The organism is Psychrobacillus sp. FSL K6-2365, from assembly GCF_038003165.1.
GTDB classification, from domain to species: domain Bacteria; phylum Bacillota; class Bacilli; order Bacillales_A; family Planococcaceae; genus Psychrobacillus; species Psychrobacillus psychrodurans.
The window spans coordinates 3,803,632-3,861,302 of the sequence record NZ_JBBOOO010000001.1 but is presented as its reverse complement, the minus strand read 5'-3'; the positions used below and the strand labels follow the sequence as shown (position 1 = coordinate 3,861,302).

At 36.7% G+C, this 57,671-nt stretch carries 57 protein-coding genes (1 of these 57 running past the window's edge); 41 read left to right on the top strand and 16 right to left on the bottom strand.

Annotated features, from left to right (window positions below):
• Nucleotides 1–36: 36 nt before the first annotated feature.
• Nucleotides 37–1,224, bottom strand: coding sequence for an NO-inducible flavohemoprotein (gene hmpA, locus MKY29_RS19530; RefSeq protein ID WP_340880591.1), 1,188 nt, complete (start codon nt 1,222–1,224; stop codon nt 37–39).
• A gap of 153 nt (nt 1,225–1,377) precedes the next feature.
• Between hmpA and MKY29_RS19525 the strand changes: the two genes are divergently transcribed.
• The 4 genes from MKY29_RS19525 to MKY29_RS19510 all read left to right on the top strand — a co-directional run bounded on the left by MKY29_RS19525 (nt 1,378) and on the right by MKY29_RS19510 (nt 5,281).
• A complete protein-coding gene (locus tag MKY29_RS19525; protein WP_090566562.1) occupies nt 1,378–1,827 on the top strand; it encodes an RrF2 family transcriptional regulator in 450 nt (149 codons plus the stop codon).
• Between the two features lie 38 nt (nt 1,828–1,865).
• Complete coding sequence (locus MKY29_RS19520) at nt 1,866–2,795, top strand: manganese-dependent inorganic pyrophosphatase (RefSeq protein ID WP_340880590.1); 930 nt, start codon at nt 1,866–1,868, stop codon at nt 2,793–2,795.
• Between the two features lie 337 nt (nt 2,796–3,132).
• On the top strand, nt 3,133–3,774 hold the full coding sequence (locus MKY29_RS19515; RefSeq protein WP_340880589.1) for a DsbA family oxidoreductase: 642 nt from the start codon (nt 3,133–3,135) through the stop codon (nt 3,772–3,774).
• A 109-nt stretch (nt 3,775–3,883) separates the two neighbouring features.
• Nucleotides 3,884–5,281: an alanine/glycine:cation symporter family protein gene (locus MKY29_RS19510; RefSeq protein ID WP_093495628.1), complete on the top strand. Its 1,398-nt coding sequence runs from the start codon at nt 3,884–3,886 to the stop codon at nt 5,279–5,281.
• 68 nt (nt 5,282–5,349) lie between these two features.
• Here MKY29_RS19510 and MKY29_RS19505 read toward each other — a convergent pair whose 3' ends face one another.
• Nucleotides 5,350–5,706: a DUF2500 domain-containing protein gene (locus MKY29_RS19505; protein WP_269915790.1), complete on the bottom strand. Its 357-nt coding sequence runs from the start codon at nt 5,704–5,706 to the stop codon at nt 5,350–5,352.
• A gap of 99 nt (nt 5,707–5,805) precedes the next feature.
• Between MKY29_RS19505 and MKY29_RS19500 the strand changes: the two genes are divergently transcribed.
• The 5 genes from MKY29_RS19500 (at nt 5,806) to MKY29_RS19480 (ending at nt 11,957) form a co-directional block, all read left to right on the top strand.
• A complete protein-coding gene (locus MKY29_RS19500; RefSeq protein ID WP_340880588.1) occupies nt 5,806–7,338 on the top strand; it encodes an FAD-dependent oxidoreductase in 1,533 nt (510 codons plus the stop codon).
• Nucleotides 7,339–7,470: 132 nt separating this feature from the next.
• Nucleotides 7,471–7,932, top strand: coding sequence for a PadR family transcriptional regulator (locus MKY29_RS19495; RefSeq protein ID WP_340880587.1), 462 nt, complete (start codon nt 7,471–7,473; stop codon nt 7,930–7,932).
• Nucleotides 7,933–7,945: 13 nt separating this feature from the next.
• Entirely contained in the window at nt 7,946–9,688 is a 1,743-nt protein-coding gene (locus MKY29_RS19490) for an ABC transporter ATP-binding protein (RefSeq protein WP_340880586.1), read from the top strand.
• Nucleotides 9,681–11,498, top strand: a complete 1,818-nt coding sequence (locus tag MKY29_RS19485; protein ID WP_090566341.1) for an ABC transporter ATP-binding protein — start codon at nt 9,681–9,683, stop codon at nt 11,496–11,498. The genes MKY29_RS19490 and MKY29_RS19485 overlap by 8 nt, the downstream gene beginning before the upstream one ends.
• Before the next feature lie 153 nt (nt 11,499–11,651).
• A complete protein-coding gene (locus MKY29_RS19480) occupies nt 11,652–11,957 on the top strand; it encodes a DUF4288 domain-containing protein (protein WP_090566344.1) in 306 nt (101 codons plus the stop codon).
• Nucleotides 11,958–12,058: 101 nt separating this feature from the next.
• Here the strand turns inward: MKY29_RS19480 and MKY29_RS19475 are convergent, their stop codons facing one another.
• From MKY29_RS19475 to MKY29_RS19455, 5 genes are all read right to left on the bottom strand, one after another.
• Nucleotides 12,059–12,181, bottom strand: coding sequence for a hypothetical protein (locus MKY29_RS19475; RefSeq protein ID WP_269915789.1), 123 nt, complete (start codon nt 12,179–12,181; stop codon nt 12,059–12,061).
• On the bottom strand, nt 12,178–13,464 hold the full coding sequence (locus tag MKY29_RS19470; protein WP_093495623.1) for a helix-turn-helix domain-containing protein: 1,287 nt from the start codon (nt 13,462–13,464) through the stop codon (nt 12,178–12,180). Before MKY29_RS19470 ends, MKY29_RS19475 begins: the two co-directional genes overlap by 4 nt.
• A 265-nt stretch (nt 13,465–13,729) precedes the next feature.
• Entirely contained in the window at nt 13,730–15,451 is a 1,722-nt protein-coding gene (locus MKY29_RS19465) for an ABC transporter ATP-binding protein (RefSeq protein WP_340880585.1), read from the bottom strand.
• Between the two features lie 132 nt (nt 15,452–15,583).
• Nucleotides 15,584–15,865 carry a hypothetical protein gene (locus MKY29_RS19460; protein ID WP_093495621.1) on the bottom strand — a complete coding sequence of 94 codons (282 nt, stop codon included), beginning with the start codon at nt 15,863–15,865 and terminating at the stop codon, nt 15,584–15,586.
• Between the two features lie 161 nt (nt 15,866–16,026).
• Entirely contained in the window at nt 16,027–16,551 is a 525-nt protein-coding gene (locus MKY29_RS19455; RefSeq protein WP_090566355.1) for a YceI family protein, read from the bottom strand.
• A 249-nt stretch (nt 16,552–16,800) separates the two neighbouring features.
• Here MKY29_RS19455 and MKY29_RS19450 point away from each other — a divergent pair, with 249 nt between their 5' ends.
• From MKY29_RS19450 to MKY29_RS19425, 6 genes are all read left to right on the top strand, one after another.
• Nucleotides 16,801–17,106: a winged helix-turn-helix transcriptional regulator gene (locus MKY29_RS19450; protein ID WP_090566358.1), complete on the top strand. Its 306-nt coding sequence runs from the start codon at nt 16,801–16,803 to the stop codon at nt 17,104–17,106.
• A gap of 78 nt (nt 17,107–17,184) precedes the next feature.
• Nucleotides 17,185–18,102 (top strand): UDP-N-acetylmuramate dehydrogenase, encoded by a 918-nt coding sequence (murB, locus tag MKY29_RS19445; RefSeq protein WP_340880584.1) that lies wholly within the window; start codon nt 17,185–17,187, stop codon nt 18,100–18,102.
• A 275-nt stretch (nt 18,103–18,377) separates the two neighbouring features.
• Complete coding sequence (locus MKY29_RS19440) at nt 18,378–20,735, top strand: penicillin acylase family protein (RefSeq protein WP_340880583.1); 2,358 nt, start codon at nt 18,378–18,380, stop codon at nt 20,733–20,735.
• A gap of 288 nt (nt 20,736–21,023) precedes the next feature.
• Nucleotides 21,024–21,398: an ArsR/SmtB family transcription factor gene (locus MKY29_RS19435; RefSeq protein WP_340880582.1), complete on the top strand. Its 375-nt coding sequence runs from the start codon at nt 21,024–21,026 to the stop codon at nt 21,396–21,398.
• Complete coding sequence (locus MKY29_RS19430) at nt 21,382–23,478, top strand: heavy metal translocating P-type ATPase (RefSeq protein WP_340880581.1); 2,097 nt, start codon at nt 21,382–21,384, stop codon at nt 23,476–23,478. Before MKY29_RS19435 ends, MKY29_RS19430 begins: the two co-directional genes overlap by 17 nt.
• Nucleotides 23,479–23,497: 19 nt before the next feature.
• Complete coding sequence (locus tag MKY29_RS19425; protein ID WP_093495615.1) at nt 23,498–24,613, top strand: GNAT family N-acetyltransferase; 1,116 nt, start codon at nt 23,498–23,500, stop codon at nt 24,611–24,613.
• 41 nt (nt 24,614–24,654) lie between these two features.
• Here the strand turns inward: MKY29_RS19425 and MKY29_RS19420 are convergent, their stop codons facing one another.
• A complete protein-coding gene (locus tag MKY29_RS19420; protein WP_139175992.1) occupies nt 24,655–24,810 on the bottom strand; it encodes a lmo0937 family membrane protein in 156 nt (51 codons plus the stop codon).
• Between the two features lie 109 nt (nt 24,811–24,919).
• Here MKY29_RS19420 and MKY29_RS19415 point away from each other — a divergent pair, with 109 nt between their 5' ends.
• From MKY29_RS19415 to MKY29_RS19385, 7 genes are all read left to right on the top strand, one after another.
• Nucleotides 24,920–25,198, top strand: a complete 279-nt coding sequence (locus MKY29_RS19415) for a late competence development ComFB family protein (RefSeq protein ID WP_333474083.1) — start codon at nt 24,920–24,922, stop codon at nt 25,196–25,198.
• 309 nt (nt 25,199–25,507) lie between these two features.
• Entirely contained in the window at nt 25,508–25,927 is a 420-nt protein-coding gene (gene mntR, locus MKY29_RS19410) for a transcriptional regulator MntR (RefSeq protein WP_241597944.1), read from the top strand.
• 490 nt (nt 25,928–26,417) lie between these two features.
• Nucleotides 26,418–27,278, top strand: coding sequence for a CvfB family protein (locus tag MKY29_RS19405; RefSeq protein ID WP_090566380.1), 861 nt, complete (start codon nt 26,418–26,420; stop codon nt 27,276–27,278).
• 90 nt (nt 27,279–27,368) lie between these two features.
• Nucleotides 27,369–28,283, top strand: coding sequence for a DUF1002 domain-containing protein (locus MKY29_RS19400; RefSeq protein ID WP_093495614.1), 915 nt, complete (start codon nt 27,369–27,371; stop codon nt 28,281–28,283).
• A gap of 219 nt (nt 28,284–28,502) precedes the next feature.
• Nucleotides 28,503–29,471 carry a ring-cleaving dioxygenase gene (locus MKY29_RS19395; RefSeq protein WP_340880579.1) on the top strand — a complete coding sequence of 323 codons (969 nt, stop codon included), beginning with the start codon at nt 28,503–28,505 and terminating at the stop codon, nt 29,469–29,471.
• A gap of 33 nt (nt 29,472–29,504) precedes the next feature.
• On the top strand, nt 29,505–29,786 hold the full coding sequence (locus tag MKY29_RS19390) for a GNAT family N-acetyltransferase (RefSeq protein ID WP_093495612.1): 282 nt from the start codon (nt 29,505–29,507) through the stop codon (nt 29,784–29,786).
• A gap of 331 nt (nt 29,787–30,117) precedes the next feature.
• Nucleotides 30,118–30,591 carry a DUF4064 domain-containing protein gene (locus MKY29_RS19385; RefSeq protein WP_241597932.1) on the top strand — a complete coding sequence of 158 codons (474 nt, stop codon included), beginning with the start codon at nt 30,118–30,120 and terminating at the stop codon, nt 30,589–30,591.
• A 17-nt stretch (nt 30,592–30,608) separates the two neighbouring features.
• Here the strand turns inward: MKY29_RS19385 and MKY29_RS19380 are convergent, their stop codons facing one another.
• A complete protein-coding gene (locus tag MKY29_RS19380; protein ID WP_093495611.1) occupies nt 30,609–31,100 on the bottom strand; it encodes a GNAT family N-acetyltransferase in 492 nt (163 codons plus the stop codon).
• 262 nt (nt 31,101–31,362) lie between these two features.
• Between MKY29_RS19380 and MKY29_RS19375 the strand changes: the two genes are divergently transcribed.
• The gene (locus MKY29_RS19375) at nt 31,363–31,701 is read left to right on the top strand and encodes a hypothetical protein (protein ID WP_090566398.1); all 339 of its coding nucleotides are present in this window, start codon (nt 31,363–31,365) and stop codon (nt 31,699–31,701) included.
• Nucleotides 31,702–31,743: 42 nt separating this feature from the next.
• On the opposite strand, the gene MKY29_RS19370 is transcribed toward MKY29_RS19375, so the two are convergent.
• Nucleotides 31,744–32,871, bottom strand: coding sequence for an MFS transporter (locus MKY29_RS19370; protein WP_093495610.1), 1,128 nt, complete (start codon nt 32,869–32,871; stop codon nt 31,744–31,746).
• 121 nt (nt 32,872–32,992) lie between these two features.
• Between MKY29_RS19370 and MKY29_RS19365 the strand changes: the two genes are divergently transcribed.
• The 5 genes from MKY29_RS19365 (at nt 32,993) to MKY29_RS19345 (ending at nt 36,985) form a co-directional block, all read left to right on the top strand.
• Nucleotides 32,993–33,880, top strand: coding sequence for a diacylglycerol/lipid kinase family protein (locus MKY29_RS19365; protein WP_340880578.1), 888 nt, complete (start codon nt 32,993–32,995; stop codon nt 33,878–33,880).
• Nucleotides 33,881–33,993: 113 nt separating this feature from the next.
• On the top strand, nt 33,994–34,785 hold the full coding sequence (locus MKY29_RS19360; RefSeq protein WP_090566407.1) for an AraC family transcriptional regulator: 792 nt from the start codon (nt 33,994–33,996) through the stop codon (nt 34,783–34,785).
• Between the two features lie 79 nt (nt 34,786–34,864).
• Nucleotides 34,865–35,632 (top strand): membrane protein insertase YidC, encoded by a 768-nt coding sequence (gene yidC / locus MKY29_RS19355; RefSeq protein ID WP_090566410.1) that lies wholly within the window; start codon nt 34,865–34,867, stop codon nt 35,630–35,632.
• An 80-nt stretch (nt 35,633–35,712) separates the two neighbouring features.
• Nucleotides 35,713–35,958, top strand: coding sequence for a hypothetical protein (locus tag MKY29_RS19350; protein ID WP_090566413.1), 246 nt, complete (start codon nt 35,713–35,715; stop codon nt 35,956–35,958).
• A 181-nt stretch (nt 35,959–36,139) separates the two neighbouring features.
• A complete protein-coding gene (locus MKY29_RS19345) occupies nt 36,140–36,985 on the top strand; it encodes a M15 family metallopeptidase (RefSeq protein ID WP_340880577.1) in 846 nt (281 codons plus the stop codon).
• Between the two features lie 186 nt (nt 36,986–37,171).
• Here the strand turns inward: MKY29_RS19345 and cls are convergent, their stop codons facing one another.
• A complete protein-coding gene (gene cls / locus MKY29_RS19340) occupies nt 37,172–38,626 on the bottom strand; it encodes a cardiolipin synthase (RefSeq protein ID WP_241597926.1) in 1,455 nt (484 codons plus the stop codon).
• A gap of 158 nt (nt 38,627–38,784) precedes the next feature.
• On the opposite strand from cls, the gene MKY29_RS19335 reads away from it, so the two are divergent.
• The 5 genes from MKY29_RS19335 (at nt 38,785) to MKY29_RS19315 (ending at nt 45,397) form a co-directional block, all read left to right on the top strand.
• Nucleotides 38,785–40,179, top strand: coding sequence for an L-cystine transporter (locus MKY29_RS19335; RefSeq protein WP_093495606.1), 1,395 nt, complete (start codon nt 38,785–38,787; stop codon nt 40,177–40,179).
• 315 nt (nt 40,180–40,494) lie between these two features.
• Nucleotides 40,495–41,424 (top strand): ABC transporter ATP-binding protein, encoded by a 930-nt coding sequence (locus MKY29_RS19330; RefSeq protein WP_241597924.1) that lies wholly within the window; start codon nt 40,495–40,497, stop codon nt 41,422–41,424.
• Nucleotides 41,425–41,441: 17 nt separating this feature from the next.
• Nucleotides 41,442–42,716: an ABC transporter permease gene (locus tag MKY29_RS19325; RefSeq protein WP_340880576.1), complete on the top strand. Its 1,275-nt coding sequence runs from the start codon at nt 41,442–41,444 to the stop codon at nt 42,714–42,716.
• A complete protein-coding gene (locus MKY29_RS19320) occupies nt 42,713–43,822 on the top strand; it encodes an ABC transporter permease (protein ID WP_340880575.1) in 1,110 nt (369 codons plus the stop codon). The genes MKY29_RS19325 and MKY29_RS19320 overlap by 4 nt, the downstream gene beginning before the upstream one ends.
• Before the next feature lie 15 nt (nt 43,823–43,837).
• Nucleotides 43,838–45,397 (top strand): GNAT family N-acetyltransferase, encoded by a 1,560-nt coding sequence (locus MKY29_RS19315; RefSeq protein ID WP_340880574.1) that lies wholly within the window; start codon nt 43,838–43,840, stop codon nt 45,395–45,397.
• Between the two features lie 788 nt (nt 45,398–46,185).
• Here the strand turns inward: MKY29_RS19315 and MKY29_RS19310 are convergent.
• On the bottom strand, nt 46,186–47,415 hold the full coding sequence (locus tag MKY29_RS19310; protein ID WP_340880573.1) for a helix-turn-helix domain-containing protein: 1,230 nt from the start codon (nt 47,413–47,415) through the stop codon (nt 46,186–46,188).
• Between the two features lie 124 nt (nt 47,416–47,539).
• Between MKY29_RS19310 and MKY29_RS19305 the strand changes: the two genes are divergently transcribed.
• A complete protein-coding gene (locus MKY29_RS19305) occupies nt 47,540–48,835 on the top strand; it encodes an MFS transporter (protein ID WP_093495599.1) in 1,296 nt (431 codons plus the stop codon).
• A gap of 176 nt (nt 48,836–49,011) precedes the next feature.
• On the opposite strand, the gene MKY29_RS19300 is transcribed toward MKY29_RS19305, so the two are convergent.
• Complete coding sequence (locus tag MKY29_RS19300; RefSeq protein ID WP_241597919.1) at nt 49,012–50,175, bottom strand: MFS transporter; 1,164 nt, start codon at nt 50,173–50,175, stop codon at nt 49,012–49,014.
• Nucleotides 50,176–50,362: 187 nt separating this feature from the next.
• Nucleotides 50,363–50,770, bottom strand: a complete 408-nt coding sequence (locus MKY29_RS19295) for a CBS domain-containing protein (protein ID WP_090566449.1) — start codon at nt 50,768–50,770, stop codon at nt 50,363–50,365.
• A 174-nt stretch (nt 50,771–50,944) separates the two neighbouring features.
• On the opposite strand from MKY29_RS19295, the gene MKY29_RS19290 reads away from it, so the two are divergent.
• Entirely contained in the window at nt 50,945–51,082 is a 138-nt protein-coding gene (locus tag MKY29_RS19290; RefSeq protein ID WP_211895692.1) for an Lmo0850 family protein, read from the top strand.
• Between the two features lie 96 nt (nt 51,083–51,178).
• On the opposite strand, the gene MKY29_RS19285 is transcribed toward MKY29_RS19290, so the two are convergent.
• Together MKY29_RS19285 and MKY29_RS19280 are read right to left on the bottom strand one after the other, a co-directional pair.
• Complete coding sequence (locus MKY29_RS19285) at nt 51,179–52,201, bottom strand: DUF418 domain-containing protein (RefSeq protein ID WP_340880895.1); 1,023 nt, start codon at nt 52,199–52,201, stop codon at nt 51,179–51,181.
• A 114-nt stretch (nt 52,202–52,315) separates the two neighbouring features.
• Nucleotides 52,316–53,497 (bottom strand): FtsW/RodA/SpoVE family cell cycle protein, encoded by a 1,182-nt coding sequence (locus tag MKY29_RS19280; protein WP_093495597.1) that lies wholly within the window; start codon nt 53,495–53,497, stop codon nt 52,316–52,318.
• Nucleotides 53,498–53,651: 154 nt separating this feature from the next.
• Between MKY29_RS19280 and MKY29_RS19275 the strand changes: the two genes are divergently transcribed.
• The 6 genes from MKY29_RS19275 to MKY29_RS19250 all read left to right on the top strand — a co-directional run.
• Nucleotides 53,652–54,395, top strand: a complete 744-nt coding sequence (locus tag MKY29_RS19275; RefSeq protein ID WP_241597917.1) for a hypothetical protein — start codon at nt 53,652–53,654, stop codon at nt 54,393–54,395.
• Nucleotides 54,396–54,456: 61 nt separating this feature from the next.
• Nucleotides 54,457–54,789 carry a DMT family transporter gene (locus tag MKY29_RS19270; protein WP_093495596.1) on the top strand — a complete coding sequence of 111 codons (333 nt, stop codon included), beginning with the start codon at nt 54,457–54,459 and terminating at the stop codon, nt 54,787–54,789.
• Entirely contained in the window at nt 54,789–55,103 is a 315-nt protein-coding gene (locus tag MKY29_RS19265) for a DMT family transporter (RefSeq protein WP_090566459.1), read from the top strand. Before MKY29_RS19270 ends, MKY29_RS19265 begins: the two co-directional genes overlap by 1 nt.
• A 67-nt stretch (nt 55,104–55,170) precedes the next feature.
• The gene (locus tag MKY29_RS19260) at nt 55,171–56,253 is read left to right on the top strand and encodes a D-alanine--D-alanine ligase (RefSeq protein WP_241597916.1); all 1,083 of its coding nucleotides are present in this window, start codon (nt 55,171–55,173) and stop codon (nt 56,251–56,253) included.
• Nucleotides 56,254–56,257: 4 nt separating this feature from the next.
• Complete coding sequence (locus MKY29_RS19255) at nt 56,258–57,628, top strand: UDP-N-acetylmuramoyl-tripeptide--D-alanyl-D-alanine ligase (RefSeq protein WP_093495594.1); 1,371 nt, start codon at nt 56,258–56,260, stop codon at nt 57,626–57,628.
• A gap of 19 nt (nt 57,629–57,647) precedes the next feature.
• On the top strand, nt 57,648–57,671 hold the start of the coding sequence (locus MKY29_RS19250; RefSeq protein WP_340880572.1) for an alpha/beta hydrolase. It continues 693 nt past the right edge of the window; the window shows 24 of its 717 coding nt (coding positions 1–24); its start codon is at nt 57,648–57,650; its stop codon lies off the right edge, out of view.

The following is a 57,671-nucleotide window of genomic DNA, read 5'->3' as shown; positions in this document are numbered from 1 at the left end:
TACTTCGTATAGAAGTAACACTTTAACATGGAATTATTAAGCTTTTACTAATTCTAATTGCATTGCCGGTCCGAAGAATTCGAAATGAATATTATCATTTGGAACTCCTAGCTCTAATAAGTGATTGATCATAGCTTCCATAAATCCTGCTGGACCACATACATAAACATCGCCGTTTACAATAGCATGATCTTTTAGAACATCTTTCGTGATAAAGCCATCGCCACTTTCAGAGTAAAGCGCAACATATTTTGCATCATCCATGTTTTCCATCAAAGAGCGAATATCCTTATCAAATGGATGTAAGTTTTCATTACGGGCACTATAGATAAAGGATACAGAACGACTCGGATTGTTTTTCGCAATCGTCTCGAACATACTCATCATCGGTGTGATTCCAACACCACCACTTACGAATGTTACTGGTGTTGTTTTTAATGGATCCAAAATGAAATCTCCTGCTGGAGCAGTAAGTTCTACTTTGTCTCCAATATTTACATTATTATGAAGGTGGACAGATACTTTACCCTCCGGATTATTTTCATCCTCTTTTTTAACAGAAATACGGAAAGATTCACTGTCCGTTGCTTTTGATAAACTATATTGTCTATTCATCAAATACTTTTCTCCTGGAATACTTACACGGATCGTGATAAATTGTCCGGGTTCATAAGATGGTAATATAGAACCATCTGCAGGTTTCAAATAGAAAGAAGTGATATTATCGCTTTCTTTTACTTTGTCAGCAATAACAAAGTCCTTGAAGAATCTCCAACCACCTTGTTTAGACTCAGTAGCAGTATACATTTCTTCCTCAATGCCGATAAATGCATCCGCAATGACCCCATATGCTTCTGCCCAAGCATTAATAATATCATCTGTTGCTGCATCACCGAGTACTTCTTTAATAGCTCCAAGTAAATGTTCTCCAACAATTGGATAATGTTCTGGTTTAATACCTAAACTAACATGTTTTTGACCAATTTGTTTTACTACCGGAATGATTGCTGCAAGATTATCAATGTGAACAGCAGCAGCATAAACTGTGTTCGCTAGAGCAGTTTGTTGACGACCTTTTGCTTGGTTGGCGTGATTAAATATATTTAATAGTTCTGGATGAGCCTCGAACATATTTTTGTAAAAAGCAGTGGTAATAGCTACACCGTGTACTTCTAAAACAGGTGCTGTAGATTTTACGATATCGATTGTTTTTTGAGATAACATATATACACACGTCCTTTTCATTTGATTACAAACACAATATACTCCTGTAAAATCTTAAAAGCAATATATAAAATACATCTTTAATAAATCAGACACATTTATACCACAATCTTGTCAAAATCGTTATAATAATGGAAGAATGGCGGTGGCAATATGAGAATGACTATGTATACAGATTTCTCACTACGCGTGTTAATATACCTTGGAGCACAGGAAAAAAATAAACTTTCCACAATTAAAGCTATATCGGAGGCATATGGTATATCAAAAAACCATCTGATGAAAGTGACCCATGAGCTTGGGAAACTTGGCTATATAGATACAGTTAGAGGAAGAGGCGGCGGTATCCGTTTAGCAATGGAACCAGAAGTTATAAATATAGGACAAGTTGTAAGACATACTGAAGACGACTTTCATCTTGTGGAATGCTTTGATTGTCAAACGAATAGTTGTGCTATTACATCAGTTTGTGGATTACGAGCAGCACTCCGTATAGCGCTGAATGCCTATCTACAAGTACTAGATGGATATACATTGGCAGACTTTCTGCACCAAAAGCATAAATTAGCCGAATTACTTTTCGATGACGCTAAGGATGTATGATAAAATATAGTCGGAAATAGATTTTAGGAGGATTATTCATGGAAAAAGTACTCGTTTTTGGACATAAAAACCCTGATACAGACACAATTACATCTGCTATCGTTTATGCGCATTTAAAAAATCAGATTGGTGTAGAAGCGGAGGCAGTGCGTTTAGGCGATTTAAATAATGAAACAGTCTTCGCATTAGAAAAATTTGGTTTTGAAGCACCAAGATTAATAGAAAACGTCTCTACAGAAGCAAAAAAAGTTATTTTAGTCGATCACAATGAAAAACAACAAAGTGCAGATGGTATCGAAGAGGTTCAAGTAACAGAAGTAATCGATCATCACCGTATTGCAAACTTTGAAACAGCCGATCCACTATATTACCGTGCAGAGCCAGTAGGTTGTACAGCGACTATTATAAACAAAATCTATAAGGAAAAAAGCATAGAGGTACCTGCAAATATAGCAGGATTAATGCTATCTGCTATTGTTTCAGATACATTACTTTTTAAATCGCCTACTTGCACAGAGGAAGATATAGTAGCTGCAAGAGAGCTAGAGGGAATTGCTGGAGTGGATGTAGAAAAGTATGGACTTGCAATGTTAAAAGCAGGAGCAGATTTAAGCGATAAGAGCTTAGAGGACCTACTTACACTAGATGCAAAAGAGTTTGGTATGGGTGAATCGAAGGTAGTCATCGCTCAAGTGAACGCGGTTGATGTCAACGATGTGATGAGTCGTCAAGCAGAACTAGAGGAACTAATCACTCGTGAAATCCAAGAAAAAGAATTGGATCTATTCTTCTTTGTCGTAACAGATATTCTAAATAATGACTCTGTAGCACTAGCATTAGGGAAATTAGCATTAAAAGCTGAAGCAGCATTCAATGTGAAGTTTGAAAACAATACTGCACTTCTAAAAGGTGTTGTGTCTCGTAAAAAACAAGTAGTACCTGCCTTAACAGAAGCATTAGCTGACTAAGAAATACTAAAACGATGCAAATTGCATCGTTTTTTCTCTGCAGAGTGCGGACATGTGCTAATTTCTAAAAGCATTTACTTGCTTTGACATGTCGTTTACTTGCGCTCAGGATGAAATTACTTGCTTTCCTCCCACGTTACTTGCGCTGGATGGCTATTTACTTGCTCAAGAAGGGGGTTTACTTGCCAAAAGGAATATTTATCCAATATGAATGTGCCTCTGTCAATCAATAGATTGTGTTTTTTTCACATTTAAAGACGAACCATCTAGACGAACAAGCAGTAATTTTGAATTCAAGATTTAATCCTATTACAATATAGAAGAGGTGATGATGAAAATGAAAATTGAAGTTTGGTCCGATTTTGTATGTCCTTTTTGTTATATTGGTAAAAGAAGATTAGAGGAAGCTTTAGAACAAGCTGGTTTTACTTCACAAGCCCAGGTAGAATTTAAAAGCTTTGAATTAGATCCAAATACACCAAAACAAACAGATAGAACTATGTATGAAGTGCTTGCAGAAAAATATGGTTCTACTGTGGAAGCTGCGAAAACGATGACGGCTGGAGTAGTAGAGCAAGCAAAAACTGTAGGACTAGATTATAATTTTGAAGCAATGAAGCCTGCCAATACTTTAGATGCACATCGATTAGTAAAATGGGCATCTGCACAAGGTAAAGCAAGAGAAGCAAATGAGTTATTGCTACATGCATACTTTATCGAGGGGAAAGAAATTGGAAATAATAATGTACTGCTTGATTTGATAGAATCGCTTGATCTATCAAGAGAAGAAGCAGAAAAAGTCTTAAACTCTAAGGAATACTTAGCAGATGTACGTATAGACATTGCTAAAGCAGGGCAAATCGGTGTCCGGGGAGTACCTTTCTTTGTTATAAACGACAAATATGCCATTTCAGGAGCTCAACCAACAGAAACATTCGTTGGTGCTTTACAAAAAGTTGCGGAAGAAGAAGGATTGTAGGCTAAAATAAAATGATGCCCAATTCAACCAATAGGGGAATCCACTATTGGTTTTTCTTATGGAAAAAAGGGTATAGAAAAAAAGTTAACAAAAAATTGGAGGAGAAACTATGGAATGGATTGGAAGTATGGTGGACTCAGTTAATAATGTTCTATGGAGTAATATACTGATCGCCTTGTTAATCATAGCGGGACTTTACTTTACCATTGGAACGAAATTTGTACAATTTCGTATGTTTGGAGAGATGTTTCGATTGATTGTCGAAAAGAAAGAAGAGAAGGGTGGAGTTTCACCTTTTCAAGCTTTTACAATTAGTACAGCTTCACGTGTTGGAACTGGGAATATTACTGGTGTAGCACTTGCAATTGGTGTTGGTGGCCCAGGGGCTGTTTTTTGGATGTGGGTAATTGCCGTAATCGGTATGGCAACTGCTTTTATCGAAAGTACACTTGCACAAGTTTATAAGGTGAAGGACGGAGATACCTTTAGAGGTGGACCGGCGTATTATATGGAGAAAGCATTAGGTACTCGTAAATTAGCTATTATATTTAGTATTTTATTAACACTGTGCTTTGGTTTTATATTTAATGCGGTTCAGTCTAATACGATATCAGCTTCCGTAGGAGAAGTATTTAGTATTCCTCCGTATGTAATAGGGATTTTGTTAGTGTTGCTAACGGCAACAATTATTTTTGGTGGTGTACATAGAATTGTTAAGGTGACTCAAATCATCGTGCCAGTAATGGCTATATTTTACTTAATAGTTGCCATATACGTTGTGGTGACTAATTTCTCAGAAATACCTACAGTACTTAGTTTGATCTTTACGGAGGCGTTTGGTCTTCGAGAAGCAGTAGGAGGCACTTTGGGTGCGGCAATCATGCAAGGTGTACGTCGTGGGTTATTCTCCAATGAGGCTGGGATGGGTAGTGTGCCAAATGCGGCAGCTACGGCAAGTATATCTCATCCAGCAAAACAGGGCTTAGTACAAAGTCTTGGAGTATTTTTTGATACGATTATCATATGTTCGGCAACTGCATTCATTATTATTCTGGCAGGTCTCTATAAGACAGGAGAAAGTGATGGAATTGTGTTAACGCAAAATTCGTTGGCAGAACATGTTGGAAGCTGGGCACCATATTTCGTAGCGATAGCTATTATCTTCTTTGCTTTCAGTTCTATAATAGGGAATTATTATTACGGTGAGACGAATATTGAATTTATCAATACACATAAGGGGTGGATGACTGGTTACCGCGTGCTAGTGTTAGCAATGGTCATGTTCGGATCTCTTGCACATGTACAACTAGTTTGGAACTTAGCAGATCTATTCATGGGACTAATGGCGATGCTGAATATTGCTGTGATACTGCTCCTTGGCAAAACAGCATTCCATGTGCTCAATGATTACACGAAGCAACGAAAAAAAGGAGAAAATCCGGTGTTTTATGCAAAAACAATTCCTGGTCTAAAGAACACGGAGTGCTGGGGTGAAGAGGATCGGTGATTTGAAGCGCAATTACAAATACAAGTCACTCACAAAAAACGTGCAGCTCAAATTGAGCATGCACGTTTTTATTTTCTTTCAAAAGAATGATATCTAGTACCTTGGAAGGTTAATACACCAAGATCATCCTCTGCAAGCATCCCATAATCTGAGCCACTAAGATGCAATTCTAAACGATCGCCACTATCAAATTGAAAAGTAACATAGTAGAACGTGGAAGCTGAGCTATCTCCTGCACCACCACTCGTTTTTGAGCGTTTAGTTACTACTTGAGCGGGTACAGATAACTTAGGCGAGTTATTGTTTTTATTCCACTGGGAGAGACTTTTAATAATCGTGAAAATAATAATTCCAAATACTAATAAAAATATAGCACCAACAAATATAGGTATACCACCAGCAAAAAATAAACCAAAATTATCCATGTACATACCCCTTACTAAAAACTGTTTTTCTGTTATACGCAAAATATTGAATAAAGTTTCAACAATAGATAGACACTGTAGAAAAAGGAGGAAATACAATTGTCAGATCAAATTTTACCTAAGGAATCTAAATCCTACTGGAGAGCAACTAATGACTTTCCACTATTCCCTAAAATAAATGATAATATCGAAACGGATATTGTTATTGTCGGTGCTGGACTAACTGGAATAACCGCAGCTTATTTGCTGAGTAGTAGCGGTCGAAAGGTGATAGTAGTAGAGGGGAGTCGAATATTGGTAGGAACTACAGGATTCACAACTGCCAAGGTGACTGCGCAGCATGGCCCTATCTATCAGCAACTAATTACTACCTTTGGAGAAGAGAAGGCACGGTTATACTATGATGCAAATACAGAAGCTAAAGAATTTATCAAACAGACAATCGAACAACTAGGCATACACTGCGACTATGAAACAATGTCTGCCTATATTTATGCAGATACCGAGGTTGGTATAGAAAAAGTGGAAAAGGAAATGGAGGCATACAACACTCTTGGCATAGAAGGTGCAACCTTGACGAAGGATACGGGACTACCTTATACGGTGAAGCAAGCGCTTAAGTTAGAAGACCAAGGTCAATTCCATCCAATAAAATATGCAAAGGCATTAATGGATAAAGCAATAGAGAATGGTGTGCAATTTTTTGAGGAGTCTCGCGCTAAAACTATAAAATCGAATACAGTAGAATTGATGGAAGGCCAACTTATACGTGCTAACAAAGTATTAGTATGTAGTCATTTCCCTTTTAATGATGGAGATGGATTATACTTTGCACGAATGCACTCAGAACGTTCCTATGCTCTGGCTTCTATCGCACCGTCTAATTATCCAAAGGGAATGTATATAAATGTGGAGAAGCCCACTAGATCAGTACGAACTGCACTAGGTAATGATGGAAAAAGGTATTTGATGATTGGTGGAGAAGGTCATGTAACAGGTCGATTCGAAGGCGATACTAATGAAAATTATGAAAACCTCGCAGCTTTTGGACGAGAACAGTTTAAAGTGAAAAATTATGATTATCGCTGGTCTGCTCAGGATTTAGTCACTTTAGATCAACTGCCATATGTTGGTGAGATGACTGCAGGAAAGTCAGATGTATTAGTTGCAACAGGATATGCAAAATGGGGGATGACCAACAGTATAGTTGCCGCAAGCATCATGAGTGATCTTGTGCTGGAAAGGGATAACCGATATATAGAACTTTATAATCCCTCCCGTTCTAAACTGAAAAAAGAAGATATAACAAGCTTTGCTAAGACGAATGCAAGCGTTGCAAAGGAACTAGTTAAAGGGAAAACAGAGTTGGTAGATTTAAAGCTAGAGGATATACAATCCGGTAGTGGAGATATAATAATGATGGATGGTAAAAAGGTAGGGGCTTATAAAGACGATCAGGGAAAAGTATACCTTGTTAAACCTGCTTGTACACATATGGGCTGTAATGTTTCCTTTAATAATGCGGAAAGTTCATGGGATTGCCCATGTCATGGTTCAAGATTTAGTTATAAAGGGGACGTACTAGAAGGACCTGCATTTGAACCATTAGAAAAAGTTGAATACGTCGATTAATAGTAATTGGAAGATATGATTCCATTAGTCTGATCACAGGGGAGTTACCTAAATTATATTGGGTAACTCTTTTACTATTGTTATTAATCGATATATCGATTAATATTATCGATATATAAGGAGTTGTTTTACATGAAAAAACGTAGAGGATTTATTCAAATGGCCATCTTGCATCTATTGGAGGAAGCACCGATGCATGGATATCAAATAATGAAGGAATTAGAAATTAGGTCGGGGGAACATTATTCTGCCAGTGCGGGAACAGTATACCCGGCACTTCAAGAATTGTTGGAGAAGGAAATGATAGAACTCGAACCTTCCTCCGATAAAAAGACTTATTGCATTCAAGAAAAGGGAAAAATTCGATTGCAGGAGTTTGCAAAAAGTAAAGAAGGTGCATTTTGGAGCAACTGGGAGGATCGGTGGAGCTGGCAAAACTCTGAAGAAGCTATTCGTTTAAAGGAGATTATCGATTTGTGGGAGGCGGAGCTTAGAAAAGCGATAAAGAAAAGCCGAAACACTCCCGAGAATTCGCCAAAACTTATTGCATTTATGAAAGAAATAACAGAGAGATTACAGACAGAGAACTATTAGGGAGTGAGATAATATGAAATCCTTTAGGGAATTACTTCCTTATGTTAAACCATATATGCTTTTTGCTATTTTAGCACCAATTTTTATGTGTATTGAAGTGGTCATGGATTTATTATCCCCGACAATCATGCAACATATTATTGATGATGGTATTGCTAATGATGACACAGCTTATGTAGTAAAACTTGGTATTTTAATGCTTGTAGCTGCAGTAATTGGGCTGATAGGTGGAGTAGGTTGTACTATATATAGTACTAGAGCAGCAGTAAATTTTGCGGCTGATATTCGAAGAGATGTTTTCAAAATGACTGAGAAGTTTTCAAGTAAAAATATGGACAATATTGGTGTGGGAAAATTAATAACGATTGTGACGAATGACATAACTGCTGTCCAACAAGCACTTATGATGACACTTCGTGTTTTTGTAAGAGGACCGCTATTATTTATAGGAGCAGTTGCGATTGTTTGGTTTACCGCTAGAGAGCTATTCCCTGTACTATTGGTTGTTATTCCCATACTAATTGTGTTAATCTACTTTTTCTCTTATAAAACAGGAAAATTATTTGCAAGAGTACAAAAAGCTATAGACAAAGTGAATACGAAGCTTCAAGAAACGTTTGCGGGTATACGTGTGATTAAAGCATTCAATCGACAAGATTATGAGATAAAAGCATTTAAACGTGTAAATGAAGAGTTAACGAAACGCAATATGTCGGCAGAACAGGTGATTCTTACACTAATGCCCGTTATGCTATTTATCGTTAATATTGGTGTAGTAATTGGGATGTGGATGGGTGCTATAAAAGTAAATGAGGGAACGTTAGAGGTCGGAGTTATTTTGGCGTTCACCAACTATTTAACGATTATTATGAACGGGCTGGTATCTAGTAGTCATGTATTAATGCAAATTACGAGGTCGTTCACATCTGCTGTTCGAATTCAACAAGTTTTGGAAACAAAAATTGATATAACTGATCCTACAACTCCTGTATCGGATAATAATATCAAAGGCGAAGTAGAGTTTAAATCGGTCTATTTTAGCTATAGTAAAAACGGAGAATATGTATTAAAGGATATTTCCTTTCATGTGAATAGTGGCGAAACTATTGGAATTATAGGACAAACAGGGAGCGGGAAGTCAACGCTCATTAAACTTCTTCCTCGATTGTATGACCCAGATTTAGGAGAGGTATTAATCAACGGGATAAATATAAAAGAGTATACTATTGAGAATTTACGAGAGTCAATTGGGTTTGTACCGCAGAATGCAAAGTTATTTGCAGGGTCAATAGCAGAGAATATACGCTTTGGAAAAGAAGAAGCTACCTTAGAAGATATGGAAAAAGCGACAAACTCAGCAGCGGCAAGTGAGTTTATAGAAAAATTAGAAGACCAATTTGCACATGAGCTTATGCAAGGAGCAACCAATTTGTCAGGAGGACAAAAACAACGATTATCCATGAGTCGTGCATTCATACGTCAACCCAAAATATTAGTTTTAGATGATTCAACTTCAGCTATAGATGCAATATCTGAAGTTCAGGTACAGCAAGCGCTTGGACAGTATTTATCGGATACAACTGTATTCATCGTATCATCCAAAGTCTCTTCTATTATAAATGCCGATCGAATTCTTGTAATGGAGGATGGAATGATCGTAGCAAGTGGTACCCATGAAGAGCTGCTTGTAGCGAGTGAGGTTTACCAAAGTATTTATGCAACACAAAGTGGAAAGGGGGTCCTTTCCTATGAGTAAGGCTTCAGCTAAACCTTCTTCTAGTGCAATAGGGCGTGCAAGAGGCCCAAGAGGATTTGGTGGACCAGTAGAGAAAGCAAAAGATAAAAAAGGTACGATAAAACGAATCTGGCGATATATGGAGAAACAAAAAATTGCTATTGTATTTTCGATTATATTAGTAATAATATCTACTCTATTAAACTTGTTAGTTCCTTATATGATTGGTGTAACCATTGATGAGTATATAATTCCTAAGGATATGGAAGGAACAATACGCTTCTTAGTAATACTAGCAATTGTGTATACAGCTGCTGCTGCGTTTACTTGGCTACAGAATTTTTTAATGGTTCGAGTATCCTTGAAAACGATTAGGTCATTACGACAAGATTTATATGAAAAGTTTCAAACTCTGTCTTTGCGGTTTTTCGATAAACGTACTCATGGAGATCTTATGAGTCGAGTTACGAACGATATTGAAAGCTTGAATAACGCATTAAGTCAAAGTGTAATTCAAATTATTTCTACTGTAATGATGGTGACAGGTGTGACGATAGCGATGTTTCTGCTTAACTGGGTGTTAGCAATAGTGTCACTGTTAGTAGTACCATTAGTTATTTTCACGACGAAAAAAATTATTACGTATAGTAGTAGCAACTTCATCAAAAGACAACGTGATTTAGGTGAGCTAAATGGTTTTATAGAAGAAGCCATTTCAGGAAATGAAGTAATTACACTTTTTGGGCAAGAAGAAAAGAATTTCAACAAATTCTCACTTGTCAATGAAAGACTACGGCACTCGGCAACCGCAGCTGATACTGTATCCGGATTTCTAGGGCCTATCAACAACTTTATCAACAATTTAGGTCTTGCATTAATTATTGGAATTGGAGCTGTGATGACTCTACAAGAATTGGCAACAGTCGGTATAATTGCAGCTTTTGTAAATTATTCAAGACAATTCTTTAGACCAATTAATCAGCTTTCAACTTTATTGAATACCTTTCAGTCTGCTATAGCAGGAGCAGAGCGAGTATTTGAAATAATGGATGAGACTCCCGACCTTCAAGATCAGGAGAGCATAATTACAATAGATACTTTAAAAGGGGACGTTAAATTTTCTAATGTTCACTTTTCATATGAGACTGGAAAACCTATCTTAAAGAATATTAGCTTCGAGACAAAAGTAGGAGAAAAGATTGCCTTAGTAGGTCCAACAGGATCCGGGAAAACAACAATCATTAATTTGCTCATGCGGTTTTATGAGATTGACTCTGGGGAGATTGAAATTGATGGGATATCAATTCGGGAGTATCAAATAAGTAAGCTTCGTGAAAAAATTGGTATTGTTTTACAAGATACCTTTCTATTTTCAGGTTCTATTTTAGAAAATATTCGCTACGGCAGACTCGAGGCAAACGATGAAGAGGTAGTAGAAGCTGCTAAACTTGCATCTGCTCATAGGTTTATCAAGCATTTACCTGATAAGTATGACACGCAGGTTACTGGAAATGGGTCTAATTTAAGCCAGGGACAGCGACAATTATTAGCGATTGCTCGTGCTATTTTAGCTGATTCAGATATATTAATCTTAGATGAAGCAACTTCAAGCATTGATACGAAAACGGAGATAGATATACAGCAAGGACTAAATAGACTTTCGGAAGGCCGTACTAGTTTTGTCATAGCCCATCGCTTAAAAACAATAGAAAATGCGGACAAAATTCTAGTCATTCATCACGGTGAACTAATTGAAGCTGGAACGCATAAAGAACTTCTAAATAAACGAGGATTCTATTATGAACTATATGAAAGTCAGTTTAATATTTGAACTAACATAAATAAAGTTTGAGATTATTTGCATCTATGAAAGTAAGAACAAAAAACGTGTTTTAAGTACGTTATTCAGGTTATACTTTCACACATGAAATATATAGCATTCCATGTGCTCACATAATACAGTTATAAGTAAGAGGTGAGCACAATGTATAAAATTTTTTCTGTTAAACTATTGTTCGAACATATTTCTTCAACTGATACTATGTCAAACAAAATATATGAAGAGACTATTAATATTATTCGGGCTGTAAAATTAGAGGATGTTGATCGACTAGTCAAGGCTCACTATAAAGATGTCACCTATAAAAACATCTTTGGTGAAGACACGACGATAAAGCTCGCAATGATTCTTGATGTATTTGAACTAGTGGATAATATTGAAGAATCCTTGGAGTTTGTAGAGGTATATAGTCAACATATTATACTGGATGAAGAAGTGACGGTTGAATAAGAGATCATGGAGACAGTTCAATTTAATAATTAAAAACGAGTCCATCTACTGAAGAGGACTCGTTTTTATGTTTCCTAAATCTGTTTTTCGATACGTTTTGGTTAGATAAAATCGCCAACAGAAGTGATTTTTGGCTTGTCGTCTTCTGCAAGATGATTTGAACTCAAAACCGGTAGTGTGAATAGAACGAAACAAAGTAGAACTCCAAATACAATTTTCTTCATGACAATTCCTCCCAACTAGATACTTTTGATTGCTTCAAATGAAAATGAAAACCTAAATCATAGTAAATTGAAGCTTGTTTATATTGTTTAGTTTCAGCTAATCGCTTAGCTAAAACGTGGCAATAAATCATACAATTTTTATAGTCCTGCTTGCCACCGAAATAATCCAAAGCTTTCTTAAAAATAGCGATAATCTCTTGTTTCTCCAGTAATATCGCTCCATATACGGAGAAGTGGTTTGTATAAAGATCCTTCTTGCTATTGGATAGGTGCTCGGATATCTCTAGCCCCTTTTGTAGCCATACTAATGCATTCTGTAAATCACCATTTTTGTGATATTCCTTCAAAATAGATAAAATAGTCACAACTTTATCATCAGGGAAATGTTTTGCATCTAAACTATAAAAAAAGTGCTGCAATGCTTGATGAGAATCTTTTTGTAGCGAGTAACAGGAACCTAAATTATGTTCAATCATGCCATTAAACTCAGAGGATTCTATTTTTGAATTGATATCTCTAGCTCTTTCAAAAGTAGCGAGAGCTTCCTTTAAGAGTCCTGTATTCTTTTGTGCAATCCCTAGGATTATTAAACACTCAATCGATCGTTCTATTAAAATCTCTTGATTGAAATATGAAATTGCTTCCTTTACATAATCAATAGCTAGAATGTAGCGGGATTCAGATAAAAGTGATAACCCAGATATGTAATATAGTTCTGCCATCTCCCAGTCGTCCATTCGAAATCCTTTGATCAACTGAAAGACTTCCTTAAAAATTTGAGATGCTTGGCTAAACTGATTATCTTGATAGGCAGTGATACCTTGAATCGTGTAGAGGTAAAATAACTGTTCAATTGTCATTTCTTTTTTGAATTCTTTCAAAATGTGGATATTATTTTTCATATCCAATACCTCAGGCAGCATAACCATTAGGCGAGCTTCTAATAAAAGTAACGTTAGTCGTTCTTCATCTAATGGATGTTCCTCAATATAAAGATGAATTTCGGAAAGAAGCTCTTTAGCAAGCTTTTTGTCTCGTGAATTTAGAATCTGCTTGAACCGTATTTTAAACTGAACAATTTTCTTTTCATTTCGATTACCATTCAACGAGTCTAACGAAATATTCAATCTCATCAGAATATGATGCTTTATGTCTTCACTTGGAATGACTAATCCGTTTTCAATTCTACTCAAATAAGAGGGGACACAAATACCAATAGCCAATGCCTCTTGCTTTATATTCTGTCTCTGCCGCTCTAACTTGATCAATTGTCCTAGGTTCATCTAACCTACACCCCCTTCTAAGCCAAAGAAAAGGAAAACAAATCCAATTATATTACTAATATACCATATTATAGTTATAAAACCATAGAAAGCACACATTATGAAAGTAGTTTTTAAAAACTACTGAAAATCGACATTTTTTACAAGCTACTTTCACAGATGAATTATTTAATATGGAAAAGAACAGTTCTTTACATAATTGACTAAGATATTTAGAAACTCCAATGTGCCAAGTCTAATGACTGTGCTCATTGGAGTTTCTAATTCAAGATAGTCCTTGCCCATGTGTAAATTCTTTATATAGGTCGTGTTTGGCAAGAAGCTCTTCGTGTGAGCCACTTCCTGAGATTTTCCCTTGTTCTAGGAAGAATATTTGGTCGGCATGAACAATTGTTGCTAGTCTATGTGCAATGATTAATGTAGTTCGCCCTTTCATGAGACGTTCTAATGCCTCTTGTACGGAAGCTTCTGAGCCACTATCTAAGTTGGAAGTTGCTTCGTCTAATAATAATATTTTGGGATCATGTAAGAGAGCACGAGCAATTGCGATACGTTGGCGTTGTCCACCTGAAAGTTTGATACCACGTTCTCCTACGAGTGTATCGTATTTGTCCGGCAATTCCTCTATGAAATCGACTGCGTTAGCTGCTTTAGCTGCTTGGATAATGTTATCCATTGGAGGGGTTTCTGCCATGCCATAAGTCATATTCGATAAAATTGTGCCGCTCATTAAAGGACTTTCTTGTGAAACGTAGCCCATTTTAGAACGCCAAGAGCGTAAAGAGAGATCAGTAATTGGTTTTTGATTGAACATAATTTTCCCTGAATCAGGCTCGTAAAACCTCTCAAGCAATGAAAAAATCGTCGTTTTACCACCACCACTTGGACCGACAAATGCTGTGACAGTACCAAGTCTTGCTTCAAAAGAAATACCATCAATCACTTTTTTATCAGGGCCATACGAAAAGTGAACGTCTTCGAAAGCCACTATACCATCCTCTAATGGCTGTTTAGCTTCTAGTTCTACTGCTTCACTATCCATATAGAATATTTCCTGGATACGTTCCGTTGCTCCAACTGCTTTTTGGAAAGAGGTGAAAAATGTTGCCATCTGTGCAAAAGGAACAATAATATTCACTAAGTAAAAGATAATCGCAACGAGATCTCCAGCAGATAGGACCCCTTTAGATACTTGTAAACCTCCATAGCCTAAAATGACGACTAGAATTGCCATCATAATGAGCGTCATAAAAGGGGAGATGAACGCTTGTATTTTTGCTTCTTTCAAGCCAAATTTATACAGATTTTGAATGGCTTCGCTCCCACTAATAGTTTCCGTTTTCTCAGCTCGGTAAGATTTGACTAACCGTATTTCAGATAGCACTCGTCCTAAAAGTCCGGAAAACGAAGCCATTTCTTTTTGAGTAGCTTTTGAAACTTTATGCATCATTGTACCGAGTGGCATCATGATTGCCATGCTCAGGGGCACACTAATTAGCATAATCAGCGTCATTTTCCAATCAATAAAAAATAAGATAATAACTGAACCGATAATTGTAATAATTCCAGACACGAAATTTACTAAATGATCTGTAATAAGTGATTTCAACGTTGTCGTATCCTGTGTAATACGACTCATCGTTTCACCGCTTTCATTTTGATCATAGTAGGGAACAGGTAGATGAAGTACTTTGCTCCATAGTTTCGTACGAAGGTCCGCAACGATAAATTCTCCAATATAGGATAATAAATAAAAAGAGAATCCACCGGAAATCGCCTGCAAGAGGAATACGACCAGTAATACGCCAATCATTTTCCAATTAAAAGCAGTAGTTGATAACGTATCAACTAAATCTTTTGTTACAAGAGGTACGATTAATCCAATAACTGTGCTTAATAGGGATAGAACAACCGCTATAATTGTTATCTTTACTGGCCATTTTAGACTTTTAAGTAATTGGAAAAAACCTTTGGTAGATGTTTGCATAGTAGGCTCCTATTTCGTTTAGTAGATACCTATAGTGTAATCGATGGACACGTAAAGTTGCGACTGAGAAGAATTGAAGTGAAGTTTTATTGATAAAAAACAATCGTGCAGAATGAAATCAGCACGATTGTATTACGAAGATATAGTGTTTGTCTCCGTTTTTGAACTTTTTTGTAAATCTAAAATAAGTGGATCTGAGCTTCCTAGTAAGTTTGTTTGTTTCTGCTGGAGATCGATGCGCATTTTTTCAGTTTCTAGTAAAAAGTTATTATATTTGAGTTTTTCTAGTTCAATTTCATCTTTTATAATTGATGATTTCACTTTTTGCGATTTTCGTAGATGTGTTGTCCAAATTGCAGTAAGCGGTATTGAAAACACCATAACAATGGCAACCAATCCTATAAGTTCTTCCATTTATATCCCTCCAAAGCTTTTATATAAGTATATACGAAAATCTAAAATAAAAGTTTCAAAATTAAAAAAACTACTCTGAATAATCTTAGAGTAGTTAAATGCCATCTATCATTCAAAGAGGCTATCCTAAAGCTTAGGATAGCCTCTTGTAATTTAGTCTATTAAGCTGGGTTTAGTTCAAGTTCAACAGTGATTTTGATATCTTCGCCAACTAGAACTCCACCAGTTTCTAATGCTTGGTTCCAAGTTAAACCAAATTCTTTACGGTTAACTTTTGTATCAGCAGAGAAAGCTACTACTTCTTGGCCCCATGGATTAGTACCTTTACCACCATATTCAACATCAAATGTTACTGTTTTTGTAACGTCTTTAATTGTAAGGTCACCAGTTACGTCATACTCACCATCATCTGTTTTCTTAATATCAGTTGCTATAAATTTGATGCTTGGGTAAGTATCTGCGTCAAAGAAATCTCCAGATAGTAAGTGGTTATCACGATCTCCATTATTTGAGTTGATAGATTTTACATCAATGTCAAAGCTAATTGTAGCGCCAGTTAAATCTTCCGCATTCCCATCTAAGTCTGCTGTAAAATTAGTGAAAGATCCTTTTACTTTTGAAACCATCATGTGTTTTACTGAAAAGTCGATTGTAGAATGTGCAGCGTCAAGATTGAATTTTGTCATTGTTAATTTCCTCCTAAGATTCGTTTTTTTTAGTATAAAACAATATTGTTTTGAAATCAAGAGTTTTTATTTCGAAACAATATTATGGGACTATAACTTCCTTTACCTATTTGTTTAAGGGATAAATATTAAGTTACTTTATGTAACTAAATATAAATTAATACATTGGTTACGTCAAGTAATTAAATTACTTTAATTTTACAAATGGAGCTAAAAAGACTATAATAGGAAGCAATAGAGGTGAATCAGATGAAAGAAACGTTATTATGTCCAAGGTTGTCAAAGGCAATGGAGTTGCTAGGAAAAAGATGGACTGCCCTCATCGTGCATCAACTAATGGATGGAGCAAAACGATTTAATGAAATTGAGTCGTCACTTCCTATAAGTGGACGGTTGTTATCGGAACGTTTAAAGGAACTTGAAAAAGAGGGAATAGTTCAAAGAACTGTCTTTTCAGAAGTACCTATACGGGTAGAATATAACTTGACGGAGAAAGGTCTTGCGCTAAAAGAAGTAGTTGGCGGAATTGAGACTTGGTCTAAAGAATGGTTATAGTATTTTCGCTTGATATATTATGAGTGAAAATGCATACTATGTAAGGGTAACAGGCTAATGTAGAAAGGATTGTCTCTTTTGAATAAACAAATATGGTTTCAAAGCTTAAACGAAAAACTAAATCCAGAAAATATAAAAATAGATGAAGCATTGAATTTGCACACAGTAACTAAAATGGGTGGTAAGGCAGATTTATTTGTAACGCCTACTACTCAAGACGAGGCGGCCTTTGTTGTTCAATATGCACATGAGCACGATATACCGTTATTACTACTTGGAAACGGGTCAAATATGGTTGTTCGTGATGGTGGAGTTCGAGGAATTGTGCTACGATTAGAAAATTTAAATAAAATTATAATTGATGGAAACCGTGTGATTGCCGAGAGTGGTGCCGATATTATTGATGTGTCAAGGGCAGCGGCACAGGAATCCCTAACAGGCTTAGAATTTGCTTGTGGTATTCCTGGCTCTATTGGCGGAGCCATGGCTATGAATGCTGGAGCTTATGGCGGAGAAATCCAAGATGTAATTGTTCAGTGTACAGTGCTAACTCCGGCTGGAGAAAAGCTTGTTCTTTCAAAAGAGCAATTAGAGCTAGGTTATCGGAAAAGTATAATTACAAAAAAGGGCTATTATGTATTATCGACTGAGTTTTTATTGGAAAAAGGGCATAAGGAAGAGATCGATGAAAAAATAGCAGATCTTACTTTTCAACGTGAATCAAAACAGCCTTTAGAATACCCTTCTGCTGGTAGTGTATTCAAAAGACCCCCAGGATATTTCGCAGGAAAGCTCATTCAAGACAGTGGCTTGCAGGGTAAAGGTTTTGGGGGAGCAGAGGTTTCCACGAAGCATGCAGGCTTTATCGTAAACAAAAATAATGCTACTGCAACTGATTATATTAGTACGATTGAAATGGTGAAAGAAACAGTAAAAGAAAACTTTGGCATCGAGTTAGAGTTAGAAGTGAAAATTGTTGGGGAAAATATAGATTAATACAAGCCTAGACCCATGAATATAATTATTCATGGGTCTTTTTTTGTTTAAATTCAACATGTCTGGTCCAAGTGTGAATCCTTAATGTCATACGAGAGTGATATGGTTTTTATACGAGAATATTGCTTATGTAAACAAGAGCGATCCACTGCTATTTAAGAATGATACTTATGCATTATGGTATAGATACATTATCCTGCGATTTCGCTTGTTCTTGGAAGGGAATTTTCTAAAAATGTCGAATAATGTAAAGGATAACTAAGGGGGCTTGGCTTATGAGAAAAGGGTGGAAAATTACTGCCTGGATTTTAGGTATTATTGTTGTATTAGGAGTTATTGTGGTTATTGGGTTGAATATGTATTTGTCTAGCACGAAGGCAATTATTGAAGGGGAACTTGCGATGGATGTACTGGACTCGGATGTAAAAGTCGTGCGAGACACTAACGGGGTTCCACATATTACTGCACAATCAGATGCTGACCTTTACCGAGCGCAAGGGTTTGTGCAAGCACAAGATAGACTTTTTCAAATGGATTTGGCTAGAAGACAAGCTAGTGGTCGTCTTGCAGAAGTTGTAGGGGAGTCCGCGGTTGATACAGATAAGTTTTTCTTAACCTTCAGCTTACGTGATGCTGCTGAGAAATCTTATGATGGATATAGTGAGGAAGCAAAGGAAGTATTGAAATGGTATGCAGAAGGAGTCAATGATTTCATTGAATTCGCAAAAGAAGAAAATAAATTAAGCTATGAATTCAAATTACTAGGGTATGAGCCAGAAGAGTGGACTCCAACTGACTCCCTGGCGATTGGGAAATATATGGCGTATGACTTGGGTGGAAACTGGTCAACACTTGCAATCAGACATTGGGCTTTAAGCGAATTAGATGAAGAAAAGGCGAAGGAGCTTTTTATAACATATCCTGAAAATGCCCAATCTATTATTGAGGCGAATATTAGTAAACCAGTAAATGTAAGTGGTTACTTTGATTCTTCCGTTTTACCGAACGAATTTAATGGTAGTAATAACTGGGTAGTAAGCGGGGAAAAGACAGCGAGTGGGCTTCCATTACTGGCAGACGACCCGCATTTAGGATTAAGTACACCATCCATTTGGTACCAAATGCATCTAAAATCGCCTGAACAAAATGTGAGTGGCGTTATATTTGCTGGTATACCCGGCATTATTCTTGGTCATAACGAAGAGGTTGCATGGGGTGTAACGAATGTAGGACCGGATGTACAGGATCTTTACATTGAAACGCCTAATCCTAATGACCGTACACAATTCTTATATGAAGGGGAATGGGAGCAGGCCGAGGTTCGTAATTCACCTATTAAAGTAAAGGGACAGGATGATTTGCCCTTTGAAGTAGTAGTGACACGACATGGTCCTATTATTTCTGATGTCTTATTTAAAGACGAGAAGGCTTCTGCATTGTTTTCTATGCAGTGGACCGCATTAGAACCTACACTTGAATTACAGGCAATATTGAAAATGAACAAATCGTCTAGCTGGGAAGAGTTTGAAATAGCCTTGGAAGACTTCCATGCACCAGCACAAAACTTTGTGTTTGCAGCTAAAGATGGAACGATTGCATATAAAGCGAATGGTAAGATACCTTTAAGAAAGACAGGAGATGGCCAATTGCCTGTACCTGGAGACTCAGCTGATTATGACTGGGAGGGCTTTGTTCCTTATGATGAACTTCCAATTGTCGTGAACCCAGAAGAAGGCTTTATAGCAACAGCAAACAATGAAGTCGTGGATGATTCCTATCCATATCATATTACTAATTTTTGGGCTCAATCGTATCGATATGAACGAATTGCCGAAGTACTTGAAAGTAAATCAGATATAACAAAAGAAGATATGATGAATTTACAGATGGATCAAACGAATTTATATGCTAAAGAGTTCTTAACACAAATGCTTGGGTCGGTTGAAAAACTAGATGCCAAGGGTGAATATAAAGAAATCCTCTCCTTGTTGAAGCAATGGGATCAAGTTGATGATAAAGACCAAGCAGGTCCGCTTGTATTTCATAAATGGATGAAGGAACTACCTCAGACTCTGCTAGAGGAAGAAATGCCTGAAGATGTATATTCGATGTTACCTGGTAAAGGTAATATTTCAGATCAATTATTACGAAAAGGCTATAATAATGAGCAAAGTGCTTGGTTAGAATCATACGGTGGTGTAGACAAATGGGTATATGAATCATTTGTAGAAGCAACCGAAGAAATATCCGAGGAGTTTGGATCTAACGAAAAGAAATGGAAGTGGGGCGATTACCATCAGCTAACGTTTGATCATCCTCTAGGAGGGGCTTCTCCAATTTTAGCTTATCTGTTAAATCCAACTCCAGTACCTATCGGAGGATCCAATATAACTGTTCAAGCAGCTGGATTCGGGGAAGACGGAAAAGTGGATCATGGAGCGTCTTGGCGATTTGTTGCAGATTTGGCTAATTTAAATGAGGGTTATCATATCGTTGGACCAGGGCAAAGCGGTCACATGAAATCTGAGTGGTATCATAGCCAAGTAGATGATTGGGCAGAAGGAAACTACCATACTACTGTAATAGACGGTAATGTGGAAGAAGGATATGAATTATTATTAAAAGCAAACTAAAAATAAGGCAGCCGAAGACATATTTGTCTTCGGCTGTTTTATTAATTGGAAATATAATCCCTTTAGCAAGTAAGTGGCAATTTAAAGCAAGTAAAGGAGTCTGGAGCACAAGTAAATTCCTCATGAAAGCAAGTACAAAACAAAGGAGAGCAAGTAAAAGATAGGTGAAAGCAAGTAAACAAGAAATAATATCAAAAACATTCAAATAAACATTTGAATAAGTTGCGTTTTGAATTTATTGAACATATACTGTTATCAATCAAACGATCATTTGAATGAGGTGAAAATATGCAATCGAAAGACATGTGTGAAGTAACAAAGATAAACGAAGATGTAGTACTTTCCGTAAAGAAGCAAATGCCAGAACTAGCAATGGCTGCTCAAATTTTTAAAGCCCTTGCAGACGAAACAAGACTGAAAATAGCATATGCATTAACGATAGAAGAAGAGCTTTGCGTTTGTGATGTTGGAGAAATTATAGGTTCGTCGACAGCGACAGCATCCCACCATTTACGATTTTTAAGAGATATATCTCTAGCTAAATCACAACGTAAGGGAAAACAAGTCTATTATTCGTTAGCAGACCATCATGTGAATGCGTTAGTAAAGCTCGCATATGAACATGCGATAGAAGAGGGTGAAAAGGATGGGGAAAGCAGCTAAGCAAGAATATCGATTGGAGAATCTTTCGTGTGCCAGTTGTGCCATGAAATTTGAACATAACATTAAAAACCTCCCTGAGGTTGAAGATGCAACGGTTAATTTTGGTGCATCTAAAGTATCCGTCATTGGAAAAGCAACAGTAGAGGAAATTGAAAAAGCTGGAGCATTCGATGGCATAAAAGTGACAACTGTCAAACAGCGTCAACCAGAAAAAATTTCTTTCTTTAAACGAAAAGAAAATGTATTAACGGTTATTTCCTTTGTTTTTTTAGTATCAGGGATTATCGGATCTTTTGTTTATGAGGAATCGCATCCGCTTTCAATAGGATTATTCATCGTTTCTATAGTAGTGGGAGGCTTTGACTTATTTAAAGGAGGGCTAGTTAATTTATCACGTTTTTATTTTGATATGAAGACACTTATGACGATTGCGATTATTGGAGCGGCGATAATTGGGGAATGGCGCGAGGGAGCTGTAGTAGTATTCCTATTCGCGGTAAGTGAAGCGTTAGAGGCTTACTCGATGAACAAGGCGCGTCAGTCAATCAGTCAATTAATGGATATTGCACCGCCAACAGCAACAATACGCAAAAATGGCAAGTTAATAGAGGTTGATACAGACTCTATTCAAATAAATGATGTGCTGATTGTAAAACCAGGACAAAAAATCGCCATGGATGGAATCGTTATAAAAGGTACTTCAGCAGTCAATCAGGCTTCGATTACCGGAGAATCCGTGCCAGTTATGAAGTCGATAGAGGATGAAGTATTTGCTGGCACACTAAACGAAGAAGGGTCTCTTGAAGTAAAGGTGACGAAGCGAGTAGAAGACACGACCATAGCGAAAATCATCCATCTTGTTGAAGAAGCACAAGCGGAGAAAGCTCCATCTCAAAAGTTCGTAGATAAGTTTGCGAAGTATTATACACCTGTGATTATTATGATTGCTATATTAGTCGCTACAGTTCCTCCAATTTTCGGGGCTGATTGGCAAACATGGATATACCAAGGACTTGCAGTCTTAGTAGTAGGCTGTCCGTGTGCATTAGTAGTTTCTACTCCCGTTGCAATTGTAACAGCAATTGGTAATGCAGCGAAACAGGGGGTATTGATCAAAGGTGGAATTCACTTAGAGGAGATTGGTCGACTTCAAGCAATTGCATTTGATAAAACAGGTACGTTAACAAAAGGATATCCAGAGGTAACACATGTAGAAGCAGATGTACCAAAAGAATTCATTCAAAAAGTTATGTCAATCGAAAATTACTCTCAGCATCCACTTGCTCAGGCTATCGTTAAATACGGTGCAAAAGAGCAAATTGATAGTATAGAAATCGAGCAATTCCAATCTGTCACCGGTAAAGGGGCAGAGGGAGTAGTTGAAGGAACGAAATGGTCAGTCGGAAGTGTTAGTTGGATTTCCTCTATAAGTAGTGTTTCATTTGAAGTCACAACTAAAATTGAGCAACTACAAGCAGAAGGAAATACAGTCATGCTAGCTTCAGCAGATGGTGTTTATCAAGGGTTTATAGCTGTTGCAGATCCAGTACGTCCAACAAGTAAGATTGTACTAGAAAAACTGAAAAAAGCAGGTATACGTCATACTGTTATGCTGACAGGAGATGACAAACGTACAGCAAACGCAATTGCGATGAAGCTAGGAATGACCGATGTAGAGGCGGGGCTAATGCCAGAACAAAAACTTTCTGCTATAAAATCCTTAATAGGTAAGTACAGGACGGTTGCAATGGTTGGAGATGGTGTTAATGATTCTCCTGCATTAGCAGCAGCAACTGTTGGTATTGCAATGGGTGGAGCAGGAACAGATGCGGCACTTGAAACAGCGGACGTGGCTTTAATGGGAGATGACCTAGAAAAGTTACCTTATACAATCCGTTTAAGTCGAAAAGCATTGCATATTATTAAAGAAAATATTATGTTTGCATTAGGATTAAAAATAATTGCACTGCTCCTCATTATTCCTGGGTGGTTAACTTTATGGATTGCCATCTTTGCAGATATGGGGGCTACATTACTAGTAGTGCTGAATTCTTTGCGTCTTATAAAGGTAAACAAATAGCACATACGGAGGCGGGAATATGAAGCTTACGGAATGGACGATGGAAGAACAAGAGCAGCTAATCCATTTCATGACGACAAATAGTTGGCCGTTTCATGGAAATTCACACCCAGCAAGAGAACTAATAGAAAAAACGATTGAAGAGGGTGGATATCAATCGGATGAAGTGAAAACCTTTTGGATTGAAAACGAATCAAATGAAAAAGTTGGTTTTGTTAAAATTTATGATTTACAAGATGAGATTCCCCTTTTTGACTTGCGCATTGCTGATCATGCTAGGGGTAGCGGCTATGGACCAAAGGCATTAAAACTTGTTGCAGAATATGTGTTTCAATTGCCAGAAGCGAAAATTCGTTTAGAAGGACATACAAGACAAGATAATTTTGCGATGCGAAAAACCTTTGAGCGAGCGGGATTTGTCAAGGAAGCTCAGCTACGTCAAGCTTGGTTCTCCCCTAAAGAGGATTCTTATTATGATGCAGTAACATATGGCCTGACACGAGAAGATTTCTTAAAAGGAACTGCCACACCTGTAAAATGGGATGAAGATTTTCACAAACCTGCACCTGTTAAAGAGGAACTGACCTTCCCCGAGGAATTTTACACAGAGCGTTTGTTGATACGGGCACCTAAAGTGGAGGATGCCGAAGAAATTTGGAAGGCGATAATCAATTCAGATGCAGCTCTAAAAGAGTGGATGAACTGGGCGCAAAAAAAACAATCATTGGAGCAAATCACTACTAATATGCGCCAAGCAGTGGCGGATTTTATAACTCGAAAAGATTTAAGACTTCAGTTGTATTTAAGAGATACCGGTGAATTTGTAGGTGCTTCTGGATTACATCGAATTGATTGGGACGTTAGGAAATTTGAAATTGGCTATTGGATTGATAGTAAGTTTGAAGGAAAAGGACTAATGACGGAAGCATGTGAACGTATCACTCAATTTGCATTTGAGGAACTACATGCCAATCGAGTAGAAATTCGTTGTGATAGTGAAAATGTCCGAAGCCGCTCTGTTGCAGAAAGAGCTGGATTTACACTGGAAGGCGTCCTGCAAAAAGATTCTTTATCTGCGGATGGGAAGAAGTTAAGGAATACATGTATATATGCTTATGTAAGAGAATCCATATAAAGATATAATAAAAGGTGTTGCCGATTTGGCAACACCTTTCCCTACAGTGATCGTTTTCCGCTGATTAGTTGAACTACGAAGATGATACCTGCGATAATTAATAGTGCGTGAATAAGCCCTCCGCCAATCTTCAATACTAAACCAAGTAACCAAAGTACGATTAATACAACGATGATTCCCCATAAAATTTTACCCATCTGAATATCATCCTCTCTTTTTTTTTATTTACCAGTAATATTGATATTAACAAGTTACCCTTTTGGGTATAGTATTAAACATGCTTCCATTTTTAAATGCATGAAAGGAGTGTTGTCATTGCTTACGAATGTGATGCAAGAAATAGTTCATAGTCTTGTCAGAGTAATGATGAGAGGATCGGAATACCAAACCTTTTGCAAATGTGAACAATGCGAGCGAGATATTATCGCATTGAGTTTAAATACATTGCCGGCACATTACGTTACAACAGAAAAAGGAAGAACAGCTGTTTTCGAACGTTTAAATACAACCGAAAACTTAGAGTGGATCAACAAAAGAATTATTCATTCTATTTATGTTGTGGGGAAATATCCACATCGTCACTAAAAACCTTGTCTTTATTTGATAAGGTTTTTCATATGTTTCGTTACTAAAAGGTGAATGCTGTTCAATCAGCTTCTGTCCAGTTCGAGCGTCTAGCCCATAGAGTCGCTTCAGAATTGCGAATAAAGGTGAAAAGTTCCTTAATAGTAATTCAGCAATTGTTCCAGCGTTCAGCTTGTTGCTGAAGAAAGTTATAGGGGCTGACGTAGATGCTTGGAATTTTCATAAGGTATATAGGAAAAAATATCTATAATTGTGATAGAGTCTTCATTGTAGTAAAATATATAGAGCAGAGATGAAAGGAAGATATATATGCCAACACCAAGCATGGAAGACCATATCGAACAAATTTATTTGTTAATCGAGCAGAAAGGGTATGCTCGCGTGTCTGATATTGCAGAAGCATTGTCTGTATTACCATCTTCCGTAACAAAAATGGTTCAAAAACTAGATAAAGATGGCTTCTTAATATATGAAAAGTATAGGGGACTAACTCTTACCGCAAAAGGAATGAAACTTGGCAAAAAATTGGTGAAAAGACATGAACTTTTAGAAGATTTCTTACGGATCATTGGTGTTAAAGAAGAGAATATTTACAATGATGTAGAAGGAATTGAACATCATTTAAGCTGGAACTCCATCGACCGTATTGCGGATTTAGTATTATTTTTAGAGGAGAACCCAGCATTACAGTCAAAGCTTTTAGAATTACAAGACCCAGATAGTGAGTAATCTTTCGACAATAAATAGTAAGCAATATGAAACAAATCTTGATGTATTGGCTTGGAATCTAGAAAAAATGAAAGAATTACATGGTTTGGATATGTGCATTTTAGAATATAAATAGGGTTATACATACAACCTAAAAAGGGTTGAGTTTTTCTGAGTGTTGTAAAACGTTTTCTTCAGTATTATATGAGGTAATTGATAATAAAGGTTTTTTTCACACTTTAGTGGGGATGCATTTGCATTTGTTGTTTACGATTTAGACGAATCGGTTATAGGGGAAGTAGCACATAATGTTCTTTTGAAAGTTCATGATATAAGGAACGGTAATAAAGCCGCTGTAGTTTGGACAAACATTGTCGGTAAGTTAGGGTGGAGCAGTGTTACAAAAGCTAGATAAAGTATCATTGTTTATCTGAGCTGACAAAGCGTTCTATAAATCTAATGAAACAGGGTAAGATCAGTACCATATTTGGTCAGAAGGAGAGCGGTAATTTTGATAGGAACAGCATCAGGAGAAATAGTAAAGTTACAAGTGAAAGAACAAGACGGATCGAAATGGATTTTAGCATATGATGGAATGGACATTCCGCTAAATGCTTCAGAAGCACCGGAGGACTTAGAAGTTGGTGGCACAATTGAAGCATTCTTGTTTGTGGACAGACGAGGCAATTTATCTGCTACAACGCAGCTTCCATCTATCCAAAAGGGCACATACGGTTGGGCTCGGGTTATTAAAGTAGCTGATAGAGAAGGTGTTTTCGTCGACATTGGTACGTCCAAGGAAGTTCAGGTGAAAGAAGACGATCTACCGAAAATAAAAGAATTATGGCCAGCTGTTGGTGATCATTTATATATGACTCTCCGCACAGATAAAGATGGTGAGTTATTCGGTCGTTTAGCAACAGAAGACCGTGTAGAGGAATTGTATATTGACGCTCCAACGACATTATTCAATCAGAATCTTCAAGCACGTGCATACCGCTTACTTCCTGTAGGTACCTTTTTGTTAAGTTTTCCAGAAAACTATCGAATTTTTGTTCATGAATCAGAACGCCTTAATGAACCGCGATTAGGTGAAGATTTGACTGTTCGCATTATTGATGTGAAAGAGGATGGATCACTGAATGGATCACTACTGCCTCGTAGACATGAACGTTTAGGGGACGATGCAGAATCTATATTCCGCTACCTAAATGATGTCGGCGGTAAAATGCCATTTACAGACAAGTCGTCTCCAGACGAAATCCAAGAAATGTTCAGCATGAGTAAAGCAGCGTTCAAACGCGCCTTAGGTAAACTTATGAAAGATAAAAAAATTGTACAAGAAGATGGCTGGACACAATTGAAAATGTAATTCATACGGAGTAAAGAGAATCGATTAGTCGGAACTTTTTACTCCTGTTTTCGTATTATTGAGGGAATGGAAGAGAAAGGGGTTAATAGAATGAAGAAATTATTGTTGCCATTCATTACAGCGATGTTATTAATTGGTATGATCATTGCACCTACTTATTCATTGGCAGATTCAGATGGCTCCACTGAAGAAGTCGTAAACGAAAAGTTTGGTGCACCTATCGTGGTATATGGTGGAAACCTAACTGCTGAACAAAAAGAAAGTGTAAAGAAAAGTTTGAAAATAACAGATAAATCAGATGTTCAAGAAATAGAGGTAACTGGTAAGGACCTAGCAACGTACTTACAGGATGGAGACGCATCTGCAAGAATGTTCTCTTCTGCTAAAATCACTCGTAAAGATGCAGGGAAAGGTCTAGTGATAAGCATTGTTACACCAGATGATATTACCGAGGTAACTTCTGAGATGTATGCTAATGCAATGCTAACAGCAGGAGTTCAGGATGCAGTAGTAGAAATCGCTGCACCTAAGCCTGTAACTGGCCATTCAGCCCTAGTAGGGATATACAAAGCATATGAGGTTACGGGTGAAAAACTAGATCCAGAACGCACAGATGTGGCAAATGATGAACTTTCAATTGCTACTAATCTAGCAAAAGATGCGGGTATTGATGAAGCAAAAGTAAGTGAATTATTAACAGAAATTAAAAAGCAAATTGCTGAACAAAACCCAGTTTCCCGAGAAGAAGTGGAGAAAATCGTTTCCGAGCAATTAGCCAATCTAAAAATTGAGCTTTCGGATAAAGATCGTCAGCTGCTAATCGATTTAATGGACCGCATTCGTCAACTAGATATCGATTTCAGTCAATGGTCAGATGAACTGAATGATTTAAGTAAAACAATTGAAGACAAGATTGGAGAAATAGTCGACAATGAAGGATTTTGGGAAAGTGTCAAAAACTTCTTTAGCGATTTAATAGATTCTATTCGCTCAATCTTCAACTAATATGTGAGCCCTCCGTCTTAAACAATTGATAGGAGGGCTTTGTTTTGTTCGGTGGAATAATTTGGGGATATGCTCACTCTCGTATAGCCCCTATTCTCTCGCAGGTGGCAATCTTCTAAAGCGAAGCCTATGTGCTATTATTTGCACAAAAATAGATTATTTGATATTATTAAGTTAATATATCTCGACTTCAAGATAAATTCATTAGGAGGTAGACAAATGAGATTAGCGGGAATCCACCACGTCTCAGCAATAACTGCTGACGCCGATAAAAATCATGACTTTTATACAAGAATATTAGGAATGCGATTAGTGAAAAAAAGTGTAAATCAGGATAACCCGTCATCCTATCATTTATTTTACGCAGATGCGGTAGGTACACCTGGTACAGATATGACATACTTTGACATACCGCAAGCAGGACGAACATATCCTGGTGTATCTAGTATTAGTAACACAGGTTTCCGTGTCAAAAGCGAGAAAGCTCTACAATTTTGGAAAAGTAGATTTGAGAAGTTTGATGTACCACATGACTCCATAACTGAACGATTTGGTCGTAAGACGCTTTACTTTGAAGACTTTGAGGGTGCACGACATATGCTAGTTGTCGATAATGGAGCTGGAATACCTTATGGTGAAGCATGGGTAAGGAAGGAAATTTCAGCTGATAACGCAATTATTGGCTTAGGTCCGATAAAGCTTACTGTTCGAAAATCAACCGCTACAATAAAAGTATTAACAGAAATACTTGGATTTGAGTTAGCAGGTTCCTATCCTTCCGACATCAAAGAAATGCCACATATCCAAGTTTATACAACAGGTAAAGGTGGTCCTGCTGGAGAGGTTCATTTGGAGACACGAACTGATTTACCGATGGAGCGTCCTGGACGTGGTAGTGTACATCATGTAGCCTTTAGAATTCCTTCGTTGGAGGATTATCCGAAATGGGAGGAGCGTTTACGCGAAAACGGCTTTATGACATCTGGATTAGTGGACCGATACTACTTCAAGGCAATCTATTTCAGAGAACCGAATGGTATTTTATTTGAACTGTCTACGGATGAGCCGGGGTTCGACACGGATGAACCATTGGAGAATTTGGGAGAAACACTAGCTCTACCTCCTTTTTTAGAATCAAGGAGAGTGGAAATTGAAGCAAAGTTGCGTCCGCTATCAATCAATAAATAAATATGCTAAAATTCAGAAAAGGAGTGGTTAAAGATGGAACTTCAACTCAAAGAATTAGGAAATGATGTTTATGCGTATCAGTATATTCAAGAGGGAGAAAGACTTGGGGAAATTACCTGGACCTTACTTGGGGATGTAATGGTGATGGATCACACATATGTTTCTGATAAGTTGAGAGGTCAGGGAGTTGCTAAAAAGTTATTAGATAGCGCTGCTTCTTATGCGAGAGAGCAGGAGCTAAAGATGGAGCCGGTTTGCTCGTACGTAGTAGCGGCTTTCTCGAAATCTGATGAATATGATGATGTAAAAGCATAAAACAAAAAGGCAATCCACTTCTAAATAGAAAAGGATTGCCTTTTTATGATGACCATATTAAATTTGTGTAAAAAATACTAGAATTCCTGTTAATGCCGATGCACCTGCTAACGTATAAAGGAAATCTGACTGGTTAAAAATTAACTTTTTCTCCATGAAATCTCATCCTCTCATTTCTCATTGGTAGTCTATTAGTATTAGTACCCATGTTCATATTTTTTTAAACAAGTTTAATCAGTTTCACGGAGGGGACATTAAAATTATACGAAACTTTTTTAAGTATTTATCGTAGAATTAAAAGGAACATATAAAAATGAGGGGACTGAACTTTATGTCACGTACAGGAGAAATAGCATTAGGTGTCATTAGTGCAATTATGACATTACTTAGTATTATTTTAGTAACAATTTTAGTGGTAACTGGAAGTAACGCAATGAATGATGAATTATTCAATAGTGAATTCCAAGATATCATTGCAGAGGATCCAACCATGACAGAAACGGATTTACAAATTATAAACGATAATATGCCTGCAGTTATTGATGCGTTTAGCATATTTGGTTGGGTATTTGTTTTCATTCTTGTAATTAGCTTAATCTTGAATGTTATTGGAATTATTTCTATTTCAAAAAATAAAAACCCGAAATTAGCAGGAATTATGTTTATCATAGCAGGCTTATTTGCAGGTATACTATCGCCGACATCAATTCTATTGTACATTGCAGCAATCTTGTGTTTTGTCCGCAAACCACCTGTGCAACTAGCGGAGCAAGAAGAATACTATACTACAGAGAAAACACTTTAAATAACAAAAACACCGACCTAATAGGCCGGTGTTTTCAATAGATATACATATTTTGCAGTAGTTAAAGGATGTCCTTCAAAGTATTCATCGAATTCTTCTAAACACTCAAAACCGAAATTTTCATAAAAATGACGAGCGCTATCATTCTCGCTTTCAACGTAAACAAATAGTTGTCGACCAGCTGGCATCTCATTTAGCCCCGCCAATAATAGTTTTTTTCCATAACCAATATGTTTGTACTCTGGCAATACATAAATTGCAGTTAGTTCCGCGTCGCCGTCTTCGTCCACATATGTAAAATTGGCAAAACCAATAGGCTTACCTTCATATTCAGCGACTAAGAAAATAGTTTTTTCTATTCTTTTGACTAGCATCATAGGGGAATAAGCTTTTTCTAAAAAAAGCGTTTGTATGTCAATAGGTATAATGTTTTTATATGTATCGTTCCAACTGACCTTTGCGATCTGTTGAATCATCGAAATATCATCTAACGTAGTCGCCCTAATCATTTGAAATCACCTCTGAATTCTTTTTGTAATCATAACAAAAATAACTCTAATCTTCTACAAATATATAGAATTAATATCAATTAGAAATCAAAATGTAATATAATTGGGTAAACTATTCCTTTTTAGGAATGACAAAGTATAAACCTTCTGAGCCATATAGTAGTGTTTTCGATATTTTAAGATTAAAATCTACTTAAAATTAGGTGTGAATTTATTCATAGTAGGGTATATAGATTATATATAAAACTTGGAGGTTATTATGATGGCAAAAAACAAATCACTTTTATTAGCAGGATTAGCAGCAGGTGCTTATGCTTATTTTAGGAAAAAAGAGAATCGTGATAAAGCAATGGTAGCATTTAATAATACAAAATCTAAAGTGAATGCTTACATAGACTCGCAGAAACACCAAAAATCTGATTTAACGGGAGCGGGACATCCTGATCCTCACGATATACCAGATAACAATATGGTAGATGAAGGGGCTATGACAAGCGTTCAGTACTATAATGAAGAAGTACAGGAAAAGTCGAAGAAGTCTTCCAAGGATATTGAAGATGTAGAAAAGAAACCTAACCTTAATGATCAAATAACATTATAGTGCTAATAAAACAGGAGTGTGTATAACCACACCCTGTTTTTATTATTTCCTCCAGGCAAGTGCCAAAATAGACACGGTAATCAATATGGCTCCTGTCAACGTAAATCCGCCGGTGGCATCTAGTTCCAGAAAACCTGTAATGCTTGATCCTACAACGACTCCAATAGAAAAGAATGCGTAGAAATAGCCATAAGCCTTTCCGCGATATGCCTGTTCACTTGAATCGATTAAAAGTGAGTTTATAGAAGGAAATAGAAACGCAAACCCTATTCCATATAAAGCCATCCAGACATAAAGTATGCTCAGTGGATCTGTATGTCCAAGTAATAGCATACTGATTCCCATGATACACATCCCAAAAGCAAGTGTGTAGACCGGCTTCACTCGGTCGAATATTCGGTTTATCGGAAGTATAAACACTAGAATAGCAACAAAACCAAACGTACTTAAAAGTAACCCACTTGTTTTAGTGTCAAACCCCAGATGTAATACCTTTAGAGGTAGCATATAAGCTAATACCCCTTGAGAGAACATTAAGAAAAACGCACCTGCAAATGACTTTATTATTCCATTCTGTTGAAAAATGGAGCGCACTGAGTATGGTGAGGAATCTACCTTATCCTCCCTTTCTATAGCTATTTTTCTTAACAAAACTAAAGATAATATACTTAATACAAGCATAATGGAACCTGTCATCCCTAAAACAAATACTTCACCTTGTTTGCTAGCGAGTATCCCACTAGTTGCTGGACCTACAATTGCGGCAAGTCCTACAAATGCCCCAGATAGTGCTACCCCTTTGCCACGTTTATCCTTTGAAGTTTTATTGGCCGAATAAGTAAACGCTGCAGGTACAATTAGTCCAGCAACTAAACCATGTAAAAAACGTATAACTAATAACCCAACAGGATCGCTGGCAAATTGGTAAAGGAATAACGAGATGCTCGTCGAAAACAAACCGATGATGAGGATATAAAAGGGTCCTTTTCTATCCGTTAAAAATCCTGAAACAATATTACCAATTGTATTCGAAAGGGAGTACATTCCTACCACTAAACCTGTTACAAAGGGAGTAGCACCAAGCGATTCGGCAAAGGGACTCATAATTGGTAATTGGGAAAATAAGTCGAAGAACGAGAAAAAAATAATAATATATATAAAAAAGTGCATCGCAGCTCCTCATTTCTATAGTGATCTTTACTTAAGTCTAACAGTTATTAATAGTATAAAGGTTTTAATATTATCGAAAAAGGGAATTTGTAACAAACAAAATATGCTAGGAGGAAATCATATGAAGGCAATGTTTATCTATAATCCATCTTCTGGAAAAGCAGATGCAGAGCAGTATAAAGAAACCACTATTAATGTATTAGAAGGATTAGGATATAAAGTTATCATTAAGGAGACAGAAAAACAAAATGATGCAACGGTATTTGCCAAAGAGGCCTGCGCAGAAAAAATAGACTTTTTACTGGCGATGGGTGGAGATGGGACAATAAATGAAGTAGTAAACGGTCTTGCAGAACAACTGCATCGTCCTTTATTCTCATTTATTCCACTTGGCACAGTAAATGATTTTGCACGTGCACTAGGAATTCCATTAGACCCTCACCTAGCCATTGAAGCGGTGAAAATGACTCACACACAAATGGTTGACATTGGTCAGATAGGTGATAAATATTTTATGAATATAGTAGCAATCGGTGAATTAGCTAGCCGTGTAGCAGAAGCAACTGTTGAACAAAAAACAAAAATGGGCTCACTTGCTTATCTTTTAGAAGGTATGAAAGCTATTATATCGGATGAAGAAGTAGAAATGACAATTACACACGATTCAGGTATTTGGAAGGGAACGCCTTTGCTTTTACTAGTGGCGTTAACGAATTCAGTAGGTGGGTTTGAAAAGATGGTAAACTCAGCTGAGGTAAATGATGGAAAGTTACATATTTATATTATAAAACAGGCAGGACTTACTTCTATAGCAAGAATGGGCGCTAAAATATTATTGGGAAATCTAGATAAGGATAATGGAGTTGAAGTGATTGAAACAAGCAGTGTGTTAATAGAATCAGAAAACCCATTGTATTGTAATGTGGATGGGGATGAAGGAGACTGCACACCATTAGAAATTAAAGTATTACCTAAGCATATAAAAATGTTAATTCCTCAAAAAAACTAATACGTAATAGTTGAAATAACTTTTATTTTCCAGGATAATGATATAGGTTGATACAACATACCTAATAGGATATTATGATTAAAAAGACCTAAAACGAGGAAAATGAGGTACATATGAGGACTGTAGAGAAGCAATTTTTAGAAAATTTTTCCAAAATATATAATAGAGAAACTGGTGTGACAACAAAAGTAGAGGGTTTAGATTTCTTCTTAGAATTAGAAGAACAGCTATTTCAAAAAATGTTTTCCTTTGAATTAACGGAAGCAAAACAAATTTTGAGAAGCATAATAGATATAATAATAGCTAGAACACGTAAAAATATGATTCTAAACGTAAAATATTACTACATACAACTATCAGCTGTCATGGCGAGAAAATTACACGAAAGTCAAGTACCGACTGATAAGGTTATGGCTTTTAATATTGCATGTGTAGAAACAATTGAGACGAAAATGAGTGATGCACAATTTTTACTATGCGCGGATGAGCTGGTAGAGTTTTTTGTGATGGTAATAACGGAAAGAAAGAAACCGTCATTTGGGCATCAAACAGTAAACAAGGTCATTCTTTATATTAATGATGAAATAGAAAAGAATTTAACAGTAGAGGATATTGCTAAATATTTCAATATAAGTACTAGTCATCTTTCTCGAATCTTTAGAGAGCATACGGGTGTTACTCTTGTGGAATATTTAAATGTTCGTAAAGTAGAAGAATGTCAGTACTTTTTAAGAAATACAAATAAGGCTATATCCGATATTTCGAATAGTTTTCATTTTTGTAATCAAAGCTATTTCACTCGCATATTCAAAAAGTATACAGGACTAACTCCGAAGCAATATCGTGATAACCAAGAATATCCAAGTTTTAATTATAATTTTCCTAATGAACAACAATCGGGTTAAATATTTTGGGTTATATTTGATAAATAGCTTCATAGTAAGGTATACTTCTTTATAGTTTGATGAGTGAAGGTGAATAGACATGAAAAAGAAGATTAGTTTATTTTCTATTCTTATATTTGCGGCATTAGTGCTTAGTGGGTGCTCTGGAGTAGAAAACAAAGAAGGTACTTTTTATAATATTTTTGTTCGACCTTTTGAATTTCTTATACATTTCTTTGGAGAAATGTTCAATGGTAGTTATGGTTTAGCGATTATCGCGATTACTGTACTTATTCGTCTTGTTCTTATGCCTTTAATGCTTAAAAATTATAAAAACCAACAAGGCATGAAACAAAAAATGGACAAGCTGAAACCAGAAATGGACGAAATCCAAAAGAAACTAAAAGAAACAAAAGATAAAGAACAGCAAATGGCTCTACAACAAGAAATGATGGGGTTATATCGTAAGCATGGGGTAAACCCACTAAACATGGGTTGTCTGCCAATGATTATTCAGATGCCTATTGTTATGGGATTGTATTTTGCAATTCTTTATTCAGACGATATTAAAACACATCCATTTTTATGGTTTAACTTAGGTTCTCCAGATATTGCGATGACATTAATTGCTGGAGCAGTTTATTTCATCCAAGCGAAAGTTTCATTATGGACAGTACCAGAGCAGCAGCAGAAACAAATGAAGATGATGATTTATATTTCACCTATTATGATTATGTTTATTTCCTTTAGTTCGATGGCTGCATTGCCGGTTTATTGGGCTGTCGGTGGACTATTATTAATATTCCAAACATATTTGGGGCGTAAATTTTACTCGAATCATCCAGAAAAAGCAGAAGAATCTGTATAACATTAAAACGAAGCGCTTGTTGCTTCGTTTTTTTCTTGAGTGTCCAGACTTCCAGCGCTCTTCATAGGAGGTGTATAGGAATGAAAAGAAATTGGATTTTTGGCCTACTTATCGCAGCGGTCAGTATTTCTGCATTGGTATTTATTATTAAAGGAAATATTAATATGGCTGTCTTATTTATGACGGCAATCTTCGCATTAAGTAATGGCTTCCGAGCGATCAGCTTTAAAGAAAAAGGATTCGTTAAAGAGGCAAAATGGATGAAGGGTATGTCCATATTGTTTATTGTCCTATTTTTTGTTGTGTTATTTCTGCTATTTTTTTAATAAGAAAATAAGAGCGTATTTACCTATCGTGGGTAGATGCGCTTTTACTTATTTAGGAGGATTCAATTATCGAGAAGGATGGTTATAATTATTTTGGTTAGTTTAATTTGAATACGAGAATAGTTATTGGAAAAATGGTAAACTAGAAATAACGTAATAAGAAAGAAGGAAGTCCAAAAATATGCAGTCAAGATATAATTTGTTACAGGAAAAAAAGAAAAAAAAATGGCCATATATTGTTTCTGGAACTATTGCAGGACTACTGATAGGAGTAATTGTAGTTTGGGTAGGGATGAATCAATGGAGTATCGATAAGAGTATAGAGGAACTTCGTAATCTTACAGAGGGTAAACAAACGATAGTTGTAGATAAAACAGAAGAACCTATTATAGAAGAACCTATTGTTGAAGAACCAAAACAGGATGTTCCTGTTAAAGAAGAGCCTGTTATAGAAGAAGTAGATATGTCTGGTGCAAAGGGCTATGTTGGAAATGAAGTATTGCCTCAGGAACCCACAATAGTAAACGGTGTACTAATCGCTAGCAAAAAGTATCCTCTTCCCCCGACCTATGCCCCTGGTGAAAGCAAAGAGGCAAGAGCAGCATTTCAAGAAATGGCTGCTGAGGCAACTTTGTCTGGCTATGACCTTATAGCTTTCAGTACATATCGATCTTTTGACTATCAAACTCAGTTGTATGATCGTTATGTGACGAATGACGGTCAAGATGCTGCAGATCGTTATAGCGCACGTCCTGGCTATTCTGAACATCAAACGGGACTAGCCTTTGATATAGGAGAGCAACACTTTGAGCAACATTTTGCGAAGGAAAGCTTCGGTGAAACGGAGGCCGGGAAGTGGGTGGCTGCCAATGCCCATAAGTACGGATTTATCATGCGTTATCCTAATGGATCAGAAAAAATTACAGGCTATATGTATGAGCCTTGGCACTTCCGGTATGTTGGTGAAGAATTAGCTGTTCAAGTGTATGAAGCAAACGTAACCTTAGAAGAGTTCTTGGATCTCTAAGTGACCAGAATAAGAATATTGAAAAGAGGTTTCCATTTCTGGAAACCTCTTTTTTGGAAGAATAATATTATTTATAAAAATATCATAAGATAATTATGAAGCGACAAGAATGTCCTAAGCATGCTGCTGAAAACGATAGAAACAGGTCTTATTCTTAAAAGGATTTTTCGGTAATTTGTAGTTTTATTAAAGTATTGGTGAAATCAGACGGGCTAATGACTCTTTAAATTTAATAATTCTAGATCTACTTTCGTATACTTCCATAGTCATCTCCGTGGATAACTTCATATCCTCTTCAAATAATTCAGCTAACTGATGAGAAGTTTCACGGTCATATATAAATGCATTTATTTCAAAATTTAATTTAAAACTTCGCACATCAATATTTGCGGTTCCCACCGTAGAAGCCTCATCATCAATAACAATCATTTTGGTATGCAAAAACCCATTTTGGTAAATATACACTTTAGCTCCAGCTTTTATTAAATCCCCAACATATGAATAAGTTGCCCAGTAAACAAAAATATGATCAGGTTTGTTTGGTATCATGATTCTTACATCAATACCAGAAAGACATGCGATTCGTAACGTGTCCATGAAGCTAGCATCTGGGATGAAATATGGAGACTGTATATAAATATATTTTTTAGCCATCATAATTAACTTAAGGTACCCATTTTTTATTTGTTCCCATTCGGAATCAGGTCCACTTGAAACAATTTGTAAACCAACGGAACCTTTCATCGGAATAGCTGGGAAAAATATGTCAGAGTACTCGATATCATGCTCTGTTGAGGCTTGGTTCCAATCGAGAATGAATCGAGTTTGGAGCGGATGGACTGAACTACCTTCAATACGTAAATGCGTATCGCGCCAATATCCAAATTTCTTTTTTAGCCCAAGATATTCATCGCCAACATTAAACCCTCCGATATACCCTATTCTTCCATCAATTACGACAATTTTTCGGTGGTTCCGGTAATTCATACGTGGATTGATTAGTGGGAAGATAGAAGGGAAAAATGCTTCTACACGACCACCCAGCGCAATAAGTTCTTTAAAATGCTTCTTTCTTAAAGAACGCGATCCAGTATCATCGTATAAAATTCTTACTTTTACCCCTTGTTTTGCTTTTTCTAACAATGCCTGATAAATTTGTTGACCAAGTGAATCTAATCGAAATATATAGTACTGAATGTGGATATGATCCTTTGCATGTTCAATATCGCGAATGAGTGCATCAAACTTCTCTCGTCCATCGATGAAAATTTCTACTTTATTGTCTTGAGTTAAGACAGCTTGGTTATTATGTAAATGCATGACGATTAACTCTTTGTAGTGCATAGCATCATCTAAACGAAAATCGAATGAGTCGTCTTCAATAGCTTCCATTTGAAATTCAATGAGCTTATCGATACCGATCTTGTTTTTTCCTTCCCAACGGAATAATGTTTTTTTTCTTAGCTTTCTTCCAAACAATAAGTAAATACCAAAGCCTAAGATCGGAATAAAGAAAAGGACTAGAATCCATGCCCAAGTAGCAGAGGCATCTCGACGTTCTAAAAATATTAGAGCAATCGCCAAAGAAATATTTAAAATTAGAATGCCGGAAACGATAATACCATAAAAACTTGCTATCAAATTTTCACCCCCCCGGTGCCTGTTTATTTATTTCTAGTATAGCCGATTTGTCTCAAAGAAAGTAGGGTAGACATATATTAAGTAGAAAGTAATTCCTACTTGACCAATAGGGATAAAAGTATTATTATATGGTGAGCACAAAAGATGGAGGTCTTTATATGAATTTATTATTTATTATTCTTAACATTGTAGCTTTACTGCTTTTAGTTGGGGTATTAATCATAATGCAAAAAAAACATGTTTCCTTTTCGAAGCGTGTATTTACAGCACTAGGATTGGGTATTTTACTTGGGTTAATATTGAATATTGCCTATGGGGTAGATTCGGAAGTATTAGCAGAAACAGTTCCTTGGTACAATCTGATTGGTACTGGTTACGTAAAATTATTACAAATGATCGTTATGCCATTGGTATTCATCTCTATTTTAGGGGCGTTTACAAAAATTACGATTGGTAAAAACTTTGGTAAAATGGCGGCAATTATTTTAAGTTTCTTAATAGGAACAACTGCCATTGCTGCTGTTATTGGTATTAGCTCTGCGGCATTATTCGATTTGAATGCAGAACAAATCATTCAAGGGGATGCAGAAACAGAACGTGCAGAATACTATGAAGGTCGCTCTGCAGAAGTTGCAGATAAAGCACTTCCAGACCAAATGCTAGACTTATTACCTGCAAACCCATTTTTAGATTTTACAGGAGCACGTCCAACGTCAACTATCGGTGTTGTTATCTTTGCGGCATTTTTAGGCTTTGCTTATTTAGGATTAGCTCGTAAAGAGAAAGAAACTGCAGCTATTATTAAAACTGGCATTGATGCAGTTTACAAACTAATTATGCGAGTAGTAACGCTAGTACTTCGCTTAACTCCGTTCGGAATTTTAGCGATTATTGCAAGAACCGTTGCGACATCAGATTTTGGTGCAATTTATAATTTAGGTAAGTTCGTTCTTGCTTCTTATGTAGCGTTAGCAGTAGTCTTTGCTATCCATTTATTAATCATTACGCTATCTGGATTAAATCCAATTACGTATGTTAAAAAGGCAGCAGAACCATTAATTTTTGCATTCACTTCACGATCAAGTGCAGGAACATTACCGATTAATATTAATGCACAAACGACTAAAATGGGTGTATCAGAAGGAGTTGCTAACTTTTCTGGATCGTTTGGGTTATCTATTGGTCAAAACGGTTGTGCCGGAATTTACCCGGCTATGCTAGCATTTATGATAGCTCCATCAGCTGGTATCAATCCATTAGATCCTATGTTCATCCTAACTGTAGTTGCAGTAGTCGCAATTAGTTCCTTTGGTGTTGCAGGAGTTGGAGGCGGCGCAACATTTGCTGCAATCCTTGTTCTATCTGCATTAAATTTACCGGTTGCATTAGCAGGGCTTCTAGTATCTGTTGAACCGTTAATAGATATGGGACGTACAGCAGTAAATGTAAGTGGTTCAATGACTGCTGGTGTCGCAACTGCGAAAATCACTGGGGAATTAGATAAGGACCTATATAATACACCTTTAAGTAAAATAGTAACTGAAGAAGCATAAAATATTATTAGAAAAGCTATCCTTTCAAAGGATGGCTTTTTTTAGCTTTAAAAGAAAGAGTAATCCTGTGGACACTTTCGGCGGGCGAGACCGAGCCTCCTCCACGGAAAGCATCCGTCCTTCGCTACAATCAACATTATATCTATGATTCTGTTTTTAAAGTCGGGCGTCTTTTGCCCGTTTTTTTATGTTTAAAATAAATTCTCGAACCCAGCCATTACACTATCTAAATGCGAAATATTTAAAAAACTTTTACATAATATGGTGTAGTAGTTTGCTATAATCGATTTAACTAGGTTGTAAGGAGATGGGAGAATGCTACAAGCAATAAGTCTTTCCAAAAAATTTAAAACAAAGGAAGTTGTAAGAGAAATAAACATGGAACTATTGGCGGGGGAATCAGTTGGACTATTAGGGCCTAATGGTGCAGGGAAATCGACGACTATTTCTATGTTGTCCTCTTTAGTCATACCAACAAGTGGAGATGTTCTATGGGATGATAAGTCCATTTCAAAAAATCCTGAGCCATTGCGTAAAACATTAGGGGTAGTTCCTCAAGAAATTGCCCTATATCCTGAGCTTTCTGCTAGAGAAAACCTGGCTTTTTTCGGAAGAATATATGGGTTGAAAGGGGAACTTTTAGAAACACGGATAACAGAAGTCCTAAAGAAAATTGGATTGTCTGATAGACAAAAGGATATAGTTAAAACCTTTTCAGGTGGTATGAAAAGACGTTTAAACATTGGGGCGGCTCTTTTACACAAACCTTCTATGCTAATTATGGATGAACCGACTGTCGGGATTGATCCTCAATCTAGGACGTATATTTTAGAAACAGTTAAACATTTTGTAGAAGAGGGAATGACACTTTTATATACTAGTCACTACATGGAAGAAGTAGAAATGCTATGTGACAAAATTTATATTATGGATCAGGGCAGAATAATTGCTTATGGTACAAAAGAGGAGCTTAAAGAGCTGGTCTCAGATAACCAAACCATTGAGTTGAAAGCGGACTTATTTACTGCAAATTTTGAAAAGGCTCTAGGTGAACGCTTTCCAAAAGCAACCCTCCGAATAGAAGAAAAGATACTAACGATTTCAATGTCCAAAAGTGAAGAGCCATTAGCTACTATTTTTGCGATTGCTGCTGCAAATAATGTAGTGATAACCTCTGCGATTGTCAAAGTGCCATCTCTGGAAGATGTGTTTTTGCATTTGACTGGAAAAGCACTGAGAGATTAAGAGAGGAGACCTGAGTCATGCTGTTTAGTTTAATTATAAAACAAATGAAAATGCTTATACGAAATAAGCAACCGTTGATTATTTTGTTAGTTATGCCACTCGTTTTAATAACCATTCTTTCAAATGCATTAGGAAGTATGATGGATGGTGGAGAAGAAGTGGCTATTCAAGCAAATTTACTTATAGTAGATGATTCATCCTGGGTTCAAGAGGAAGAAGCAATTAAACTCTTTCTAGAACAAGAGGGAATTACAGGACCACCTATGGATGCTTTACTTAGTCAGTTTAAAAATAGTGATCCAGTCGAATTGTTGAAAAACACTATTTTGACCTCAGATGAAATGAAAAAATATATTGCAACGGACTATAAACAGACAGTCGATTTAAAGGTGACTCGGCAGGATAAAAACATAGATGGCATTTTAAGTATACCATCTAATTTCCGACTGAATTATATTAAATCGGTGTACTTTAACAACGCTGACTTTGCAGAACTATCCTTATACTTAAACCAAGATAATGACATTCGTGCTTCCATAATCGAATCAGTACTAGCTGATTGGAAAAGTGAATATACGCAATCAGCGGCCCTTTTAGATGTAGGTTTATCACCCGAGAAAGTAATGAGTAGTGTCAATAGTGTTGAGAAAATAGAACAGGTTTTAGAGTCTAATGAGCGGAAGATTCCTGCATCTATTTACTACACCGTTGGGATGCTAGTGATGTTTGCGTTATATATTCCTGCTTTTCTAGCAGGCTTTGCTCTGCAGGAAGTGCAGTGGAAAGTATATGACCGTATTTTATTGGCTGGAGTCTCTCCTATTTTATACACACTTTCGATTTTCTTCACAGGAACTCTTGTAGCCTTTATCCAACAAGCTATTATGCTCTTATTTGGTATGTTTGTATTAGGGATAGAATGGATCAGTTTAGAAGGATTGACGGTTATTGTTATTAGTTATAGTGTATTTGTTGGTGCATTATCAGCTTTAATGACAACTCTCCAGTTTCGAACAAAAACAGAAGGTATTGCAAATGTATTCAACGGGATATTCATTACAGTATTTTCTTTCCTAGGTGGATCTTTCTTTAACATTCGAGACATCTCAGAAATACTTGGGAAAATTGGGGATTTAACTCCCAATGGTGCAACGATGTCCGCCATACTATCTATACAAAAAGGTCAAGATTTATCAGTTATTTGGCCATTTATGTTTGCAATATATTTACTGGTCGTTGTGTGCGTATTACTTTCCATTGTTTTCTTTCCGAGAAGAGGTGTAACAGAATGACGGGAATATGGATTGCTAGATTTCAAAACTTAATACGTAAGCCTACCGTTTTAATTATGATGACGGTAATGACCTTGGTGATGGCATATTTGGTAGGTGGCACTAGTAATGGGAAGATGAGTGTATCAGTAGCAGTGGATGACTCTGAGCTGAGTATTGCCGTACTAGAAAGACTAAAAGAAGAGGGAGGATATTCCCTTAGAGAAACTACAGAAGAGGAGTTAAAACAAAAAGCAAAAGAAGATATTCGAATGATCGGAATTGTGTTGAAAGAAGCATCCTACACCATTTTTTCTGCCTCAGATTCAGATAGTGTGAGAAATCTAACTCTTATAGTTGAATCGGCTTATAGCGATGCAAGCTTTAAGCAACAAGTAATCTTGGCAGGTGGAGAGAGTGCATGGTCTGATTTAGAAGTGAGTCTGCAAGAAAAACAAGCATTCCACTTACAAACAGAGGCAATGGATGAGTCAGAGGTTTTTCGTTACGATAATGCTCTTCAAAGCTTGTTTGGTTTTATGTTATTTTTTGTTTTTTATACGGTGTCTATTAATGTTCAATTTATATTGGATGATAAGCGCACAGGTGTATGGAACAGATTGAAACTAGCATCGATTAGTAGATTCCAATTATACTTTGGTCATCTTTCATTTAGCTATATTATTGGGTTTGTTCAAATGCTGTTAGTCCTGTTCGTTTTCCGCTATGTGTTAGGGACCAATATGTACGATGGTTTTTGGAAAGTAATAATCATTGCTGCTTTCTATGTATTGCTTGTAATGGCGTTTTCTGTTTTTGTTATTTCTTTAGTGAAAACAGTAAGTCAGAGCAGTATTATTATTTCACTTGTAGCAGTAGCCTTTGCAATGATTGGTGGGGCGTACTGGCCTCTAGAAATAGTTCAGTCAGAAGGGTTACTTGCGATGAAATGGATTTCTCCTATTTATTATGCAATGGAGTCTATGAAACGAGTAACGGTATACGAGGGAACTTTAAGTAGTGTTTGGACGTATGTTAGTATGATGGTAGGTATTGCAGTAGTACTATTAGTGGTAGGGATTACTTTATTGGAAAAAAGAACGGAACGCTATCATTCCAGCGAATAGATAGGGGAGATAGGGATGTATTGGTGTAAAATTGCACGTACAGAAAAAGAGTTTGAAGCGATTGCACGACTGAATTATGAAACGTTTGTGGAGGAGATACCTCAACATGAGCCCGATCCTAGTGGAATGCGGGTCGATGCGTTCCATCATGAAAACGTATATGTTATTGTACTAAAGGATCAGGAGCTAGCAGGGATGGTGGCATTTAAAGCTACCCGTCCCTTTTCTTTAGATTTAAAGCTTGGTTCAGTGGAGGAATTTCTGCCAAAGGATGCATTAAACGGACAGCTATGTGAAGTACGATTGCTGGCGGTGGATAAAGCACATCGAAATGGGCGAGTGTTTTATTACCTTGCACGTGCTCTATCCGATTATGCTTATGAAAATGGATATGGAGCAGCGGTAATATCTGGTACGGTAAGGGAACAGAAACTATATAATCAGCTTGGCTTTGAACCGTTTGCAGACCCTGTAGGAACGGAGGAAGCAAAGTATATTCCGATGGTATTAACAAGGGATCGGTTTGAGCTTTCTGTTGCTGCTCGATTTAAACAAAAAAGATATTCTTTTTACCCGGGACCTGTACAGCAGTCTGAAGCAATTCAGCAAGCATTTACAGTTAGGCCTATATCACATCGAACACATGAGTTTAAGGTCATGCTAGAAAGAGTGAAGAAAAACCTACTGTCAATGAGTGGAGCCAAGTATACCCATTTGTTGTTAGGTAGTGGTACGCTTGCAAATGAGGCGATGATTGCACAGATACATGTGTTAGGAGAGAAGGGCTTAATCGTGAAAAATGGTGCCTTTGGTGACCGGTTGGAAAAACAAGCGGAACGTTGGCGTTTATCTTTTGATGTGTCGTCTTTTGAATGGGGAAGCCCACATAATCTAATGTTAATAGAAGAAAAGCTTGCCACAGGTGCTTATAGTTGGCTTTTAATGGTTCATGGCGAAACATCTACTGGTATGTTAAATAGCCTGGAAGAAATGAAGGTCTTATGTAACCGTTATAATGTATTGCTTTGTATGGATTGTGTAAGTTCATTTGGAGCACTTCCATTTAACTTGGAAGGAGTATATCTCGCAACAGGTGTAAGCGGTAAAGCCATTGGAACAATGAGCGGTTTAGCTTTTGTATTTGCAAACACCGAGATAACATCGAGCAGTGATATCCCTTCGTATTTAGATCTGGGACTGAGCGTGAATAATTCGACACCTTTTACGATGCCTTCTCAGTTTGTACATAGTTTAGAAGTTGCGTTAAAGGCCTATGAAAATGGAATGAGGTACAATTTATTGCATAGTCGCATGCAATTTATCGAAGATGAAGTGTACAAGCATGGGATTGAATTACTTTCAGATAATCACTATCCGATGATATTTACATGGAAAGAGGATAATTTTCCACACCTAGCAGAGGACGCAAGAATGTCCGGATTCGATCTTCACTATAAAAGCGATTACTTAATCGCAAAGAATCTACTGCAGGTATCCTGTATTCAACCAGATTTTGAAGTTGCATGGGTGAAGTTTATGGATTGGCTGGACAATTACCGTACTTATCATTATTAATTTTGTATAATTTCTTACGCCTTTTGAAAACAAACTTTTTAGTATGAGGTCCAAATAATAAAAGTGGCAGGGACAAAATTAGTCTATGAATTTGAAAAACGTGAAATCAGTAACTCAATTTCACGTTTTTCACTTTATTTTGGAAATATGGAGACAAGGATTTACCCTCTCACCAATAAGGATAGAATGATGCTTTTAACGGACTTCTAACAGACAAACGTGAATTTATTGGTGTTCGCTTCTATTTTTGTACCGTCGATAAAAATCGCTTCCTGACGAATTAGTTCTTTCATTTAGAATTTGGTAGTAGGATACTTAAATTTTAACAGAAGCTGTCCTTTTTTAAACTTGAAATTATGCAGGGGTTACTTGATATAGAAGAGATATTAGTTGTTTGGAGTGAAGGCGGCGACTCCTAGGGGACAAGCGCGTGGGAGAGACTACAGGCTCGACCCGTGCCCCCAGGAAAGCGTCCGCCGTAACGGAAAACAACGGCTACGAAGTATATATAAAAATAAGAGGCTTGGACAGAACCCCGAAACAGCATTTTTCTCATAGAGAAAAATGCTGTTTTTTTGCTGTGCACAAAATTGATTTCCATTCCAGGGACGCTTTCCACGGGCGTGGCCTGAGCCTGTAGTCTCAGGCGTCACGCTATTCCCGTAGGAGTCGCCCCTCCATTCCAATCAATTTTATTAAATATCCATTATTTAGTAAAGCTTCTCCTTATCCAATATAATTTCTACTTCTGTCCCATCCTCTTTTCTTTCATTAATAATCTGATCCCCCTATAAACGCATCATTACTTTCTCATGCGTAGTATGGATAAATTTTTTATATGGTGTGTCTGGCATCTTTTCAATGTTGGTCATTGCAACTTTTACAGCAAATACAGCCTTTTCAACTTGGTTTAGTTCTAGATAGCATAATGCAATGTATGCATCCTTTTCATAGAAAATAGATAAATCGATTGGATGGTGGACGACGTCAGGAATTTTCACCTCTATAAATTTCTCCAATGCCTCAGTAACTCTTCCTAATCCGTATAAAGTTTTAGCTCTTTCAAGTTGGAAGTAGTGAGTAAATAAATTTATATTTACCTGGTCAAGTGAGAATTTATGGTATAAAGCATCTGCCTCTATATACATTTTTTTGTATGTATTTAAGTAATGTAGATTAGCATAATGTATAAAAGCTTTAGAATCCTCATCATCCGCAAATTCGCTATAGGCTTCCAGTTTTTTTAAATAATAATCTTTTCTTTCTATGTTTCCTTCCATCATTGCATGTGCTGATGCTAGTCTAAATAGATTATCTATTTGTTTAAATATTTTATGTTCATTGCAATAGAGAATGGCATCATTCATCACTTGAATGGCCTCCTCATTTTTGCCAACTGCAAAGTAAAGTACTGCTTCTAAATAGTCATAATCCATGCGTGATAATGGATCAACCCAAAGTGGATTGTCTTCCAGTTTTTTTCGTTCTTCTAATAAAACATCCAGTGCTACTTGATAGTGATGATTCATAAATGGAATTATTGCAAGATTTCTCCCTATGTCAGCGCTTTTAGTTATCAAGTGCAAGTCTTCATACATTCTTGCAACCTTCTTCAGCAATGCTACAGATTCGTCAGGAGAAGAATAAGCTAAGCATCTTCCGTAAATGTCGAGTAATCGCGTTGCCTCATATCCCTGAGTTAGTTTTGGTATATATGGTTCTATTAGATTTTTTACCTGTTCAATTTCATCTGCAAACTCATAGTTCTTTGTGTTGAGTAATAATTCTGCTTGATCTATTACATTTCGCAACTCTTGTCCGCTTATTTCTTCCAGTAACTCAGTTACTTCAACACCAAGCTGTGAAGCGATATAGTTTAAGCTTTCCATAGAAGGATTTGCTTTGTTGTTTTCTATTAAACTGAGCATGCCTTTAGTTAACTCTGTGCCTGCTAAATTTTCAAGCGTCAGTTTCTGTTGTTTACGTAATGTACGAATGCGTTCGCCTAATGTGGACATCTTTTCACCTCTTATTAAGTTTAATTATATTAAACTTTTAGTTGAATTGAAAGGATAATAATGTTATTCTTTGTTTAATAAAATTAAACTTTTGAATAATTCTTAAAACAAAGGGGTAGGGAAGATGGAAGAAGTATTAAAGCTTAAAAAAGCCACATATCACTTGTGGACGTTTACTATCAGTAAGTTAGTTTCCACTTTTGGTGCACAGGTGTATTCGTTTGCAATCAGCTTTTACATTTTGCAATTAACAGGATCTGCATCTAGTTTTGCATTAAATTTAATTTGTAATATTTTACCAAGGACTCTAGTTGCACCGTTTGCAGGATACGCTGCAGATAAATATTCTCGTAAAATGATTGTCATCGTATCGCAAATTGCTACGACAATTGCAATTGGTGGATTACTTATTGTGAGCATGACGATGGGTTTATCTTTAATTGCGATTTATAGTACGACAGTGATTTTATCGTTGACTTCTCTATTTTCTGGGGTAACTTTCAGTTCGTCTATTACTGGATTAGTAGATGAAGGGCGAATTCAGAAAGCGATGTCGCTTAATCAAATGTCCATTTCGTTTGCGGCAATTGGTAGCCCGGCGGTGGGAGGACTTCTCTACGGAGCAGTGTCTATGCCTGTATTTCTAATAATGTATATGGCGGCCTCGATTATCGCTGTAGTCTTGGAATCCACGATGGACTTTAATTTATTTGCGAAGCGAAAAGAAGTAGTGGAAGGTGAACCGAAGGAACCAATGCTAGAGAGTATGAAAGCAGGCTTCCGTTACTTAATGAAAAAACCTATTTTAAAAACAATGGTTGTTATCTCCTTATTCATCAACTTTTTGTTTGGTGCCTATCAGGTAGGATACTCATTTATCCTCATCGAAAAATTAAAGATTAGTGCTCAACACTTTGGTTTTACAGAGGGGGCATTTGCAGTTGGGATGCTTCTATTGTCAATTTATTTTTCTGCACGTAAGGAATTGAAATTTCCGTTTCTAGTATCTAAATGGAGCATTGTTTTCATGGGTGTTATTATTGGAGCGGTTTCTATACCGTTGTTGATAGATATGTCCTATACAGTAATAGTTGTATTTTATGTCGCGTTAATGTTTTTCTTTGGAGCATCAATGATTATAACAAACACTCCAATACAGGTGATGATGCAGAAAATGATAGAGGATGATTATAAGGGACGCGTATTCTCGATAATAGAAACATGTGCAATGGCTCTAATGCCAATTGGTATGGTGTTATTTGGATTTTTATATGACGTCTTCCCAGCGGAAGGTATTTTAATTGTTTCAAGCGTTTTGTTGATATTAGTAATTCTATTCTTGGCAAGACCATCTGTAGTTAGAGCCGCACATCCAGAGCTCGGACAGAAAAAAGTAGAGTACTTGAAAACGGAGAGCTGATCAAATTTTGTGATGCGAGAGAGAAATTATCCTATACGAGAAAGAAAACCTCTTATGTGAGAGAGTTCCATGCCTATACGAGAAGCTTGGCATGTGCAAGAACCATTTACGCGGGTGCTTAATTCATAAAAAAACAGGTGAAGGAAACGATTCGTTTTCCTTCACCTGTTTTCATTTCATGCAAAATCTTTCAATGACTTAGTTGACTTGCGGTATGCAAAAATTAAACCTATAGAAAGAATTGCGAGCACTCCGGATAACATGTAAATATTGTCGGGTTGCATTGTAAATAGCCAAGCAAACAATAACGGACCGATAATCCGCCCTAGATTATCCATAGAGTATGACATTCCGGCAGCTGTACCATAGCGTCCACCAGATTCTTTTGTAGTAAGCGAGACAATTGTAGTTCGTGCTAATGCATTTCCTGCGGTGAATATACATAATGAAAGTCCAGCCCAGAAAATACTTTGAGTAAAAACAGTCAAAAATAATCCAACCGCTGTTACAACTTGCGCGTATAATAACCATTTTGTTTCCGTACCATTTTTAATGCGGCGTACGACTCCACCTTGAATTGCTGCATCGACAAATCCACTGAACATAAACAAATAGCCGATTTGTAGTGGAGTAATTTCAATTCTTTCGATCTGGAATAACTGGAACGTTGCTTCAAGACCTGCTAGTAAAAACGTCACCATGAACGAAAATAAGAATAGATATCTAATACGGTAATTCCATAGACTTGAAGCGCCCTTCGGAAGAAGTGCGCGTTTATTCGCTTCACCCGTCCGTTCTGGTTCCTTTAAAATGATTAAGGCATAAACAAAAATCACGAGCAATAAAATCGCGGAAGCTGTAAATGGAAGTGCCAAATCTATATGTCCTAATACTCCTCCGATTGCTGGACCAAAAATAAAACCTAAACCAATTGACATGCCAAGGAATCCCATATACTTATTACGGTTCTCTTCATTTGACAAATCAGCTGCAAATCCCGTAACTGCGGTATACAAAGCACCGGAAAATAATCCTCCCACTACACGAGATAGGTAAAGCATGAAAAGCGAATCAAAAAATAATGAAAACAACCAAAAACTTAAACTGAATCCTACTAAACCAACTAAAATAAGCGTTTTTCGTCCAATACGATCTGATAGCATTCCCCATAATGGAGCCGTGAAGAAGGAAGCTAACGAGTAAACCGTCAATAGACCACCTACGTGGATTTCATTATAATCTTGCTCTAAAATAACCTCTGGCAGTACGGGAATAATAATTCCAAAGCCGAGATAAACTAAAAATTGGATAGACATTAGTATAAATATAATCTTATTCATGCATCGAACCTGCTTTCTGCAATTCTTCTATCCTATATATTACACGTTTTTATTATGTTTGACACGTTGTAATCGGGTAGTAGGAATTATGACAGAAACCGGGGTAAATGAATTTGCTGTACTACTAATCGATATATGGAGAAATATAAAAAGCCATCCTGATTTAGGATAGCTTGTGTGTTTAGAATTACCGTGGTTCGGATATACTTTCCATAGCATTTGAAATTTCTTGGACATGTGGGAAAGGAAAAGCTAAATCCGCTAAAGAGACAAAGCCTACGAGATTACCATCCTCCATTACAGGAAGTCGCCGAACTTGATTGCGCGCCATAACAATAGAAGCATCGGCTGTAGAATCTTCAGGGGAGACGGAGATAACGGTCTTGGTCATAACATCCTCCACCTTGCTTTTTATATCCTTGGCTACCGACCTTGTCACGATATCTCGATCCGTAATCATTCCAACTAATTTTTTGTTACTGACTACAGGTAAACAGCCTATGTCCAACACACGCATCTGATCTGCTACTTCGCTCACATAGTCCTGAGGGTTACAGGTTACTACTTCTTTGCTCATTACATCTTTTATATTCAAACCATTCACTCCTTTAGGAATTAGCATGGTTTACAAGTCCATAATATATGTAACAAAATTGAAAGATTCAACTTAGGTAAAAAGTGGTATAATAAAATAAATTAAATTAGTTTTAAAAAGAAACTTTTTTTAGAGAAAATCGTAATTATTAGATAGAAGGACGAGGTGGATTCAATGGCAAAGGAAGTTGATTTAAAGAAAATTGTTAGTAATCTTTCAAAGCTTGGTGTTACTGTTACAATGACGAAATCTAGACTTGACCTACTTAAAGCTTTAGCACCACCAGCGCAAAGTCCTCACGCACAAAACTAAAAAGAAGGTGACTTGAAACTTCATTACGAAATGAAGTTAGAGTCACCTTCTTTTTATCTAGTCCAAGGCCAAGACCTGTTGTAACGCGAAATACAATTAACCTCTTCTAATCGGTATCACTTTCCAATAAGTAATTATCCTCCAGATCCATTCTAGAGGTCCCATTTTAAAGAACTGTAGCCATACCATACTGAAAGCTAGTTGTATAGCGTAAATGGTAATGCATATTAGTAGCGTATCTATATAGCTGAGTTGAGGTGTGATGAATAACTTTCCTGCTATGAAGATAAAGATCGTTTGTCCTAAATAATTTGTTAATGCCATACGCCCGTAATATTTTAATGGTGATAATAGTCGTTGGAATACTTTAAATCGCAATAGTAATAACAGTAGCCCAACGTAAAAAGCTGATAATAAAGGACCAATAGTTATGCCTATTCTTAAAAATGTACTTGCTTGATCATAAGTACCATCAGCCTCCATAAATATCATGTTGATGAATGGTTGCGAGGGTATACTTTGATATTGAATATAAAAACCAATAACACTAGCTGCTAAAGTAAGAATCGTAAAAAGCATTATTTGTTTTGTTTTAGATACAAGGTTTTCGAATACACGGTATTGACCACAAACTAACCCTAATAACATTAGTGGAATTATTAAGAGTATTTTAGTTGCCAGAACTGCAAATACTATTAATAATACAAGACTAATTACTAGGTTTATTTTTTTATTTACTTTATAAAACGGTAGTATAATAATACCGATAATTGCGTAAAAAAATAATGCTTCTCCTGGATGGAACATTGAATGGACTACTCCCAAAATCAACAATATTACTAATCTTCGTGTAAAAAGAATGTATGCTTTCTCACCTCTGGCAAATGAGCGAGAAATAAATAGATAAAAGCCTAGCCCAAATAGAAATGAAAATATTGTAAAAAATCGTCCTTCTACAAATAAATATAAAAACTTCTGGTAGCTTGCGTCTAACGTATTTGGTTCTGGAATACCTATGTTTAGTAGTGCAAGTATATTAACTAGAATAATCCCTAATAATGCAAAACCCCTTATGTAATCAAGTTCATCAATTCTTTTCTCTCTTATTACTTCCTTCATTTCCATAATCATCCTCCTGAGTATAATATTAAACGTTATGATTAGAGAAAGGTTTCTGTAGCAACAAAAAAGCGAGTAGAAATGGTGTAAACCAATTTTCCACTCGCACTATAATCAATCGTCTTCGTTTTTTGCAAACATATAAGTCCGATGATGAAACTTCATACTAAATACTAAACCAATGGCTAACATATTCCCCATGAGCGAACTACCACCGTAACTTATAAATGGTAGAGGTATACCTGTGATCGGCAATAATTGAATAGTCATGCCAATATTTTCGAATACATGGAATGTAATCATTGCGATGATTCCAGCGCAGACATAAGTACTGTATGCATCTTTTAATTGAAGTGTAATTTTCGTCAAATGAAAAATAAGTAGGAAGTAAAGACTAACAACAATACTTGCCCCTACGAAACCGTATTCCTCTCCAATAACGGCAAATATGAAGTCGGTATGATTTTCTGGAACATACACAATACGTTCTCCATAACCTTTACCGAAAATCTCTCCAGAGCCGATGGCATTTAAAGAAGTGATTAAATGCATTCCTTCATCTGATGCATAAGAATAGGGGTCTAACCAAGAATATATACGAGCGAATTGATATGGGTCGAATCCAAACTTATCCTCTAGAAAATCTTGCATATAGACGGCCATCCACAATAGGAGACCACCAATTCCTATACCACCTATAAAGAAGGGGAGTATTATTTTCCATGCAATTCCAGCTACTATAATAAGTGCTATCGTAATTGCCAAGAACACTAAAGAGGTACCTAAGTCAGGTTGTGTAAGGATAAAAGCTAGGGGAATAATTAATGTTACTCCAATTTTAACTAGCAAAATTAAATCTGTCTTTACTGTCTTGATTTGATTCTTCTCATTATGAATCGTGATTAACCGGGCAAGTCCTAATATATAAAAGGTTTTCATAAATTCAGCAGGCTGAATATCACCAACAGGTAAGTGAAACCAACTCTTCGCACCATTTCTCGGCTCAACTAAAGCTAATGAATCAGGGAGTATGAAAAGAACAAGAAGTAAAAATACGCCAATTGCGTATATATACCAGGATAATTTTTTATATTGCTCTGGTTCAAAAAACATGACAAACCCAATGATAATGGAACCGACAACATACCAAAATAGCTGTTTGGGTATAAAGTTTGTTGCATATTGTCCAGAGGTTTGTGCTGACGAAATAGCAAGTAAGCTAATGATAAGAAATAATAATATAATAAAAGCAAGTGTCCAATCAAAACGATCAGCAAAGCCTTTTTTGTTCTCCATGTAAGTCACCTATGTTTCCTTCAAATTTCCTTCACCTATTATAACGTATATTAATACTTTTTGCTTGCTGGTTTAATAGAGACGTGAAAGGGATTAAAGATGTTTCCTTGTATAAATCGTGCTATTATTATGAACAGATAAAGGAGTGATTTTAGTGGCAAAGAAAGAAGTGAGAGATATGGATGAGTATTTCACACATTTATATGTTCACGTAAATGAGGTAGAGCATTTTGCTCTGTTTAGCGGAATAACGGTTCAACAGTTTATAAGGAATTTCTCTGACTTGTCTGCTCTTTTGTTGCTAAAACATAGCTATGATGATGCTTCTTTTAATATGCATACGCAGCTTGAATTTATAGTTCCTGAGCAATACAACCATTTCGTAAAGGATTTTACTGAAGGGCCTTTTGAAGTTTGCTTCATGGATTTTGAAGATGAGCGCAAATTAAATATGCTCTCTCCTCAAGAACAAGCAGAGCTACTATACATAGCACATAAAAAAGAAGCTTTTCGATCGCCCTTCTATCATCACCTACAAAATAGATTTGTCTATCTATCGGATGAAGGTGAGAAAATTACAAAAATCTATTTCCGAGATATGGAAGACTTTAACCAATTAGTTGCAAATGTGGTTACAGGGCTAATTAGTAATAAGTCTAAGTCAACAGCTTTTTGGCGTAAAAAGAACAATATCGTCCTACCAAGATTGTCTGCTGAAAAAGTAACCGAACACAACGAGCTATTTGAAGATGGTGTGTTAATGTCGTTATTCAAAACAGATAAATCTCATTATGGTATAGAAATTCGTATTCTTCCTGAGAATATTTTTCCGGATGAAGTTTTGGAGGATTTGAAATTACATATAGCTAAACCGGTAGATGTACTAATAGAAGTATAAAGAGAACGCTTTTGCCAAGTGAAAGAGGCAGGGGCGTTTATTATGTGGTGAGGTGAAAAGCATGGCCTGGATATTATTAATAATTGCAGGATTAACAGAAATAATATGGGCAATTGGTTTAAAAGAGGCCCATGGCTTTACGGAGCTCATTCCTTCTATTGTAACGATTATATTTTTAATCGTGAGCTTTTTCCTATTTGCTAAAGCTATGAAGACGATTCCGATAGGTACAGCATATGCTATATTCACAGGTATTGGAGCAGCAGGCACGGCTATTGTAGGAATTATTTGGTTTCAAGAAGAAGTAAGTGCTGGAAAGCTATTCTTTTTATTTGTTCTCCTTTTTGGGATCATCGGTCTAAAATTGGTGGATGATGAAGAGGAGGTGGCCTGATGGAGTGGTTTTTATTAATAATTGCTGGTTTATTTGAAGTGGCTTTTGTTATTAATATGAAGTTATCGGATGGTTTCAAAAATGTTAAATATACGATTCTCACGGTCATTTCTGCTTCTTTAAGTTTCTTTTTATTATCATTAGCCTTAAAGGATATAGCGGTCGGTACTGGTTATGCAGTATGGACAGGAATTGGGGCTGCGGGAAGTGTACTTCTCGGGATGTATTTATTTCAGGAGAAAAAAAGTAGAAAGAAATTGTTTTTTCTAAGCTGTATTATCATGGGAGTAGTGGGTCTTAAATTGTTCGGTTAGATGCTCAACTATTAAGGCTGTCCGTGATAAACTAATAATATCCAAAACATGGAGGTAATTTTAACTTATGAAAATAAAAGTAGGCTTATTATATGGTGGGAAATCTGCAGAGCATGAGGTGTCACTACTTACTGCTAGAGCAGTTTCACAAGCGATCAATTTTGAAAAATATGAAGTATATCCAATTTTCATCACTAAAACAGGTGAATGGAGAAAAGAAGGTCAGTTAACTGCGCCGGTAGAGTCGATAGAATCTCTAAAATTTGGCAATGAAATAACAACTCCTAATACCATTTCTAGTTTCCTTCCGCAACAAGGAGACGATACCACTCATCTAGATGTTATTTTCCCTCTTTTGCACGGACCTAATGGGGAAGATGGAACGGTACAAGGGTTGTTAGAAGTATTGAATTTACCGTATGTAGGTAATGGGGTATTAGCATCTGCTGCAGGAATGGATAAAGTGGTTATGAAGCAATTATTTGCGCAAGCTGGCTTATCACAAGTTCCTTATGTCTATTTCATAAGTAAAGAGTGGAAAAAGAATCAGGATGCATTACTACAAAATATAGAAGAAAATTTAAAGTGGCCTTTATTTGTAAAGCCTGCCAATCTTGGATCAAGTGTTGGAATTAGTAGAGTTACAAACCGACAAGAACTTATTAAAGCGGTAGAATATGCCTTTAAATATGACCGTAAAATTATTGTAGAACAAGGGATATTTGCTCGTGAAATTGAAATGAGTGTTCTGGGAAATGATGAACCAAGATGCTCAGTTGCAGGAGAAGTACTACCAACTAAGGATTTTTATGACTACGAAGCAAAATATGAGGACGGTACGACGAATTACGCAATCCCTGCTAATATTTCTGAAAAGCTACAAGATAAACTAGAGGATGCTGCAATTCGTGCATTTAAAATTTTGGATTGTTCGGGACTTGTCCGGGCAGACTTTTTTGTAACGGATCAAGAAGAGGTCATTATCAATGAAGTAAATACAATGCCAGGCTTTACACCAATCAGTATGTATCCAAAGCTTTGGATGGAATCGGGACTTTCTTATCCGGGTCTAATAGAAGAACTTATCCATTTGGCAATTGAACGCCATGAAGAAAAACAGCAGCTTGAACACTCGAAAGACGGGAAGTGACCGAGTGAAAAAAACATTAGCAAATATAGCAGAATGGTTACACATTCAAAAGAAAACAGACGATAATCCGGTCGTTACGGGAGTTTCGATAAATACAAGAACAATTAAACCAGGCGATTTGTTTATCCCGTTTCGTGGAGAACAAGTAAATGGGCATCGGTTTGTTCAAGATGCTTTTGCAAAAGGAGCAGCAGCATCGCTTTGGTTGAAGGACGAACCGGATCCACCTAAGGGCGTTCCGCTTTTGTTCGTGGAAAGTGGCGAAGAGGCACTCCAGCAAATGGCACGGGCTTATCGAGCAGAATTAAACTCTGTGTTTATCGGCATTACTGGGTCGAATGGTAAAACATCCACAAAAGATTTAGTAGCAGGTATGCTGTCGCCTTATTTTAGTGTGAAAAAGACAGAGGGTAACTTTAATAATGAACTAGGATTACCATTAACTATTCTTTCTCTAGAGGAAGATACAGAGTTTGCAGTGCTCGAAATGGGTATGAGTTCCTTTGGAGAAATCGAGTTTTTATCAAATTTGGCTAAGCCAAAATATGTAGTCATTACAAATATTGGGGAAGCTCATATGCAAGATCTTGGTTCTCGAGAAGGTATTGCAAAAGCAAAATTTGAAATCATTGCAGGATTAGATGCCACTGGTCAATTATTCTATGATGGGGATGAGCCATTACTTCGACCATTTGTGGAGAAAAATCCCAATGTACAGGCGAAATCATTTGGTGTTCAGGAACAAAATGATTTACGTATTGCTGAAGTAAACTTTACTGAGCAAGGAAGTGCCTTCCGTGTTGAAGGAGAGCTAAACGAAACAATGTCTATTCCTGTGTTAGGTGAGCATCAAGTAAAAAATACACTTGCTGCACTGCTAATCGGAAAAGAAGTTGGATTAACTGCAGAGCAGATGCGTAAATCTTTAAAACAAATAGTTTTGACTGATATGCGTATGCAGGTGATCGAAGGAGTAAATGATGCAATTTTCATAAACGATGCTTATAATGCGGCTCCGACTTCCATGCTTGCTGCAATTTCATTCCTTGAAAAGTCATCTATTAAAACTGATAAGTGGCTTGTATTAGGTGATATGCTAGAGCTTGGAGACAATGAGCGGCAATATCATGAAGACATAAGCAAATCTATTTCAAATAAGAGATTTGTGGGAGTGTGTTTATATGGACCACGGATGGAATGGCTGTATAACAAACTTGTAGATCAATTTACAGACGAACAACTCATTTGGGTCAATGACGACACAGAAAAACTTGTTGCGTTTTTAAGAAATAAAATTAATGACCGCTCTATTGTTTTAGTGAAAGGTTCAAGGGGAATGCAATTAGAAAGAGTTATTGAGCCGTTCCAAAAATAATAAGACGGGTGTGGGGACAATGAAAACAGGCGTATTAGGTATT

Excerpts from the sequence above, each read along its gene's own strand:
- MKY29_RS19450 (WP_090566358.1), top strand. The coding sequence starts at position 16,801 with ATGAAAGAAACGTTATTATGTCCAAGGTTGTCAAAGGCAATGGAGTTG.
- MKY29_RS19345 (WP_340880577.1), top strand. The coding sequence starts at position 36,140 with ATGCAGTCAAGATATAATTTGTTACAGGAAAAAAAGAAAAAAAAATGG.
- MKY29_RS19390 (WP_093495612.1), top strand. The coding sequence starts at position 29,505 with ATGGAACTTCAACTCAAAGAATTAGGAAATGATGTTTATGCGTATCAG.
- MKY29_RS19395 (WP_340880579.1), top strand. The coding sequence starts at position 28,503 with ATGAGATTAGCGGGAATCCACCACGTCTCAGCAATAACTGCTGACGCC.
- MKY29_RS19490 (WP_340880586.1), top strand. The coding sequence starts at position 7,946 with ATGAAATCCTTTAGGGAATTACTTCCTTATGTTAAACCATATATGCTT.
- MKY29_RS19315 (WP_340880574.1), top strand. The coding sequence starts at position 43,838 with ATGTATTGGTGTAAAATTGCACGTACAGAAAAAGAGTTTGAAGCGATT.
- MKY29_RS19370 (WP_093495610.1), bottom strand. The coding sequence starts at position 32,871 with ATGCACTTTTTTATATATATTATTATTTTTTTCTCGTTCTTCGACTTA.
- MKY29_RS19385 (WP_241597932.1), top strand. The coding sequence starts at position 30,118 with ATGTCACGTACAGGAGAAATAGCATTAGGTGTCATTAGTGCAATTATG.
- MKY29_RS19290 (WP_211895692.1), top strand. The coding sequence starts at position 50,945 with ATGGCAAAGGAAGTTGATTTAAAGAAAATTGTTAGTAATCTTTCAAAG.
- MKY29_RS19350 (WP_090566413.1), top strand. The coding sequence starts at position 35,713 with ATGAAAAGAAATTGGATTTTTGGCCTACTTATCGCAGCGGTCAGTATT.
- MKY29_RS19305 (WP_093495599.1), top strand. The coding sequence starts at position 47,540 with ATGGAAGAAGTATTAAAGCTTAAAAAAGCCACATATCACTTGTGGACG.
- MKY29_RS19285 (WP_340880895.1), bottom strand. The coding sequence starts at position 52,201 with ATGAAGGAAGTAATAAGAGAGAAAAGAATTGATGAACTTGATTACATA.
- MKY29_RS19480 (WP_090566344.1), top strand. The coding sequence starts at position 11,652 with ATGTATAAAATTTTTTCTGTTAAACTATTGTTCGAACATATTTCTTCA.
- MKY29_RS19330 (WP_241597924.1), top strand. The coding sequence starts at position 40,495 with ATGCTACAAGCAATAAGTCTTTCCAAAAAATTTAAAACAAAGGAAGTT.
- MKY29_RS19365 (WP_340880578.1), top strand. The coding sequence starts at position 32,993 with ATGAAGGCAATGTTTATCTATAATCCATCTTCTGGAAAAGCAGATGCA.
- MKY29_RS19505 (WP_269915790.1), bottom strand. The coding sequence starts at position 5,706 with ATGGATAATTTTGGTTTATTTTTTGCTGGTGGTATACCTATATTTGTT.
- MKY29_RS19465 (WP_340880585.1), bottom strand. The coding sequence starts at position 15,451 with ATGCAAACATCTACCAAAGGTTTTTTCCAATTACTTAAAAGTCTAAAA.
- MKY29_RS19515 (WP_340880589.1), top strand. The coding sequence starts at position 3,133 with ATGAAAATTGAAGTTTGGTCCGATTTTGTATGTCCTTTTTGTTATATT.
- MKY29_RS19265 (WP_090566459.1), top strand. The coding sequence starts at position 54,789 with ATGGAGTGGTTTTTATTAATAATTGCTGGTTTATTTGAAGTGGCTTTT.
- MKY29_RS19455 (WP_090566355.1), bottom strand. The coding sequence starts at position 16,551 with ATGACAAAATTCAATCTTGACGCTGCACATTCTACAATCGACTTTTCA.
- MKY29_RS19325 (WP_340880576.1), top strand. The coding sequence starts at position 41,442 with ATGCTGTTTAGTTTAATTATAAAACAAATGAAAATGCTTATACGAAAT.
- MKY29_RS19520 (WP_340880590.1), top strand. The coding sequence starts at position 1,866 with ATGGAAAAAGTACTCGTTTTTGGACATAAAAACCCTGATACAGACACA.
- MKY29_RS19420 (WP_139175992.1), bottom strand. The coding sequence starts at position 24,810 with ATGGGTAAAATTTTATGGGGAATCATCGTTGTATTAATCGTACTTTGG.
- MKY29_RS19400 (WP_093495614.1), top strand. The coding sequence starts at position 27,369 with ATGAAGAAATTATTGTTGCCATTCATTACAGCGATGTTATTAATTGGT.
- MKY29_RS19425 (WP_093495615.1), top strand. The coding sequence starts at position 23,498 with ATGAAGCTTACGGAATGGACGATGGAAGAACAAGAGCAGCTAATCCAT.
- MKY29_RS19460 (WP_093495621.1), bottom strand. The coding sequence starts at position 15,865 with ATGGAAGAACTTATAGGATTGGTTGCCATTGTTATGGTGTTTTCAATA.
- hmpA (WP_340880591.1), bottom strand. The coding sequence starts at position 1,224 with ATGTTATCTCAAAAAACAATCGATATCGTAAAATCTACAGCACCTGTT.
- MKY29_RS19320 (WP_340880575.1), top strand. The coding sequence starts at position 42,713 with ATGACGGGAATATGGATTGCTAGATTTCAAAACTTAATACGTAAGCCT.
- MKY29_RS19495 (WP_340880587.1), top strand. The coding sequence starts at position 7,471 with ATGAAAAAACGTAGAGGATTTATTCAAATGGCCATCTTGCATCTATTG.
- MKY29_RS19435 (WP_340880582.1), top strand. The coding sequence starts at position 21,024 with ATGCAATCGAAAGACATGTGTGAAGTAACAAAGATAAACGAAGATGTA.
- mntR (WP_241597944.1), top strand. The coding sequence starts at position 25,508 with ATGCCAACACCAAGCATGGAAGACCATATCGAACAAATTTATTTGTTA.
- MKY29_RS19335 (WP_093495606.1), top strand. The coding sequence starts at position 38,785 with ATGAATTTATTATTTATTATTCTTAACATTGTAGCTTTACTGCTTTTA.
- MKY29_RS19470 (WP_093495623.1), bottom strand. The coding sequence starts at position 13,464 with ATGAACCTAGGACAATTGATCAAGTTAGAGCGGCAGAGACAGAATATA.
- MKY29_RS19375 (WP_090566398.1), top strand. The coding sequence starts at position 31,363 with ATGGCAAAAAACAAATCACTTTTATTAGCAGGATTAGCAGCAGGTGCT.
- MKY29_RS19380 (WP_093495611.1), bottom strand. The coding sequence starts at position 31,100 with ATGATTAGGGCGACTACGTTAGATGATATTTCGATGATTCAACAGATC.
- MKY29_RS19485 (WP_090566341.1), top strand. The coding sequence starts at position 9,681 with ATGAGTAAGGCTTCAGCTAAACCTTCTTCTAGTGCAATAGGGCGTGCA.
- MKY29_RS19280 (WP_093495597.1), bottom strand. The coding sequence starts at position 53,497 with ATGGAGAACAAAAAAGGCTTTGCTGATCGTTTTGATTGGACACTTGCT.
- MKY29_RS19270 (WP_093495596.1), top strand. The coding sequence starts at position 54,457 with ATGGCCTGGATATTATTAATAATTGCAGGATTAACAGAAATAATATGG.
- MKY29_RS19360 (WP_090566407.1), top strand. The coding sequence starts at position 33,994 with ATGAGGACTGTAGAGAAGCAATTTTTAGAAAATTTTTCCAAAATATAT.
- MKY29_RS19430 (WP_340880581.1), top strand. The coding sequence starts at position 21,382 with ATGGGGAAAGCAGCTAAGCAAGAATATCGATTGGAGAATCTTTCGTGT.
- MKY29_RS19475 (WP_269915789.1), bottom strand. The coding sequence starts at position 12,181 with ATGAAGAAAATTGTATTTGGAGTTCTACTTTGTTTCGTTCTATTCACA.
- MKY29_RS19310 (WP_340880573.1), bottom strand. The coding sequence starts at position 47,415 with ATGTCCACATTAGGCGAACGCATTCGTACATTACGTAAACAACAGAAA.
- MKY29_RS19300 (WP_241597919.1), bottom strand. The coding sequence starts at position 50,175 with ATGAATAAGATTATATTTATACTAATGTCTATCCAATTTTTAGTTTAT.
- yidC (WP_090566410.1), top strand. The coding sequence starts at position 34,865 with ATGAAAAAGAAGATTAGTTTATTTTCTATTCTTATATTTGCGGCATTA.
- MKY29_RS19525 (WP_090566562.1), top strand. The coding sequence starts at position 1,378 with ATGAGAATGACTATGTATACAGATTTCTCACTACGCGTGTTAATATAC.
- MKY29_RS19440 (WP_340880583.1), top strand. The coding sequence starts at position 18,378 with ATGAGAAAAGGGTGGAAAATTACTGCCTGGATTTTAGGTATTATTGTT.
- MKY29_RS19510 (WP_093495628.1), top strand. The coding sequence starts at position 3,884 with ATGGAATGGATTGGAAGTATGGTGGACTCAGTTAATAATGTTCTATGG.
- MKY29_RS19260 (WP_241597916.1), top strand. The coding sequence starts at position 55,171 with ATGAAAATAAAAGTAGGCTTATTATATGGTGGGAAATCTGCAGAGCAT.